This is a genomic window from Mesorhizobium sp. BH1-1-4 (assembly GCF_020165665.1).
Taxonomy (GTDB): Bacteria; Pseudomonadota; Alphaproteobacteria; order Rhizobiales; family Rhizobiaceae; genus Mesorhizobium.
This window is the reverse complement of sequence record NZ_JAIUIN010000003.1, coordinates 1-55,735: the sequence shown is the minus strand read 5'-3', so window position 1 is coordinate 55,735 and position 55,735 is coordinate 1. Positions and strand designations below refer to the sequence as shown.

Here is a 55,735-nt window from a genome sequence, read left to right as displayed (position 1 = left end):
CGCGTGGCGCCTGCCCGGTGATGCACAGGATTGGAATGGAATCGGCCGCGGCCGAATAGAGCCCGGTGATCATATCGGTGCCGGCCGGCCCCGAAGTGCCGATGCAGAGCCCGATATTGCCGGCCTTGGCGCGGGTATAGCCTTCCGCCATATGCGAGGCGCCCTCGACGTGGCGAGCCAGGACATGGCGGATGGTGCCCCTCGCCTTCAGCGCCGAGTAGAGCGGATTGATCGCCGCGCCGGGCACGCCGAAGGCGCAGGAGACGCCTTCCTTTTCGAGAACGAGAACAGCGGCATCGACAGCGCGCATCCTGGCCATTTCCAGCCTCCACAAGATGATTGTTGGATGGCTAAGGATGTCACCGCCCCGGCGATTTTTCAATTTTTCCAGAATATTTTTTCATTTCCAGAAAACGGCGATTAATAGCTGATTTTGCTGGGCTTTCGCTTTTCCAGATTTGCACCTGGAAATTTCATGAAAAACTTTTTCATTGCATCTTTGGAGAAACGGCCGAGAATGCTGGCCATGGAAAGCAGCGAAAAACGTCAGCGCGGGCGCCCGCGCGCTTTCAACGGCCCTGCCGAGGCCTCGGTGCAGTCGCTTGACCGCGCCTTGCGTATCCTGGCCATCGTCGCGGAAGGCAGCGGCCTGTCGCTGAGCGAGATATCGGCGCAGAGCGGGCTCGCCGCCTCCACCGCCTATCGCATGCTGACGACGCTTCAAAACCACGGCATGGTCGAATTCGACACATCGGACCAGCTTTGGTCGATCGGCGTCGAGACCTACCGGATGGGCGCGGCGTTCCTGCGCCGCCGCAAGCTGGTCGACCGTGCCCGCATCGTCATGCAGGAATTGATGGAGAAGACCGGCGAAACCGCCAATCTCGGCGTCGCCGAGGATGATTGTGTGGTCTTCGTCAGCCAGGTCGAGACACATCAGGCGATCCGCGCCTTCTTCCGGCCGGGCACGCGCAGCCCCTTCCATGCTTCCGGCATCGGCAAGGCGGTGCTGGCGCATCTCGAACCGGAGCGCGTCGGGACAATCCTGCGCAAGGCCGGCCTGCAGCGCTACACGGACAAGACCCTTTCCGACATCTCCGCCCTCGCCCACGATCTGGCTGTCATCAAGCATCGCGGCTGGTCGGTCGACGACGAGGAGCGCCACCCCGGCATGCGATGCGTCGCCGCCGCCATCTTCAACGAATATGGCGAACCGATCGGCGGTGTTTCCGTGTCCGGGCCGACGGTACGGGTCACGCCAGAGCGGCTGGCCGAGATCGGCCCGCTGGTGCGCGACGCAGCGGTCGAGGTGACGAAAATGATCGGCGGGATGGCTGGCTGATCAGGCAGCGCCCGGCAGCGCGCTCCTGGCCGCCACATGAAGGACGTCCAGCAGGATTGCCAGGCCGACGCCGCTGGCGGTGCAGAAGAGGCCGGCCATGAAGATACGGTTGGCGCGCGCATAGACCGGCCGGCGCAGTGACGCCGTGTCGAGCAGCAACGCCAGCGCTCGCATTTGCAAGGCGATACCAGCCAGGATCGGCAGGACAGCGACCAGGTGATAGGTCTGCCAGGGAATCGGGTTGGCGGCCCAATGGGTGATGAAGCCCAGCGAGAACGCCAGCAGAATGCCGACCGTCGTGACCGTGCCGTTGCGAAACACCGGCTCGATCAGGTCTTCTTTCTCATCCTGCTCGTCCAAGCCAACCTCCCCAGCCGGCAATCGAAGCGATTAGACTAGACGCCCATAGAATCGCTGTACATCTCTGCTTGCTCGGACAAGCGCCGGCGACAGCCAGCGCGGCTGGACAGCACATGAAGGGGCAGGAATGAGAAAGACGGCTCTGCTTTCGCTTGCCGCTTCACTTTGCGGGTGCGTGGCGACACCGCCCGCAGCCACATCCGATGCCGGTAACCAGCGCGTCGATCCCATGCCGATCTCGCTCGCTTTGGAAGAGATCATCACGACAGGCGTTCGCCAACATCTGCAGGACCCGGCCACCGCCAGGTTCGGGACGATGCTTGCCGGAGAACGGACCCTTAATGGCCGTGCGGAGATCGTGGTCTGCGGCCATGTCACCACCAAGTCGTCCGGCGGCAATGGAACGGACAAAGCGTTTGCCGCCAAGATTTATCCGGATGCGGGAAGCAGCTTCGAACTCGTCGCGATGGGTGAAGAGCCGCCAGATACGAGGCTCGTTGGCGACACCTGCCGCGCCGCCGGTTTGCCGCCCCTCGACACCGACGCGAAGACGCACCTCTAGAAAGACGGTGTTCAAACAACGAAGAGGGGCTGCCTCGCAACCCCTCTTTCCTGTCGTTGGTCCACTTTCCTGTCGTTGGTCCGCCTCCCCTCAGAGCCGGCAGTAGTGGCTGTAGCCGTCGTGGCCGATATAGGTATCCGAGTCCGGATCGTAGCTGGCGTAACGCTCGAAGCAGCGGCGGACGTGCCAGGAACCGCCATCTTCCTCGACATAGACGGTACGCGGCGGCTGCTGGGCAAGCAGGCTGCCAAGAACGAAACCGCCAACGCCGGCGGCGATGCCGATGCCAAGGTCGTGGTGATGCGAATGGGCCGCCGAAGGCTGGACGGTGCCGACCAAAGCGGTGGCGGCGACCGTGGTGGCGATGAGGCCGGAAACGAGTGTGCGCTTGAACATGACGATCTCCTTGCTTCGTTGGAGAGGCGATCCATCCGCCTCTTGATCATGTGTCGCCCCGGCATTGAAAAAGGTTCGATCGGTTTTGATTTTTTTCGAAGAAGCAGGGATCCGCTGCCTGAAAAGGCACGGCGGCCCTCCCCGGCGTTGATTATCGAGACCGCCGCGCTTCAGCACCTTGCGCCGATCGCGTCATCTTCCGTGGCGGCGACAAGAAGCGCCGTATCAATGCAAAAGGGCGGCCGAAGCCGCCCTTTCCTGCACTGGTTCTTCATCACGCCGCCGGGCTGCGCTCAGTAGATGATGATGTGGTGGCGATGATGACGGTGATGGTGATGATGATGGCCATAGACCCACCAGTAATCCGGGTAGTCCGGGTAATCCTGGTAGTAGAGGTAGTCGTTGTAATGATGATGGCGATGCATGCCATGAGCGGACGAAGACTGAACGGTGCCGGCGAGCGCACCGGTCGCGACGACGATGGCGACGAGGCTGGAAACGAAACTGCGCTTGAACATAACGATCTCCTGGATCTCTGATCGAGGCGACCCATTCGCCTCTGAGGATCAGTCGACGTGAAGCGGCGAAAGGTTCGAGAGATCGAGGAGATTTTTCGGAGTGAATAGACACTAGGCGCATCCGAACAATGCACGGCCTATTCCCCTACTGGCTGCTTCCTACTGACTACTCGCTATTTCTCAGCCCATGCCCGTGACGTGCCGCAGCCAGAAGGCGAGCGCGATAAAGCCGATGATGGTGGTGACGCCTGTCCAGTCGACATTCGCGTTCTTGACGTCCCTGACGATCTTTACCAGCAGCATCCATGCGACGATGACGAGCGGCAGAATGATGACAAACCTGATCATGCGACACTCCAGTCCGAAGCGATTGCACCCTTGTCGTCATGTAGGAAGCGCGTTTGCGGATTTCAGCATGCTGGCCATACGCCATCCACCACGACCGATGCCGAAATGGAGTTTTGTCTTTACTGGCGCACCAAATATGCTACCGGAGCGCCATGCCCTTGTAGCTCAGCTGGTAGAGCAGCGGTTTTGTAAACCGAAGGTCGGCGGTTCGATTCCGTCCGGGGGCACCGTCCTTCGTTCTTCGAGCTTCGAATGGCGGGCCACCTCAAGCTCGTTGGATTATCTTCCTAAACGCCGGTGTGACGGACCAGCCCTTATTGAACGGCCGGTGCAACTTGCGCAGCGGCCGCGCCCCTGTCGAACGTATTTCTCACCCTGATCGACTTGAAGACATAAGCGACCCAGAGACCGGTCACCACGACCGAGATTATGGGGGCGACCAGCCCGTCGCCGCCTGCAAGCACTTGGCTCAGTGGGACATCCAGCGCTGACGAGATCAAAATCGTGTCCACGATAAACACGGCCGGGATCGCAAGCCACTGCAACAGAAACAAGCGGGGAAAGTGTCGGCTTCGCCGCAGCATGAACACGAGCACGGACAGTTGGATCGCCAGAAACGCCAGATTGAGGGCAACCTCGCCATACACCGCCAGAGGCCCATTTGGCAGCGGCATCAGTTGCTGGTAACCCTCGATCGAATTGGCCAAATCGGCAACCGTACGCAGCGGTGACAATGTCTGACCGATAGCCAGCAGCATCAGCCAGCCGCCGAAGCCCACGAGAGCCTCGGGATTCTGTGGCGGCTTCGCGGCCGATCGAACAGCAAAGAAAACAGGCACGCCGATCAACAACAGCACGATCACCCAATGCCAGATCGAAAACGCTCCCATTTAGCCCCCCATTGCTATACCCCTTTAGGTTGTATCAGATTTCAAACTCAACTCAAGGGCCGAGCTTTGCGTAAGACTATGTGTGAGGCCAAAGCAACGACTTCTCCTGCCTGCTCCTGACTCCCTCACACCCCGATCGCCGCCACCAGTATCCGATTCTGCCTCCGTATCGCCGCCCTCAGCTCCGGTATCCTCGCCTCTTCTGACATCGCTAGTTTCCTTCGTCTGAGTTAATGGTCCGATCGGAGATTGAAGTGGTTTTCGAATTCAGAAACTCTTCTAAAAGATCACTGTACCTTTTGTAGTCATCAAAGTAGTATTTTTTCGGCATCATGATTGTGACAGGCCACCCGTGGAAACTTATGTGAACGTTACACCGAGCAATGCCTTCATCTGGACTACAGGGACTGGTAACTATAGTTTGATCTCTTGGCAGCTTAGCTAGTTCTTCGTCACGCACGGCTTGCGCGACACGGAAGCCCGGCCCATTCGCCAGTCTGACGACGAACCCCTCAACCGGCTGCATCGCCCTGTCAGCCAGAAATCCCGGGCTGAAAGCGCCTTTGGCGGAATCATACGTTGCGAAGAGGTAGACCGCGTGCAGGTTCTCCTGGCTATCAAACACGGTGCTGTTGTCCCCTGTTTCCTGGAAGACGAATGCGCGCGGCAGAGTAAGCTTCCATACCAGGCGTTGGGGCGGTGGTCGGTAACTATTGAGAGATCGCGGAGCCTGCCTGTCTATCTCAAACGCTAGGTTATAGGGCTCAAGACTTGGGGACCATTTGGCGCCCGCTGCCGGCATGATGGATACCAGAAGCTTCGAATACCCACCGGAAAACCAGCCCAACGCCGCTATCCCTGCGGCGACCAAAAGAACGATAAGCGGCATTTTTAGCGCTTTCAAAGCCAAACACCATATCGCATGGAATCCCGCACATGCGCGGTAAGGGCGCACAACAAAAGTTCTCCGAACTAAGCGTTGCTGGAAGGCATTGCTTTCGATTAAGCCATCATATTTTTACGGACTTGTGGAGAGAATAGGTGGCTGAATAGACAATATTTTATCTGAATAAAGTCTAATATAACTTTATTGCTTTCTGCTATCGCTTACGATGGCAAGCGTCAAGCAGTTGCGGCTGCGGTCATGAAGCGACGACTTCTCCTGCCTGCTCCTGACTCCCTTACACCCCGATCGCCGCCACCAATATCCTGTTCTGCCTCCGTATCGCCGCCCTCAATTCCGGTATCCTCGCCTCGTCGCGCTTCACGAATTCGATGAACATCATGTTCATGTTGTTGAAGATCAGTTCGCCGAGCGCTGCCCCGTCAATGTCCTGCCGCACGAGACCGATCTCCTGCAGCCGGGCAACCAGTGCGCTGATCTGCTCGGTGAGTTCGCGGTCGAGGCCGGTATAGGCCTGGCCGAACGGGCTGTCGGGCAGTTGCGTCGAGATTGCCATCGCCTGCCGCCACATCTCCTTGCTGAGATAGTGCAGCGAGTGCTCGATGTAGATGCCGATCAGCGTGTCCAGCGCATCGCCGACATTGGCCGGCGGCCTGGCGACGACGCCCCGCCCGGCATTCAGCACCTCGTTGACCTCCAGCGAGACGATGGCGCCGAGGATGTCGCCCTTGTTCTCATAGTAATTATAGATGGTGCCGATCGACACTTCGGCCCACGCGGCGATCGCCTCGATCTTGGCGCCCTCATAGCCGGCCTCGCGGAAAAGTGCGGCCGCCGCCTCGATGATGCGCCTGTGACGGTCCGCCTTTTGCCTTGCCCGCAATCCGCTCATAGCAGCCTCTTGCCACAAAAACAGAATTGACTCAATTTTAGAATTGGTTCAATTTTTTAGAAGAAGCCACAAAGGCAAGGGAGAACACTCGATGTCCATCAAATCCGGGAATCCGCTTTCCGTCCTGAAACGCAATCTGCATGCGGCGTGCGCCGCCACGGCCCTGATGCTTGGGGCAGGCAGCCTCGCCGAGGCCGCCGACCTCAACGCGCTGATCTGGTGCGACCATTCCGATCCGACCCTGCTGCAGCCCTTCGAGGCGGCCAACAACGTCAAGGTCAACGTCAAGGAGTTCGAGGGCACCGGGGCGGGGCTGACCATCGTCGAGCAGTCGCAGCCCGGCGACTGGGACGTGATGGTGATCGACAGCATCGACGTGCCGCGCGGCGTCGAAAAGGGCCTTTTCGAGCCGCTGCCGGAAGACAAGCTGCCCCTGGCCGACCTCTTCCCGCAGGTGAAGATGGACGGCTCCACGGTGGTTGGTGGCAAGCGCTACGGCATCACCGAAAAATTCGGCTACAACACGATCGGCTTCAACAAGACCAAGGTCGATCCGGCCGACATGCAGTCCCTGGCGTCGCTGACTTCGGACAAATACAAGGGCAAGGTCGCCATCTACGACTACTATCTCCCCGTCATCGGCATGGCGGCGCTCGCCATCGGCAAGAAGACGGCAGACCTTAACGAAGCCGACCTGCCGGCGCTCAAGGAAGAGCTGCTCAAGATGAAGGCCAACGCCAAGCTGGTCGGCGAGGTCACCGCCAGCCAGACGGCGCTCGCCACCGGCGAGGTCGATATTTTGGTTGGCGGCGGCGAATGGGTGACGGCAGGCCTTGCCAAGGAAAACCCGGCGCTGGATTTCTCAATCCCGAAGGAGGGCGCGGTGCTGTGGTCGCAGTCGCTCGCCATGTTCAAGGATTCCAAGAACAAGGACATGGCGCTGAAGTTCATCCAGTACATTATGAGCCCGGAAGGCCAGGCGCGGCTTGCGACATCGTCCTGCTACTGGGGCATGCCGTCCAACACCAAGGCCGCGTTGAGCGACGACCAGAAGAAGGTGCTGCGCTTCGACGAGCAGCCCGGCTTCCTCGCCCGTGCGCAATCCTACCCGGCGCCGAATGCCGACCTCGACAAGAAGATGCAGGATATGTGGACCGAAATGCTGCAGGCCAAGTGAGCTGATACGCTCATGAGCACAGCAGGAAACCGGACAGGCCGCGCCCTGCCCCGGGCGAGCGATGCCCTGCCCTGGGCGCTGGTCACGCCGGCGCTCGGCTGGACGCTTCTTTTCTTCGTGCTGCCCTTTGTCGCCATGGGGCTTTCGAGCTTCACCGCCCATGAGGGCGGCGCGGCCACCCTGTCCAATTACAGCCAGTTCCTCGCCAACCCCGCTTATTGGCAGGCGATGGTTAACTCGCTGCAGGTCACCGCAATCGTCACCGTGATTTCCGTGCTGCTCGCCTATCCCTTCGCCTGGGTCCTGGCCGAACAGGTTCCTGAACGCTGGCAGCGGCTGGCGCTGATGCTGGCCGTGCTGCCGTTCTGGACCTCCTATGTCGTGCGCTCCTATTCTTGGCTGCTGGTGTTGGCGCAGAACGGCGTCATCAACCGCGCGCTGACCGGCTCAGGCCTGATCAGCGAGCCGCTGCAGCTCGCCAACACGCGCCTGGCCACCGTCACTGGCTTCGTGCATTTCTTCGTCATGCTGTTGACGCTGACCATCTTCGCCAATCTGAAGCAGTTGAGCCCAAGCTATCGCAAGGCGGCAGCCGATCTCGGCGCCGGACCGGTGCGCACCTTCCTGCATGTCATCCTGCCGCTCACCTTGCCCGGCATCATGGTCGGCGCGTTCCTGACCTTCGTGCTGTGCATCGGCGACTACATCACGCCGCAGATCCTCGGCGGCAACAACGAGCTGCTGATGCCGCAGCTGGTGATGATGCAGATCGGCCGGCGCGGCGACTTTCCGCTGGCCTCGGCGCTGTCGATCATCCTGATGGCGGTGGTGACTGTCGCCTACCTCGCCTGCGCCCGCTGGCTGAAGCTCGAGCGGACCTGACCGTGCGCAGGATTGTCTCCGTCGCTTCCTGGATATACGCGCTTGCCGTCTACGGCTTCATCTTCCTTCCGGTCGTCGTGCTGGTGCTGTTCTCGCTGCAGTCGACCTCCTTCCCGATTCCGCCGTTCACCGGCCCATCGCTGCGCTGGTACGAGGCGGTTCTCTCAGATACGCGGCTGACCTCGGCGCTGGTCAATTCGCTGCTGGTCGCGGTGCTTTCCTCGGCCACCGCCGTCACGCTCGGCTTCCTTTCGGCCTGGGGTCTCGCGCGTTTCGTGCTGCCGGGCTCGGGTCTGCTGCGCGGGCTGATCACACTGCCGTTGACGGTGAGCTACCTCATCATCGGCATGGGGCTTTTGGTGCTGTTCAACTGGGCCGGCGTGCCGAAGTCGCTGCTTGCCGCCGGCATCGGCCATGTCGTGATCAACCTGCCGCTGTGCTTTGCCATCATCTACAGCCAGATGGGCGACCACCAGATCAACATCGAGCGCGCCGCGCGCGATCTCGGCGCGCCGGAGTGGAAGGTGCTGCTGTTGATCACCGTTCCGGTCATGGCGCCGGCCATTTTCGCCGGCTTCTTCCTGTCGATGACCTTCTCCTGGGACGAGTTCGTCATCTCCTTCCTGCTGACCCGCTTCGACACCACGCTGCCGGTGGAAATCTGGAACCTGCTGCGCTCCGGTCTCAACCCCAAAACCAACGCCGTCGGTTCGCTGGTCTTTGCCGTCTCGATCGTGCTGGTCGTGCTGTTTGAACTGACATTGTTGCGGAGAAGGCCGGCATGAGCGCACCCCTGGTCGATATCCGCGACGTCTCGCACCGCTTCGGCCAGCATCCCGTGCTGAAGAACGTCTCGCTGACGATAGAGGCCGGCAGCTATACGATCCTGCTCGGACCATCCGGTTCCGGCAAGACGACGCTGCTCTCCATCCTGGGCGGCTTCGTCACCCCGAGCGAAGGCAAGGTGTTTATCCGTGGCGAGGACTGCACCTCGGTGCCGCCAGCCAAGCGTCCGACGACGACTGTGTTCCAGGACTACGCGCTGTTTCCGCATATGAGCGTCGGCGGCAATGTCGGCTTTGGGTTGCGCATGCAGGGTGTCGACGGCGCGACGCGCGCGGCCCGCGCCCGCGAGACGCTGGTGCTGGTTGGGCTCGACTCCGCCTTCGACAAGAAGCCGCACCAGCTCTCCGGCGGCCAGCGTCAGCGGGTCGCGCTAGCACGCGCGCTGGTGATCGAGCCGGCGGTGCTTCTGCTCGACGAGCCGCTCGGGGCGCTCGACCTGAAACTGCGCCGGCAGATGCAGGACGAACTGAAGGCGATCCAGAAGCGGGTCGGCACCGCCTTCATCCATGTCACCCACGACCAGGAAGAGGCGATGGCGCTGGCCGACCATTGCGTGGTGATGAATGATGGCCGCATCGAGGACGAGGGGCAGCCCGAGCGCGTCTATGCGAGGCCGGCGACGCGCTTTTCCGCGACCTTCATGGGCGAGAGCACGATCCTTGCCGGGACTGTCATGGAAATCGGGGACAAGACGTGCACCGTCGCCACACCAGTCGGACCGGTTTCCTTGTCCAGTGCCTTGCCATTGGGGTCGGCTGCCGCACTGGCCATTCGGCCCGAGCACCTTATGCTTGGCGCGGCGCCGGGCGGAACGAAGCTCGGCAAGGCTGACGTGAGCGACGTCGTCTTCCAGGGCAGTTTCAAGCGCGTCCTTGCGACTTCCGTCGAAGAGCCGTCCCTGCGGTTCATCGCCAAGCTGCCGGCGACCGCCATCGTCCAGGCGGGCGACAGGGTCGCGATTTCGTGTGATACCGACCAGATCATCCTGCTGACGGATTGAATATGAGCACGCTTGCGGTCATCGACGCACCGGACTGGTACGAAACAATCCGCATGGCCGACGGCATCACGCTGATCCACGAGCCATGGATAAAACCGTTCTTCCGCTGCAATATGTGGCATGTGCGCGGACGCGACCGCGATCTGCTGTTCGACAGTGGTCTCGGTCATTTTAGCCTGCGCGGCCATGTGCCGCTGGTGAGCGAGCGCAAGCTGACCTGCGTCGCCAGCCACACGCATTTCGACCATATCGGCTGCCACCATGAGTTTTCGGATCGCTGCGTGCATGCGGCTGAAGCGGCAATCCTGGCTGATCCGCGCAACGAATGGACCGCTGCCGGCACTTATGCGACCGAAGAGATGTTCTATCGCCAGCCGCGGGGCTGGGACACGGCGCACTACCGCATCCAGCCGGCGCCGGCCGGCCGACTGCTCGCGCATGGCGACGTCATCGATCTCGGAGACCGCGCTTTCGAGGTCGTCCACACACCGGGCCACTCGCCGGGCGGCATCGCGCTATACGAAAGGAAGACCGGCATCCTGCTGTCCGGCGACATCATCTATGACGGCCCGTTGATCGATGATGTCTACCACTCGGATATTTCGGACTACATGGCAACACTGCTCGCCATGCGCGATCTCGACGTCTCGGTCGTCCATGGCGGCCATTTTCCGAGCTTCGGCAAGGTGCGCTACCACCAGTTGATCGACGAATATCTCGAACAGAAACGTCAGGCCGGCTGCCATTTGCGGCAGCGTCCCTGAGGGCCGGGTTACGGCATCAAATCGAAATGCCGTGGGAAGGTCTGGTGCAGCAGGAGCAGCATGGTCTTGCGCACCACATCGGTGCCACGGCCGGACGGATTGAGATGATCCCAGTACCATGCGCCGTGAACGAGGTAGTTCAGGCTCTCCGACAGCGTGTCAATGTCCACGTTGCCATAGCCGCCGCCGCGCGCGATCTCGACCAGCAATTCGCGCGCTTCGGCGGTGTAGGCGAGATCGCTTGGCAGGCCGATTTCATTGTAGATCTGCATGCTCTTGCGGTCGCTGGAGAAGGCGACGAAGACCGACACCCATTTCGGATGCTCCCTGGCGAAGCGCTGCGCACAGCCGACCGCGCCCAACAGCCTCTCCACCGCTGACTGCCCGGGCACCCGCACCAGTGTCACCCACAGCTCGTCATATTGGTCGCTGAGATACTGCAAAACGGCCCGGAACAAATTCTCCTTGCTGCGAAAGTGAAAAACCACCAAGGCATTGGACGAGCCGACATGCTCGGCGATGCGCTGCATGGTGACACTCGCCAGTCCTTCCTCCGCGATGAGTTCGATGGTGGCGTCGATGATGCGCTGGACGCTCGCTTCGCCACGCTCGCGCCGGCGGTCCTTGGGCGCGGCGTCGTTCGCCGAAGCCCTGCCCTTGGCGGTCCCAGCCCGGCCTTTTGCCGCTGCCTTGCGTTGCACCATCTTCATCGACTTTCCCTTGCATCACCTGTCAAAGCGATGGGCGCGTTCCGGCGCTTGTGTACCATTGCCCCTGCGCCGTTTCATAGGCCATCGCCGCGCGGAAGACGTCGGCGTCGCAATAGGTTCGGCCGACGATCTGGAAGCCCGTCGGCACGCCGCTTGCTGCCCGCCCCGAGGGCATGGACAGCACCGGGCAGCGGCTCATCATGTTGAACGGCGTCGTCATCACCCAGCCCAGCGATGGGTTCACCTCTTTGCCATTGATCTCGACGGTTCCCGTGGTCTGGTCGAATTCCGCCGGCACCGCGGGAAGCGCGTTCGTCGGGCAGATCAGCACATCGTAGGTTTCCAGCAGCGGACCCAGGGTCTGATACATCCGGGCCGCAACATCGAGCGTCGCGACGAAGTCGGTGGCCCTGGACTTTTGCCCGTCCTCGGCGAACCGCCTGGCATAGCTGGTCATCTCGCTGCCGTGCTCGGCAAGCAGTTGCGACAGCGACGCACCGAAAAGATGCTCCAGATAGGCCATTCCAGCCTTGAGCACCTTGTCGTCCCAGCCGAGATCGACTTCCTCGACCGTCGCCCCAAGCGAGCGGAACACTTCGCAGGCAGCGAGCGTGTTCTTGCGCACATCAGGGTCGACTTCGAAGGAACCCAAATCCATCGAGAAGGCAATCTTCCAGCCCTTGATAGGCTTGTAATCGAGCGGCAGGCGCAGCTTGGGACGAAGCGTGGCGATGTCGAGCGGGCTCGGCCCCGCCATGACATTCTGCAGCAGAATCGCATCCCGGACGTTCCGCGCCAGCGGCCCGGTGTGGCAATAGAAATCGAGGTTGAAGGGCGGCTCGTCCGGGTTGCGGCCGTAGGGCGGTTTGAAACCGACAAGCCCGCAGGCAGAGGCAGGAATGCGGATCGATCCGGCAATGTCGGATCCGGTGGCGATCGACGACGTGCCCGAAGCCAGCGTTGCCGCCGAGCCTCCCGAGGATCCCCCAGGCGTGAAATCCTGATTCCATGGATTACGGGTGACGCCCCAACGTTTCGACCAGGTATAACCGGCACAGCTGAACTCGGGCGTCGCCGTGCGGGCATGGACGATGCCGCCGGCCTTGATGATGCGCTCGTTCATCGTCGAGGTGTGGCCGCCCATGGCATCCCTGGACAGCAGCGAGCCATGCGACGTCGGCTTGCCCTTGATGTAGCTCTCATCCTTGATGCCAATCGGCAGACCTTCGAGCGTGCCGGTCCTGGCGCCCTTGGCGTATTTCGCCTCCGCCTTGGCGGCCAGCTTGAGGGCCTCTTCGAAATGCGTGAAGGTGAAGCAATTGATCGCCGATTTGATGGCTTCGGCGCGGCGGATGGTGGCCTGCATCAGTTCGACGGGCGAGAGTTTCCTGGCCTTGAACAGCCGCAGCGCCTCGCTGGCGGGCATGTAGCAAAGGTCGAGATCAGACATCGAAAATCTCCCACTATCAGGTGGTCGTACTTGGGCATGAGGGTGGAGGACCGGACCGCGCATCGCGGCCCGGCGGCTCTTTGTTGGGTTCGGCTGGTGGCGCTATTTCTGGAGGTCGGTCCAGATCTTCGTGTAAAGCGCCTGCACATCGGCCGGACAGGCCGGCATGAACTGGCCCTTTGCGGCGAATTCAGCCGGGATATTCACCTCCGGTGCGTTCTTCATGTCCTGCGGCATAAAAGCTTCCGAGCCCTTGATCCCGTTCGAATAGCGGGCGAAAGCCGAAATCAGCGCGGCGTTCTGCGGGTCCATGATGAAATTCTGGAAGAGCTTGGCATTCTCGACATTCTTGGCGTCCTTGAGAACCGCGACATTGTCCATCCAGATCGGAAAGCCTTCCTTGGGATAGCCATAGACGATCTTGTCGTTCTGCAGCCGTTCGCGCAGCGATATGCCATTCCAGTTGACGCCGGCGGCGATGTCGCCCCTGCCCAGGCCGTCGACGGCCGCATAGTCGAGCGAAAGCCATTTCGCCTTCGCCTCGACCAGCTTGTCGTGGACCTTCTTCAGCACCTGCATGTCGTTGGTGCAGTACTGGCCGCCTTCATAGGCGATGGCGAGGAACATGATGTCACCCATTTCGGGCACGACATTGATCTTGCCGACAAGTTCGGCCGGCGGGTCGAGGAACAGTGCCGACGTGTTCGGGTCGCCGGCATAGACTGACTTGTTCACCGAAATGCCCGTTGTGCCCCACTGCCAGGGAACGGTGTATTTGCGGCCCGGATCGAAGGGAACGTCGACCCATCTGGGATCGACATTCCTGAAATTGTCCATCTTGTTGGGGTCGGTTTCCAGCAGCAGGCCTTCGCTGATCCAGATCGGCACGACGCTGGCCGAGGGCACGACGATGTCATAGCCGGAAGCGCCCTGGCGGACCTTGGCCAACGCGGTGTCGTTGGAGTCGTAGTCGGTGACGGTGACCTTGATCTTGTAGGTCTCCTCGAACTTCTTGATGAGGTCCGGGCTGGTGTAATTGCCCCAATTGTAGATGTTGAGTTCGCCATCGGCGCGGGCAACGCCCGTCGCGGCGAAGAGCGACAGCCCGACGGCAGCCGCGGTCAGTTTCCAGTTCATACGAGTTGCTCCCATTGTTGGGACCGGCGGCATCGCCGCCTCAGGTCCATTTCCTGCCGATCAACAAGCCGGGGTGACGCCGTTCGCCCCCACAACCGGCCGAATGGCTGTCGAGATATTCCCCTCTTCGTAGCCATTCACTGGCGGATGCCAGCTGGCCAACTCGATTTTCAGTTATGAAGCTAGATTATAACTAACTATACAGTCAATATCTTTTCCCCAGCCCTGCCACCGCCCGCAATTGCGTGGCTCGCCCGGCAAGCCAAGGGCCCAGCTTCAGGCGCCATTCTGTAGGCAGGATGGAAAACTCCGCCGCGCGATCTCTATTTCGCCAGCCGGCTCGCTTCCGTTTCCCGATCGCCATGATGGACCAGGCCGGGAGCCGCGTATCTCGCTTCAGGCCTTCGGCGCCGCTTCGCTGCCGGCGGCAATCTGTTGCCGGAACCATTCGAAAGTACGCTGAAGCCCCTCCTGATAGCTGGTCGCCGCTTCCCATCCGGGCAGAACCTGCCTTGCCAGGGTCAGGTCCGGGCACCGGTTCGTCGGATCCTGCGGGGCAGGCGCGTGGTGTTCGATTCGGCTGCCGGGAACCAGCGAGCAGACGAATTTCGCGATGTCGAGAACCGAGACCTCGCGATTGTTGCCGATGTTCAGGGGGCCGCGGTGCGAAATGCTGTCGCGCCAGAAGAAGCGCTCCAGCCCATCGACAATGTCGTCGACATAGCCCCAACTGCGCGACTGGGAACCGTCGCCGTAGACGGTCAGGATTCCGGTGGTCAGAGCCTGGCAGATAAAATTCGAAACGGCGCGGCCGTCGTCGATGCGCGTTCGCGGCCCATAGGTGTTGAACAGCCTGACGACGCGGACATCGAGCCCGCTGACGCGCTGCTCTTCGAACAGCAGCGCCTCGGTGCAGCGCTTGCTTTCGTCGTATGAAGCCCTCGGCCCCGTACAGTCCACGGATCCTCGGTAGCTCTCCGGCTGCGGCGACACCAGGGGGTCGCCATAGACTTCCGAAGTCGAGGCGAAGCAGAAGCGGCCGCCGGGCCGCAGCAGCGACAGAAGATTGAGCGCACCGCCTATGTTGGCTTTGATCGTGCGAGCGGGCTCGCGCCGGTACCATGCGGGCGAAGCCGGGGACGCCAGATGGATGATCTCATCGAAATGCCCGCTGTCCGTAAAGCTCTCGACATCGCCAACCCTCAGGCTGAAGCGCGGGTCGTCGACATGGGCAATGTTGTCGCGCAATCCGGTCCACAAATTGTCGACCACGACAAGCGCCTCAAGGTCGTCGCGCCGCAGAAGACGATCGACCAGATGCGAGCCAATGAAGCCGCAGCCACCGGAAACCAACACGCTGCGCGGCATGCGCCCACCATTCCAGAACTCGGCCGGTCGACGCGGCGCGGGGATCGGTTCCTAGCCATGAGGGAAACGGGATCCAGTTTCGGATCCGAGCCTTTCTACCAGTGGTTTTGTCGATGCCGCAATTGCCGCGATCAACTTGTCTTGCGCCACGCCTCGGCTTGCGCCACGCCTCGGGATCAACGGCAGAGCCCGCCAAGCGTCGGCGATCCTCGGTGGTGGGGTCGATGAGGGTATTTGGGCGGCCTACAGCGCCCTTTGCGGGCAAGGCATCCCGGCGGCATCGCCGCAGCGTGAGGCCGTGGGCAGCGGCCTGGCGCTCATTTCTTCCGACCGGCGCACCAGTCCGGCAAAGACAAGCGCGAAGCTTCCCAACATGACAAAGACGATGATCAGGCGTGTTACCGGCAATATGTCGGCCTCGTCTGGTTGGCGCATGCCCCCGACAACAGAATGCACGGGATCATGCACACAAATCTAAAGTGGCCGCGGCATGCCAAGCGTCGAGAAAAACAAGCGATGCCGCGGGCGCCCCACACCACCCATGCCGGCTAACATGACCGATCTGGCTTTACGAGAGCTTAAGCCCGGTCTTAACCATCACATTCGCTCGCGCCATGACATCGACCGCGACCGCCCTGCCGCACCATCGCTTGAGGCTCTCTTTGCAGACCCGCCGCCCCATGCTACCCCGGCGCAGGCGCGGCCAGAACCTGCCGGCGCCAATCGGTCGCGATCGGGAAGCCATGAACACAGCTGCCAACAGCATTGCCTTCGTCTCGTCCGACACAACGGACGCCAAGGCGGCGCTGGAGAGCCTGTCGGCGCGCTACGGCCAATGTTCGGTCGCCGAGGCGGCTGTCGTGGTGGCGCTGGGCGGCGACGGCTTCCTGCTGCAGACCTTGCGCGACACCATGGGTACGGGAAAGAAAGTCTACGGCATGAACCGTGGCACCATCGGCTTCCTGATGAACGAGTACCGCTCCGGAGGGCTCACAGAGCGCCTCGCGGCCGCGGTCGCCGAAACGATCCGCCCCCTGGAGATGGTGGCAACCACCTCGGACGGCGAACACGTCACGGCGCTGGCCATCAACGAAGTCGCGCTTTGGCGCCAATCCTATCAGACGGCCAAGATCCGCATCAGCATCGATGACCAGGTACGGCTCGAGGAACTGAATTGCGATGGCGTGATGATCGCGACGCCGGCCGGATCGACAGCGTACAATCTTTCCGCGCACGGTCCGATCCTGCCGCTCGATGCGCCGCTTCTGGCGCTCACGCCCGTCAGCCCGTTTCGCCCGCGACGCTGGCGCGGCGCATTGCTTTCCAACAAGGCGACCGTGCGCTTCGACATAATGGAGCCGGAAAAACGCCCGGTGAACGCCGCCGCCGACCACACGGAGGTCAAGGCTGTGACCTCGGTCACGGTGCGGGAATCGCCGACGGCCACCGCGACTTTGCTGTTCGATCCCAACCACTCCTGGAACGAGCGCATCCTGGCCGAGCAGTTCCGTTACTGAGCCGGCACAGAGACAAGCGGCCGGATTAAGCATCGCGATTAAGGTTACAACTTCACAATCGCGCCAATCCTGCCCGTTTCTGTTGACAAATCGCGGGCTTGCGCCTAATCGCAATACCAATCTTGCAGGCGCGTGGCGCTTGCCGCGACGAATGACGTTGCGCTTCCCCGAACCAGCCAAAGACAGCAACACTTGTCCTCAGACACGACGATCGCTCAAGAAGCGTTGACCTTTTCAGACCTCGGCCTGTCGCCGAAGGTGCTTTCCGCAGTCACCGATGCCGGCTACACGCAGCCGACTCCGATCCAGGCTGGTGCGATCCCGCACGCCTTGCTCGGCAAGGACGTGCTGGGCATTGCCCAGACCGGCACCGGCAAGACCGCCTCCTTCGTGCTGCCGATGCTGACCCGGCTGGAAAAAGGCCGCGCCCGCGCCCGCATGCCGCGCACGCTGATCCTCGAGCCGACGCGTGAGCTTGCCGCGCAGGTCGAGGAAAACTTCGTCAAATACGGCAAGAACCACAAGCTCAACATCGCGCTGCTGATCGGCGGCGTTTCGTTCGACGAGCAGGACAAGAAGCTGGAGCGCGGCGCCGATGTGCTGATCGCGACGCCAGGCCGTCTGCTCGACCACCGCGAACGCGGCAAGCTGCTGCTGAATGGCGTCGAGATCCTCGTCATCGACGAGGCCGACCGCATGCTCGACATGGGGTTCATTCCCGACATCGAGCGCATCTGCGAGATGATTCCGTTCACCCGGCAGACGCTGTTCTTCTCGGCCACCATGCCGCCGGAGATCACCAAGCTGACGGAAAAATTCCTGCATGCGCCGGTGCGTGTCGAAGTCTCCAAGGCCGCGTCGGCTGCCACCAACATCATCCAGCGGCTGGTCAAATCGGGCTCCAAGCCTTGGGACAAGCGCGAAACGCTGCGCAACCTGATCAAGGCCGAGGACGCGGAGCTGAAGAACGCGATCATCTTCTGCAACCGCAAGATCGAGGTCTCGGAGCTGTTCCGCTCGCTGCTGAAATATGATTTCGACGCCGGTGCGCTGCATGGGGACATGGACCAGCGCGCCCGCATGCAGATGCTGGCCAATTTCCGCGACGGCAAGCTGCGCTATCTCGTCGCCTCGGATGTCGCCGCGCGCGGCCTCGACATTCCCGACGTCAGCCATGTCTTCAACTACGACGTGCCGATCCATGCCGAGGATTATGTCCACCGCATCGGCCGCACCGGCCGCGCCGGCCGCTCGGGCAAGTCCTTCACCATCGCGACCAAGTCCGACACCAAATATATCGATGCCATCGAGCGGCTGATCGGCACCAAGATCGAGTGGCATGACGGCGACCTGTCGACCGTGGTCGCCAGCGAAGGCGAGGACGATGCTCCGCGCCGCGGCAAGGGCGCGCCGCGCCGCGCCGGCCGCAAGGACGAAGACCGCAAGCCCCATGACCGCAAGGACAATGGCGAACGCAAGAGGGGCGGCGAACGCCGTTCCAGACACAGCGAGGAAGACGTCTCGGCCGTTCCTGCCCAGCCGCACGACCAGCCCGATGTAGCGGAAGCGGCCGACACTACCGATCGGCGCGCGCGCAAGGACGCGATCCGCTCGGAAAACGGTGAGCGCAAGACCTCTTCGGATCGCGCGCCCGAGCGTGGCGATACGCGGCCGCAACGCGAAGGCAACCGCCCCGCCCGGCACCGCCAGGAAGACAACGACGCCACCGTCGGTTTCGGCGACGACATGCCCGCCTTCATGCGCATCGTCGCCAAGGTCTGATTGTCTCGGCCGGAAAATGGCTGCCGAAAGATCGGCTCACGCGGTCCAACGGGAAGTAGTTCGGACATCGTCGCGAAGATCGGCGAGGTGATCGCCACACAAGGCGGGCAAAATATAAGGGAATCGCCCTGCATAGGGCACTAGAAAATGCAAATCGATGCCCGCCTCCCGGAAGGCCTCGGCCTCATAGAGGCTGCGGCCGCCGGGAGCGTTGATGTAGCGCTGCCCGCCGAGTGCCTGTACGATACTGATGACGCGCTCCTGTCCTCGCAGGGTAGGGTCGATGTCTATGTTTGAACTGCGCAAGATCTCAGGTTCGAGGTCAAGCGCGTCGGCTGTTAGCCGAAGACCTTCTTCGAGATAACCGGTCATATCGCCAAGCGGCCCGGTCAGATAGCGGCTGATCCGCTCTGAGACCGGTGTTGCCGCTCGATCCGGTAGGCCGAAGACGGCAAGCCGCTTGTCGAGAGTGGATCGGGCGTCGCTCGCCCACCTCAGATTCTTTATCAATGTCACGAAGGGCATGGGCGCGAGCGGCAATGTCAGCCAGCGACCCGGCGACATTTGGCAACGATGTACGCGCCCTCGGCGCGGGAACTGGACATCGTCGAAAATGACGAAGACGTCGCATGCAGCTAAAAGGCGGAAATAGCCTGCATAGGGGAAGAAGTATGGTTGCATCACCGCGATGGTGCGCTTGCCAGTCACCGCCTTACGGGCTCGCCATAGAATGGGTAGGTAAGACTTCGTACATGATGCTGGAATGCCTCCAGTACAGGAGATGAGAACGACCTGCTGCAGAACGCATCGAATTCGTTCCGATTCCATAAGAAGCTGTGACGGTTGAATTGGTCACCACGCAGATAGTGCAGTACCCGGACGTCAGCGGCATCGCGCAGACCGTAAGCCAGCATCTCATCCGAATTGGGGCAATTATATTCCGGCCCGATAGCGAGCGTGTCGACTCCGACAGTCAAGATCGCCAACGACAATGCGATCTGGCCAGAAAAGACGAAGGACGGCGTATCCCTTAGATAGCGTGTCACACGCTCCGTCAGAGAACGAATCAAAGGCTGAATCAGAATGAAAGCCGGTCTGTTGAAGGCAACAAAACCATAGTTGAAGTAGGCTGGGCTGCGACCCGAGGCTTCATCCGGTGACTCGGAATATCGCCAGTCCAATGGAGTGTCGCCAAAGCCGAATTCGTCGAGAAGCCGCCGCCATGCGGCATTATTTTCCGCGCCATTCCGCGAAAACGGTGAGAAATGCGCTGGCAGTCCGGCAACGAGAGGCCGCTCGGCACCGCGCATGCTTGCAAGAAGATCGTCGATCGGTCGCATAAGACAAGCGTCGGCGTCTATCATAACAACGACATCGCCTCGCGGCGATTCCACGTAGCGGTCGATGCCGGAGGAGAAGCCACGGTCGCTGACAGGGTGTGGTACCGGACGCCAGATTACCGGATAGGTCCGCGACCAGCGATTGACGGCGTAAATTTCGTCCAGATCTGCATGGCCCCCCACGGAGACGACGATAGGGGCCGCGGCATAAGCGCCACCCAGTTTCGCCAGCGACAGAGCCGCGAGCTTGATGTTGGAAAAGAACTCCGGTCCGGGGAGGATCGGAATACGAAACTCGAAATTCATCCTATTCCCGTCACCTCAGATCGCGGGTTGCCCAACCGATGCCATCTTGGCCAAACCCGTTGCCATTGTAGAACATCACTTCACCAGAGGCGCACTGCATGACGCAACCATAGGCCTGCATCCAGCTGTCGAAATCACCTGCTACCGGCGAATTGCTGAAAATCACAGGCTCCGCTTCACCTACTATGTCACCTCGGGCATTGATACGTCGTGAAAAAAGGCGATAGGCTTCGTTGCCGCCGTTACGAAACTGCTTTCCACGCCGACTGTACCACAGCCGCATCCCGTCATCCCCCTGTGTAACCCAAGGACGCGTCAGGCTGGCCCCCTCATCGGCGTCCTCATGCAGGCAGAGGCTCGAGCCTGTTTCCCACAGGATTCCGTCTTCTGAAATGCAACTGCGTATGCCATAGACGGGCTCCCGGCTTCCGTCGACATCCATCCAGCCAGTACCGCTTGTATACCACATGCGGTAGCCGCCCTCGATTGCGCTGACGAAGGGGGTCGACACGAAATATGGATCTTTCGGCCCAATCCCGCGGACCGGCCCAGGGGATATCCGCTCGAAAGTCAGCCCGTCGTCGCTGATGGCAAGTCCGATGGCAAGCTGAGTGCGAACATCGAGGCGTGGATAAATACCAGAATAATAGAGGTGGATGCGGCCGCCGATTATGAGCGCGCAGGAAGGTCCCAACCCGCTGCTATCGAAGGTCCCCGGCGGGCCGGGCACCATTATTGCATCGAGATGCTCGGCCAGTATGCGCATGCCGTCCAGCGGGTCGACATCGACTGCCATCATGGACGACAGATTGCCGGCATCGCGGCCCGCGAAATAGATTCGCCAGAGCCGAGATGACAAGGCGAGCACCGTCGGGCTTTGTGCATGGCTGGCCCACCATTGGTGTCCGGCCTTTACCGGCAGCAGAAGCCCCTTCCTGGTCCACTTATAGTCGGGCATTAGCGAAACTTCATAGCTTTGAGACGGTCGCTCGAATAGGGTTTCGGCAAATCGAATGGATGACGCACCACACTGTTGGGCGGCAAATCGCGCCGGATCATCGCTCGGGACTCGATGTAAGTTCCCGAGCCGACCGTGATGCCGTTGTCGACGCCGACCTGGCCACCGATGAAGCAGCAGGTGCCGATATGGACACCACTTGCCAGCCCCACCTGCGACGAGAGAAAGCAGAAGTCGTCGACTGTGGTGTGATGGCCCACATGGCTGTTGCTCCAGATAATTACGCCCTCACCTAGGCGGACAAACGGCTGTAGCGTGCAGTTTTCCAGGATGAAACAGTTGTCGCCAACCATCTCCGCCATGTTGTGCGCCGAAGGATGGATGAAGCGCGCGAAGTCGTATCCACGCGCCCTGCCTTCCCTGTGCCGGTCCCGTCGGAACTCGTTTAGCCTCTGGTAACTGAGCGGACCGATAAGTTTGACCGTGCCAGGCGGAAAGCGCTCTTCAAGTCCTTCCCAGGCGACCACGGGGAGATTCTTGAATTCGGTTTGCGTGAGAAAGCCTTTGTCGACAGTGAACCCGACGACACGATCCTCGCTGAATTTATCGAAATAGGCTTTGGCGACTTCAGCAAGTTGCCCTGCTCCAAAAATAACCACGTCCGCCACGCCATCCCTCCCCGTTATGCTTTGGTCCGCTCGTCACCGATCGCCGATCGCGGGGTCATGCCGCCGTATCAGTCATTGCGAGGTCTTGTGGAATTGGTGATAAGATCTGGAGACGAACTTGTACACCTCGTGGCAATCTACGCGAAACGCAAGTCCGGATCCCGCAATTCAGACAGGCTCAGCTTCGATGCACAATGCGAAAATGCCGTCGTTGCGCCAGCTTCGGGTTTGCCTCGTCAATCCGCGGTTTCGCCCGTCTTACTGGACCCGTGACGAGGTGCTTCCTGTTCTGCCTGGCAACAAGCGCAACTGGACCGTGACCGGGTCCTTGCCGGCTCTGGCGGCGCTTGCTCCTGACCACTGCGAGGTCGTCCTGCTCGACGAGAATGTCGAGGACGTCGATTTCGAGCGTCTGGCCGGCTTCGACATCATCGGCGTGACCGGCATGATCGTGCAACGTGACCGTTTATTTGAAATACTCGACGGACTTCGCGATCTCCCGGTCACCGTGGTCGTGGGCGGCCCCTACGTCTCAGTGTCGGAGGCGGAATTTCTCGATCGCTGCGACGTGCGCTTCATCGGCGAAGCTGAAGAGACATGGCCAGCCTTCCTGACGGCTTTCGCCCTCGGTGAGACAGTTCAGACCCGTTATGAGCAGAACGCGAAAACAAATATGGAGACCGTGCCGACGCCTCGATACGATCTGCTCAAACCCGGGAGCTACATGATGGCGTCCTTACAGTTTTCACGGGGATGTCCCTTCCTTTGCGAATTCTGTGACATCATCACCATCTTCGGCCGCCGCCCCCGTCTAAAGTTGCCGGCGCAAATGATTCGCGAATTTGAGGCCATCGTGAGGGCGGGGTTCCGCATCTGTTTTCTGGTCGACGACAATTTCATCGGCAACAAGGTCAAGGCCAAGGAGCTTCTGCGAGCCTTGGTCGATTGGCAGCAGGCCAATGGCTATCCATTGGTCTTTTCGACAGAGGCCAGCATCAATCTGGCCGATGACGAAGAAATGCTCGATCTGATGCGCCTGGCCAACTTCCGCCAGGTCTTTATCGGTGTTGAGTCGCCCCGTGCCGCGTCATTGGTCGAGACGCGAAAGGTCCAGAACGTCCGTGGCGACAGCATGATCGACAAGCTGCAGCGCATCCGCGACAGCGGGCTGGTGATCCAGGCGGGATTCATTGTCGGTTTTGACAGCGACGATGACGCGATCTTCGACGAACAGTTCGAGTTCATTCAGCAAATCGGCATCGCCCAGGCATCGGTGGCAATCTTATGCCCGATTCCGACAACGCCGCTCTACGACCGGCTGAAGATGGAAGGCCGCCTGGATCTTGATGATCCCGACGTCAGTTTTCACCCGAAGAGTATGACGCGCGAAGCGCTGAAGATCGGCTACGACAGGTTGGTGCGGCGCCTCTACGAGCCCGACGCGTACTTCCGCCGGCTTGTGGATGGCTATGTCGGATCACCGGGCTTTCGCAAGAACCGAGCGACCGTTGCGGCCTTGGCCGGCCGGAAGCGTTCCGTCATCAACCGGATGGCGGACGTTGCCAGTGCTATTCTGATGGCTGCTCGCCTGTTTAGAGCTCTGCTGGCCCGGCGGCGCGTGCTTTCGCTCGGCAGTGCGTATGTCAGGCACTGGCGCCGGAATCGGCGTCTCTGCGGCCGGGAAGCAATACCATTAGCCAGTTTCGTGCTGCTCTGCGCGGAACACTGGCATTTCCACACCATAGCGCTGACGAGCAGAAAGATCGAGATCGGAACCAGCCGACCCGAAACCTTGCGACCGATAACCAAAAACGAAGAGCTCTATACATGTCTGACAGCGGGTGACGGAGCTTGAGCCCAGACAGGCTATGGGACGCCGATCCCGTTCCCGCACCAGATATTCCGGTGGCGCGGCCGCGGTTGCCAACGGCCGAGGGCATCCTTCCCTATCTGCGCGAGATAGACGCGCTCCGTTGGTATAGCAACAACGGTCCATTAAACCGGCGCTTTCAGCAAGCCCTGGAAGTTCGGTTCGCTGCCGGCCACATCGTCTGCGGAGCAAACGCAACATTGGGCCTAGCACTGGCACTGATGGCTCAAACTCCCCCGAAAGGCAGCCTCTGCATGATGCCGTCCTGGACCTTCGCCGCGAGCGCGCATGCTGCGATCCTGGCTGGGCTTGTTCCGTGGCTCGTCGATGTCGACTTGGATTCTCAACAATTGCTGCCCGAGGCTTCGGCGGAGTTCCTCCGCCAAGCCCCCGGGCATGTCGGTGCAGTCATGCCAGTCATGCCGTTTGGCCGGCCGATGGACCTCGCGAACTGGGATGGATTCAAGAGCGAGACTGGTCTTGCCGTGGTGATCGACGCGGCCGCTGCCTTCGACACATTGACGCCGTCTCAGGTTCCAGCTGTCGTCAGCCTGCATGCCACGAAGGCACTCGGCATCGGCGAAGGTTGCCTCATAGCGTCCAATGATGGTGTCCTGATTGGCGAAATTGCGAAAGCCGCCAATTTTGGCTTTCTGGGTTCGCGTGAAGCGATCTCGCCGGCATTGAATGGCAAGCTCAGCGAGTACGGGGCCGCTGTCGGCTTGGCCGCGCTTGACGTCTGGCCACATACGCGTGCCGCCTACAAACATGTTGCCATGAGCTACAGGCGCTCGCTTGCACCCGTCTCCGGGGTGAGCCTTCCAGCCGGGTTCGGTGAACGATGGATATCCTCCACCGTCACGGTTGGCTTGCCGCTGGGATCAATGGACCGGGCGCTCACGGCGCTGACGGAAACGGGGATCGGCGTACGCCGCTGGTGGGGTGGCGGTCTGCACCGGCAAGCGGCCTTCGCACACCTTCCAAAGATGCCTTTGCCGATCACTGACACGCTGGTGGCGACGCAACTGGGGCTACCCTGTTGGACCGATCTTGCCGATAAAACGATCTTCCGTATATGCGAAATCCTCGCAGAAGCGCTTGCCATGACAAAGAGTTAGAGCGGTTCGGCGTTCCGCGGAACATCGAACCGCCCGCTCCAGTTCGCTCGTTACATTGGCCCAGGCATCATCTTGGTCGGCTTCTCCAGCATCGGGAACTCGGCTTTGTTGCATTTCACCTTCGGATTCGTCGGGCTGAACATGCCGTTCGGATTGTCGGCGAACAGCCAAGCGTGAAGATCATAGTGGACGAACTCCCTCGGAATGAGCGGATAATGTCCCTCCATCGGGCCCATGAAGGTTTGACCAAACAGCTTCGGCGGCGCCTTGACGTCCGGGGTCAACGGCACCAGCCATTCCACGCCGACCAATTTCAGGCCTTTCCTGGTCGGCTCGTAGATCAGGACGTTGGGCTTCATCGGGTCGAGCTTCTGGCCGACACTCGGGACGTTGACGAAATGGATGCCCATGGCGCCCTTCGGATAGTCCATGGAGCCGGGTATCTTTTCGCCACTGTAATAGACGCAGCCGACCGTCGAGAGATAGAGATCGCGGACGGCGGCGGTGTAGTCCTCATATTTGGCGAGCGACTTCTTCAAGGCCTCGATGTCGGCCTTGCTGGCGTCCTCGGCATGAGCCACAGCGAGGCCCAACCATGCACCGACGACGCTTGTCAAAGCGAGGACGCCGCAGCGTCCAAGGCTGGCTGTTCTTGTCATTGCATTCCTCCCAGATTTCATGATCTGGCCGTGCAAGACCGAGGCGGAAAGTGTCGATTACGCGGCCAGTTGTACCGCCTCATCCCCTCTGGAACGATGTCGATGCTATTCCTTTCCGTGACCGCGGGAAAGCAGTTATTTAGATATTGCTAATTTTAAAGCGGCACCCCGAGAGGGGGGTCGAAATCCGCTCAAACAAAAACGGCCCCCGACGGGGCCGTTTCGCATTTCCTTGCCGAACAATCAGGTGAGCGGCGAAAGCTGGATCTCGACGCGCCGGTTCTGTTCGCGACCAGCGGCCGTCGCGTTGGAAGCGATCGGCCGCGTCTTGCCGAAGCCGGTGACGGCGAAGCGGCGTTGATCAACGCCCTGGCCGGAGAGGTAGTTGGCGACCGCCAGCGCACGGCGCTGCGACAGATCGAAATTGTGCTGATCGCCACCGGTCGAATCGGTATGGCCAAAGACGTCGACCGTGGTCTGCTTGAACTTCTTCAGCACCAGCGCGACGGAATTCAGCACCGGATAGAAACCGGGCTTCACAGCGTCCTGATCGATATTGAAGGTGATGTCGGACGGCATGTTGAGGATGATCTGGTCGCCGCTGCGGGTGACGCTGACGCCGGTGCCCTGAAGCTGCCGGCGCAGTTCCGCCTCGTTCTGGTCCATCGTGGCGCCGATGGCGCCGCCGGCCAGCGCGCCGATGCCGGCGCCGATCAGCGCGTTGCGGCGGTCATTGCCGCCGGCAAGCAGGCCGAGGCTGGCACCGGCCAACGCGCCGAGACCGGCGCCCGCGGCCGTGTTGGAAATCTTCTGGTCGCCCGTATACGGATCGGTGGTGGTGCACGCGGTCACGAGCAAAGCCGTCGCCACAACGACGAGCACGGTCTTTTTCATAGAATGATCCCTCTCAAAGTCACGCCTTACGATGGCGCCAAATCAGCCCTTGCCGCGACTTGTACCATGAATTGCGGCGAAAAGCGGAACGGGAAAAGTGGCCGGCGCGGCTTTTCCCGGAGCTGGCGGCGTGACGAAGCGCCGTGACCGGCTACCAGAGATTCTTGCCGTCAATGACCACCACTTCGACCTTGTCGAGATCGAAATCATCGAACAGCCGCGCGTTGACGCTGATCTTCGGATTGTCGAAATCCGGCTCGCCGGTCGACCAGTCCGGCGTTTCGGTGAAAGTGCCACAGCCGCAAGTGGCGCAAAAACCGTGCTTTATGGTCTTCGAGCCCCACTGATAGAAGGCAACGTTCTTCAGCGGCGTGATGAGCCTGAACTGCGATGGGACGTAATAGGCCCAGAGCGAGCCGCGTTTCGAGCAGAACGAACAGGTGCATTGCGTCACCGTGCCCGGTGCCTCCGAAACCTCGAATGTCGTCGCCTTGCAGTGGCAGCTTGCCTTGATGGTCATGAACATCACCTCTCCATTGTCCGCCGCCCAGGCGGCAGGGCACCATAAAGAGGCGATCCTGACAACCGTCCGTCAGCAGGCTTTAGGCCTGGACAGGCGGCAGCAGATCCAAACTAGTAGGACAATGGCGGCACGAACAGGCAGATGGTCTTGCCGGCATCAAGCCCGGCCTCATGCGCGCACCAATGGAACTCGCCATCGGGCGAATCCTTGATTCGCCTGTCGCTATAGGCCAGCACCTCCCCGGTGTCCTTGATGACATAGCCGTCCGGGCGCTCGCTGATCGAGGTTTGCGACACCTCGTGGCAGTCGAAATTGGCGCAACAGGCGAACGGGTAACTCCAGCCTTGCGGCTTGGCCGCGGTCGGCTTGGCGTCATGCGCCACAGCCGGTGCCGACACGGATGCGATCACACAGGCCGCGTACACAGGAAGGAGGAGTTGGCCAACCGACGGAACGGCGACGGCTGATCTGGAACTGGAAGCAAACATGGCAACGTTCCTTTCAAACGAGGTTCAAGCGTTTCGCCTGCCCGTTTCCCGGAACGTGTCTTCCCAACGGCCGAACCGTCAGCAGATATGCCGCGACCGGCCATAAATGCTTTTGTCTTCTCCCGGCCGCGATGGTGAGCCGAAATGTGAGTCGGCGCAAGAATTGCCGGAGGCCGCATATTGCCCGGCCTTCGCGGCACAATCTGTTTCTCACACGGTAGCACCCGCGCCGAGATCATGAGGAAACCGGCCGAACCGAAGACGCGCGGACCGTTTAATCCAGATCCGCCACGGCTTCGCCGGCACCGCCTTCGATGCGCTGTGACAGCGATGCTTCCATGAAGTCGTCGAGATCACCATCGAGGACGCTGGAGGGGCTGGTGCTTTCGACCCCGGTGCGCAGATCCTTCACCAACTGGTAGGGCTGCAGCACGTAGGAACGGATCTGGTGACCCCAGCCGATGTCGCTCTTCGAGGCTTCGGTCGCGTTGGCCACCGCTTCGCGCTTCTTCAGCTCTTCCTCATAGAGTCGCGAGCGCAGCATTTCCCAGGCCTTCGCCTTGTTCTTGTGCTGCGAGCGTTCCGCCTGGCAGGCGACCGCGATGCCGGTGGCGATATGGGTGATGCGCACGGCCGAATCGGTGGTGTTGACATGCTGGCCGCCGGAACCCGACGACCGATAGGTATCGATGCGGACGTCCGATTCGGAAACGTCGATCTCGATCGCATCGTCGACGACGGGATAGACCCACACGCTGGAGAAGGATGTGTGCCGGCGCGCATTGCTGTCATAGGGCGAGATGCGCACCAGGCGGTGGACGCCGGATTCGGTCTTCAGCCAACCATAGGCATTGTGGCCCTTGATCAGAAGCGTGGCGGACTTGATGCCGGCCTCCTCGCCGTCATGCACTTCAAGCACCTCGACCTTGAAGCGCCGGCGCTCGGCCCAGCGCGTGTACATGCGCAGCAGCATCGACGCCCAGTCCTGGCTTTCGGTGCCGCCGGCGCCTGCATGGACTTCGAGATAGGTGTCGTTGCCGTCGGCCTCGCCCGAGAGCAGCGTTTCGACCTGGCGGGCCTTGGCCTCGCCCTGCATCGAGCGGAGCGCGGCCTCGGCCTCGGCGATGACGCCTTCGTCGCCCTCTTCCTCGCCCAGTTCGATCAGGCCGATATTGTCTTCCAGCGCCTGGGTCAGGCCTTTGACAGAGGCGATGCCTTCCTCGAGGCCCTGGCGTTCGCGCATCAGCTTCTGCGCTTCCAGCGGTTCGTTCCAGAGGCTGGCGTCCTCGGCCCGCACATTGAGGTATTCAAGCCGCTTTATGGCCTGATCCCAGTCAAAGATGCCTCCTCAGCAGGGTTATCGCCTGCCTGATCTCGTCGACAATATTCTGCGTTTCCGCGCGCATGGCCTGATGTTTTGTCCTGTTGCTGAAATGACGCTTCGGTCGGCGCGATACATAGGGACGGTGCCGCCATGTGTAAAGCGAAATGGGCCAGCCCAGGGGGCTGGCCCATTTCGGCGTGTGAACCGTCAGTAAAGGCCGCCGCCGCCGTCCTGGATGGCCTGGTTGGCCTGCGGCGACAGTGCGCCACCCGATGCGTTGGAGCCATCGGCGCCCATGCCGATCACCCAGTAGCTGTCGGCGGGGCCGGTGCCCGGCTTGAAGGCCTCGATGATGGTTCCCGGATCGCCCGAGGAAGCCCGCATACCGGTCTTGCGGTTGATGGCGACCAGGTTCATGCCGTCAGGCACCTTGAAGTCGACATTGGGCGTGCCGTCCAGCGCCACGCGCATGAAATCCTTGAAGATCGGCGCGGCAAGACCGCCGCCGGTGGCGCCATGGCCAAGGCCGCGCGGCGTGTCGTAACCCATGTAGAGCCCGACCACGAGGTTCGGCGTGTAGCCAATGAACCAGGCGTCCTTTTCGTCGTTGGTGGTGCCGGTCTTGCCGGCGATGTGGCGACCAAGCTCCCCAATGGTGGCGCCGGTGCCGCGCTGGACGACGCCTTCCATCATCGAGGTGATCTGGTAGGCGGTCATCGGATCGAGCACCTGCTCGGAATTGTCGACCAGTTCCGGCTCCGGCTGATGCTTCCATTCAGGCGCGTTGCAGCCCTCGCAGCCGCGCTCATCCTGCTTGAACACCGTCTTGCCGTAGCGATCCTGGATGCGGTCGATCAGCGACGGTTTGATCGACTTGCCGCCATTGGCCATGATCGAATAGGCCGAAACCATGCGCATCACGGTCGTCTCGCCGGAGCCCAGCGCCATCGGCAGATAAGGCGCCAGATGATCATAGACGCCGAAGCGTTCGGCATATTCGACGACCAGCTTCATGCCCATGTCGTTGGCAAGCCGCACCGTCATCAGGTTGCGCGATTTCTCGATGCCGGATCGCAGCGTTGCCGGTCCGGCGACCGTGCCGTCATAGTTCTTCGGCGTCCAGGTGGTGTTGCCGCTCTGGATGGTGATCGGTCCATCCATGATCACCGAGGCCGGCGTATAGCCATTGTCGAGCGCGGCCGAATAGACGATCGGCTTGAACGAGGAGCCCGGCTGGCGCATCGCCTGGGTGGCGCGGTTGAACTCGGACTGGGCGTAGGAGAAGCCCCCGACCATGGCCAGCACGCGGCCGGTATGCGGATCCATGGCGATCAGACCGCCTTCCACCTCGGGAACCTGACGCAGGCTGTAGGCATTGTCGGAGCCATCGTTCTTCTGCACGAAGATGACGTCGCCCGGCTTCAGCACGTCGGCCGGCGACTTGGCCCTGACCGTCTTGCCGTCGACCACATGGCGCATGGCAAAGCCCATGTCTTCTTTGCTGACGGTGCCTTCGACGCGTTCCTTCACGATATCGCCCGACGCCTGGCGCGCGGGTTGCAGGCCGATCGACAGACCTGACGCCGAACTGTCGAGCACGACGGCCAGCGACCACTCCGGAACGTCCTCCAGTCCCTTGACGGCGCCCAGCGGCACGCCCCAGTCGCCTGACGCGTCGATGGTCGTCACCGGCCCGCGATAGCCGCGCAGCGTGTCGTATTTGATGAGGCCGTTCTGCATCGCCTTGCGAGCGATCAGCTGGATCTTCGGGTCGAGCGTGGTGCGTACGGACAGGCCGCCTTCGTAGAGCGCGTTCTCGCCGTAGCGGGCGATGATCTGGCGACGCACTTCCTCGGTGAAATATTCGCCGGCGAACAGATAGGTGCCGGTGCGGCGCGGCGTCACGCCGAGCGGCTCGGCCTTGGCCTTATTGCCTTCCTCACGCGTGACGTAGCCATTCTCGACCATCTGGTCGATGACCCAGTTGCGGCGCTCGATCGCGCGATCGGCATGCTTGAACGGGTGATAGTTGTTCGGCCCCTTCGGCAGGGAGGCCAGGTAAGCGGCCTCGGCCACGGTCAGTTCGTTCACCGACTTGTCGAAATAGGTCAATGCCGCTCCGGCGACGCCATAGGCACCGAAGCCGAAGAAGATTTCGTTGAGGTAGAGCTCGAGAATGCGGTCCTTGGGATAGGCCTGCTCGATGCGGAAGGCCAGGATCATTTCCTTGATCTTGCGCTCGTAGGTCTGGTCCGCGGTCAACAGGAAGTTCTTGGCCACCTGCTGGGTGATCGTCGAGGCGCCGACCTGACGCCTGCCCGAGCCGAGATTCTGAAAATTGACGATGATGGCGCGGCCAAGGCCGGTCACGTCGATGCCCGGGTGGTTGTAGAAATTCTTGTCCTCGGCGGACAGGAAAGCGGCCTTGACCCGATCCGGAATGGCCTGGATCGGCAGATAAAGGCGACGTTCGCGCGCGTATTCCGCCATCAGCGACCCGTCCGAGGCGTGGATGCGGGTGGTCACCGGCGGCTCGTACTTGGCCAGAACCTCGTAGTCGGGCAGGTCCTTCGACAGGTGGCCGATGTAAATCGCAACGCCCGCCGCGACCAAAAGGGCCAGCGTCGTGCCGATGCCGAAGAAATAGCCAATGAGACGAATCATACCCGCTCCAGTCCTTGGTTCGGGAATTTCCTAAACGAAGCCGCCTTCCACGCAAGCTTTCGAGCCGGTCCCAAACCGTAATCGGAAAACCCATGTCGCGACCATGTGGACAAAATACGGCAAGGCCGCGTTTGGCGGCCGCAAGCCGGAAATAAAAGCACCTTGTGTTGTCATCCCGCAACGCCGCTTCAGGTTGCTGGCGCCGCGACGCATGTCAACCTCCGGTTCCGACCCCCGCGCGCGCGGAAGCGAACAATGCGACGGCATTGGTGATGCTTTGCGCCGCCTTGCCGCGCCATTCGGCGTCGAGCAGCTGCGCCTCGTCCTTGGCGTTGGAGAGATAGCCGAGCTCGACCAGCACCGACGGCACGTCCGGCGCCTTCAGCACCTTGAATCCCGCCGAACGCTGCGGATTGTTGATCAGGCCAACGCTGGTCGAGAGCTGGCCGACCAATGTGTGGGCAAAACTCATCGAGAAAGTGTGCGTCTCGCGGCGGATCAGGTCGATGAGGATGTCGGTGACTTCCTTGTTGTCGTCCTTGATGACCATGCCGGCGAACTGGTCGGACAGGTTTTCGCGGTCGGCAAGCGCCTGCGCTTCCGGGTCGGAGGCCTTGTCGGAGACCGTATAGACCGTGGCGCCGCGGATGCCCCTGACGCTGATCGTGTCGGCATGGATCGAAATCAGCAGATCGGCCTCGTGCTGGCGGGCAATGCGCACGCGGTCGTCCAGGCGCAGATATTCATCGGTATCGCGGGTCATGAAGACATCGTATCTGCCGATGGCCGCGAGCTTGTCGCGCAGCTCCGTGGCAAAGGCCAGGGTGACGTTCTTCTCGATGGTGCCGTTCAGGCCCTCGGCGCCGCCGTCTATGCCGCCATGGCCGGGATCGATGACCACGGTGAAGCGATGGCCCGGATTGGAGACGGGACCGGTGCCGACCCGGCCGCCCTTGTCGGTCGAAACGGTGGAGCCGGTGGTCAACGCCTGATTGGCAAGGGCGGCGTCGAACTCTCGTTCGGAGGCCGCCGACATGTCGATGGCAATGCGGTAACCGGTTCCGTCCTCGTTCTTGAGCACATCGAGCTTGTCGACGGCGAACGGCCCCTTGCCGGTCAGAATCAGCCGCGAGGCACCCTCGCCGAGTTCGCCGAGCCGCACGCCCTTGACCAGGCCGCGCGGCTTCAAATCCTTGGCATCCATGGCAAATCGCGTGTTCGCAATATCGATAACAAGGCGATTGGGCCCGCGCAGCAGGAACCATTTGATGTCGGGCTCGCGATCGAAATCCATGACGATGCGCATCTTGGTGGCGTCGCCGGCCATCTTGTACCCCCTCGCCACGAGCGGTGCGTCGGCGGCGTTGGCACCAGCGGAAAAGGCGGACGAAACCACCAGCAGCAACAAGAGACAGAAGGCGCACAGAAACCGGCCGCCAACACGGCATCCCTTGTCTGTGAAGTCCGCCAGTCCCATCTCTCTTCCAGTCGCTCCCGGTTTGGCGCCCGGCGCCGGCTCGTTTCATCGAAGTGCCGGTCAGGCCACGAGTTCGATTAACGATTGGTATCCAGAGAAGGTTAACCAAGCCTTTTCATGCAAGGATCGGAACCAGGCTTACGCTACGGAACTGCTTTTTGCCGGCATCGGAAATCGGGGTTGCCTTCCAACCCGCCAAATCATAAAAGCGATGGTGGATCACTGCAATCCTGGAACCGCCCTCCTCCGCAGCTTCCTGCTAAAGGGTCAGATGAAAGGCGGCTCCTTTCGCTTCACGCGAAAAGGCTTCAGGTGATTGCGACGAATTTCGCAGGTGTGCTCCCGTGGCGGGGGAATCGCCTGCGTGAGGAAAACGGCCGGGTTGTTCCCGTGCCGGCTCTGTAAGAGCAAATAAGCTGGTCCGGTTTCCGGGCTTTGGTTCAAAAGTTCTGCTGGTGACGATGGCTTCAAGCGCAATCATGGAAAGGTCCGCATCAAACCGCGCCAATTTGGCTGCGGGCGGCACCGCCATGACACGCGGGCAGCGTCCGGCGGACATTCAATTATCCGGCACCCACTCTCATCCAGACACACAGCAGCGGGCTTTGCCCCGCCAGCTGCGGCTGACGGCTGCCGGGGGGAAACGAAATAATGCCCAACAAAATGCTGATAGACGCCTCCCACCCGGAGGAAACACGCGTAGTCGTCATACGCGGTAACCGTATCGAAGAATTCGACTTTGAATCCCAGGACAAGAAGCAGCTCAAAGGAAATATCTACCTCGCCCGCGTAACGCGCGTCGAACCTTCCCTTCAGGCAGCCTTTGTCGAATATGGCGGCAACCGTCACGGTTTTCTCGCCTTCAGTGAAATACACCCCGATTACTACCAGATTCCGGTCGCCGACCGTCAGGCACTGCTGCGCGCGGAAGCGCAGGAGGCCGAGGACGAGGAGAACGAGGACGGCGAAGGCGAGGATCGCCAGAGCCGGGATCGCGGACGGCGCGGCCGCCGGCGCGGCGGCAAGACTCGCGACCGCGGTGAAAGCAGGCGCGATGCGGGTTCGGCCGATTCCGGGGACGCAAACGAAGGCATCGGCGAGACGGACGAAAACAACGACAATGGCGCTGACGCGGTCGCCGAGGACATGTCCGACGTTTCCGGAACCACGGAACATGCGTCGGATGCCTCGGAGCACGCCGTTGCATCCGAAGATAACGACGGTTCTTCCGAACAGGATGAAAGCGAGGCCAGCGACGGCGGCCCCAAGTCGATCGCCGCTTCCGTCGAAGCCGATGTGATTTCCGAGACTGTCGCCCAGGCGGAGCAAGGCAGCGAAGCCACCTCCACCGACAATGATCGCGGCATGCTGGAGGAAGTGTCCTCTTCCCATCCCGACGATCATGAGATCGAATCGGTCGGCGCCGAGGATGCGCTGGAAGAAGTGCGCAACCGCCGCAAGCCGGTGCGTCGCCAGTACAAGATCCAGGAAGTGATCAAGCGCCGGCAGATTCTGCTCGTGCAGGTGGTCAAGGAAGAGCGCGGCAACAAGGGCGCGGCGCTCACCACCTATCTGTCGCTCGCCGGCCGCTATTCGGTGCTGATGCCGAACACGGCGCGCGGCGGCGGCATTTCGCGCAAGATCACCAGCGCGGTCGACCGCAAGCGCCTCAAGGAAGTTGTTGCCGATCTCGAAGTGCCGCAAGGCATGGGGGTCATCCTGCGTACCGCCGGCGAGAGCCGCACCAAGGCCGAGATCAAGCGCGACTACGAATATCTGATGCGGCTGTGGGAGAACGTGCGCAATCTCACGCTCCAGTCCACCGCCCCTGCCCTCGTCTACGAGGAAGGCAGCCTGATCAAGCGCTCGGTGCGCGACCTCTACAACAAGGACATCGACGAGATCCTGGTTTCCGGCGAAGAGGGCTACCGCGAGGCCAAGGACTTCATGCGCATGCTGATGCCGAGCCACGCCAAGGTGGTTCAGCCGTTCCGCGACACGACGCCGATCTTCGTGCGCAACGGCATCGAGGCGCAGCTCGACCGCATGCTGCAGCCGCAGGTGACGCTGAAGAGCGGCGGCTACATCATCATCAACCAGACCGAGGCACTGGTCGCCATCGACGTCAATTCGGGACGCTCCACCAAGGAGCACTCGATCGAGGACACCGCGCTCCACACCAATCTGGAGGCGGCGGAAGAAGTTGCCCGCCAGCTCCGGTTGCGCGACCTTGCCGGCCTGATCGTCATCGACTTCATCGACATGGAGGAGAACCGTAACAACCGCTCCGTCGAGAAGCGGCTGAAGGATCACCTCAAGAACGACCGCGCCCGCATTCAGGTCGGCCGTATCTCGCATTTCGGCCTGATGGAGATGTCGCGCCAGCGCATCCGCGCCAGCGTGCTGGAATCGACCATGAAGCCGTGCCCGCATTGCGGCGGCACCGGCCATGTGCGCTCCGATTCGTCGGTCGCGCTGATGGTGGTGCGGGCGATCGAGGAATTCCTGCTCAAGGATTCGCGCAGCCACATCACGGTGCGCACGCCGGCCGCGACGGCGCTCTACGTGCTCAACCACAAGCGCGGCACGCTGGTGGAGCTGGAAAGCCGCTTCGGCCTGACCATCACCATCGAGGCCGACGATACGGTCGGCGCCCAGCACTACGCGATCTTCCGCGGCGCGCTGGCCGAAAAGCCGGAAGGCTTCGTCGAGGCGCGCAGCCTGCCCGCCTACATCGAGCCGGAAGAGCCCGAGGACGAGATCGTTGTCGTCGAGGAAGAGGACGAAGCGCCGGCTCAGGCCGAACAGCCGCGTCAGCCCCAGCAGGGCCAGCAGCAGCGGACCGCCGAGGATGGCGAAGGCCGCGACCGCAAGCGCCGCAAGCGCCGCAGGCGGCGCGGCGGCAAGGATCGCGACCGCGAGCATGGTGCTCCGACCGAGGGCGCATCCACGTCGGGTGACGGCTTCTCCGCGTCGGAAGGCGCGGCGGACCATGACGATGCCGAGGACGACGACGAGGCTGCGGTCGCCGCGACCGAGACCGTCGAAACGGCCGAAGCATCCGACGATAGCCAGGGCAAGAAGCGCCGACGCGGTAAGCGCGGCGGCAAACGCAACCGCCGTGAGGACGGCGAAGGCGAGACGGAGGCGGCAGCCGGTGAAACGACCGAACCTGCCGAGGCTGACGCTTCGCTAAGCGAGCCTGTGTCGATCGAGCCGGTGACTGCCGCGGCCGCCGAAGAGCCGGCAACTACCGTGAGCGACGAGGTGCCTAGCACCGAAAAGCCCAAGAAGCCGCGGCGCGCAGCCAAGCCGAAGAAGGCAGCCGCCGAGGCTGTGGCCGAGGAGCCGACCGTGGAAGTGGCCGTTAAGGCAGCCGCTGAGACGCCAGCCACGGCCTCGGACGAGGCGGCGGTCGCAGGAGAGACACCGAAGACCCGGCCATCACGCCGCAAGGCGGCAGCCGCCGATATACCTGTCGTACCGGTGGTTTCCTCGACCGTCGCCGATGAACCGGAAGCCAAAGCCGAATCCGAAGAAAAGCCCAAGCGTGCCGGCTGGTGGCAGCGGAAAGGCTTTTTCTAAGCTTTTCAAATACTTGAGTTGATTTTCGACAAAAAGACCCCCGCGCCGATCGAAATGAACGGCGCGGGGTTTTCATATCCGGCAGGTCTTGGCCCTAGAGCGGTTCAGCGTTTGATAGAATCGCCGAACCGCTCTAACTCTTTGTTTTTACGCAATTCCCAAGGGGAAGCGCTACGCGCTTCCCCCAGGAAAACCGTTACACACATTTCCTGGAATTGCTCTAGGGAGCGAAGATCGACCAGTTCATCATCCTGGCGAGCTTTTCCAGCGCGATCGAACCCAGCTTGGAATTGCCGTTGGCGTTGAGGCCGGGCGACCAGACGGCGAGCGAGGCGACACCCGGCACGATGCCCAATATGCCGCCGCCGACGCCGCTCTTGCCGGGAATACCGACGCGGAAGGCGAAGTCGCCGGAGCCGTCATAGTGGCCGCAGGTCAGCATCATGGCGCCGATGCGCCGCGCCCGCTCCGCCGACACCACGGAATGCCCGGTTGCCGGGTTCTTGCCGCCATTGGCGAGGAAGCGACCGGCCATCGCCAGTTGCCGGCAGCTCATTGCGATGGCGCAATGGTGGAAATAGACGCCCAGCGCCAGCTCCGGCGCATGGTGGAGATTGCCGAAGGACTTCATATAATTGGCGAGCGCGAAGTTGCGGTAGCCGGTGGCACGTTCGGAGGCCGCGACGTCGCGGTCGATAATGATTGTTTCGTCGTCGGCGAGGAACTGGATGAAGCGCAGGATCTCGCCGATCGCCTCGCGCGGCTGGTGGCCGGCAAGCAGGATGTCGGAAATGACGATGGCGCCGGCATTGATGAACGGATTGCGTGGAATGCCATTCTCGTGCTCGAGCTGGACGATCGAGTTGAACGGGTTGCCGGAGGGTTCGCGCCCTACCCGCTTCCACAGCGCGTCGCCGACATTGCCGAGCGCCAGCGTCAGGGTGAACACTTTCGAGATGCTCTGGATCGAAAATGCTTCCTCGGCATCGCCAGCCAGCAGCGTGCGGCCGTCATTGGTGACGGCGCAGATGCCGAACTTCTTTGGGTCGACCTTGCCTAATTGGGGAATATAGGTCGCGACATTGCCGCGATCGGTGCGTTCCGCCATTTCCGCCGCGACTTCCGCCAATGCTTGACCAAGTTTGAGGGCTTGATCAAGTTTGAGGGTTTGATCGAGTTTGGGGGCCTGTTCGAGTTCCGGCATGGCGCTACCTCAGCCATCGTTCGATACGGGCCATCGCCTCGACCATGTCGTCGTGGCTGCCGGCATAGGAAAACCGCATCGTGCGGTGGCCCGCCCGGGTGTCGAAATCGCGGCCTGGCGTCGCCGCCACATGCGCCTCGGCCAGCATTTTGCGGGCAAACGCCATGCTGTCATTGCTGTGCCGGGTGACATCGCAGAAAGCGTAGAAGGCGCCATCCATGGGCGCCGCCAGGGGAAACCCAAGCTCCGGCAGGCGCGTCATCAGAAGCTCGCGGTTCCAGGCATAGCGCCGCTTCACCGCTTCCAGTTCCTCGGTCGCGGCGAAAGCCTCGACCGCCGCGATCTGCGACAGCTCCGGCGGCGAAATGTAGAGGCTCTGGGCGATGCGCTGCACGGGCCGCACGAGCTCTTCCGGCAAAACCATCCAGCCGATGCGCCAGCCGGTCATGCAATAATATTTCGAGAAGGAATTGATCACAGTCACGCTGTCGCTAAAGGCGAGCGCCGTGGTGTCCGGGGCGCCATAGGCCAGCCGATGATAGATCTCATCGGAAATGACGGCGATGCCGAGGGATTGCGCCGTGGCGACCAGGGTCGCCAGTTCGTCGGCCGGTATGACGGCGCCGGTCGGATTGGCCGGACTTGCGAACAGCACGCCCTTCAACGGCTTCTCGCGATGCGCGGCCTCCAGATGGCCGGCATGCAGATAAGCCGCGTCGTTGAGTTCGATCTCGATCACCTCGATGCCAAGGGCGGCCATGATGTTGCGATAGGCGGGGTAGCCGGGCGCGGCGATGGCGACCCGGTCGCCGGGATCGAACATCGCCAGAAAGGCAAGATTGAAGGCCGCCGACGATCCGGTGGTCACCGCGATCCGCCCAGGGTCGACATCGAGGCCATAGTGATCCGCGTAGTGCCCGGCGATCGCCTTGCGCAACGAGGTCAGACCCAGCGTGTCGGTGTAGCCAATGCGTCCATCCTCCAGCGCCTTGGCCGCGGCGGCGCGAACCCCGAGAGGCGCCGGATCGGAAGGCTGGCCGACCGCCATGGAAATCACCGGCACGCCCTGGGCCTTCAGCCGGTTCGCTTCTGCCAGCACATCCATGGCGTGGAACGGCTCGACATTGCCGCGACGGGAGAGCGAAACGACCATTTTTACCCCTGTTGCGAGGATTGAGCGCGCCAGGTCCTGACGCATGCGCCGCACAAATGCCCGATTGATGTGAGGATCACAAGTTGAGGAAGTTTTTCCGGCGCCGACTTTTCATCTTTCGCCCGCTCGTCTACCAGTGGACACATTATGTTGAGCCGACCCAGATCGACGATTGCCCAGGCAGCGCGCGCCTTCGCGACGATCTCGCTTGCCGCCGCGGTTGCGATGGCCGGTTCGGTGACCGCCTTCGCTCAAGGCGTGCCCGTGGTGCGCGACGCCGAGATCGAGGCTCTGGTGCGCGATTACGCACGGCCGATCTTCAGGGCGGCCGGGCTGGCGAATGACGGCATCGACATCGTGCTGGTCAATGATTCCAGCTTCAACGCCTTCGTCACCGGGCGCCGGCTGTTCATCAATACCGGCGCCCTGATGACGGCCGAGACGCCGAACGAAATCATCGGCGTCATCGCGCACGAGGCCGGGCATATCGCCGGAGGCCACCAGCAGAAACTGCGCGACCAGCTCGAACGCGCCAAGACCATGGCCATCATCGCCACCTTGCTGGGTGCCGGCGCCATGGTTGCCGGCGCGACCACGAACAGCCGCGGCCTTGCCGGCGCCGGCATGGGCGTGGCGGCTGGCGGCGGCGAGATGGCGCAGCGCAGCATCCTCGCCTATCAGCGTACCGAGGAAATCACCGCCGACCGCTCCGCCATCACCTATCTCAATGCGACGGGCCAGTCCGGCTTGGGCATGCTGAAGACCTTCCACCGCTTCCAGACGGCGCTGTCGCTGTCGGGCGCGCAGGTGGATCCCTACCGGATCAGCCATCCGATGCCGCAGGACCGCATCGCCAACCTCGAAGTGCTGGTCAAGCAGAGCCCAAATGTCGACAAGGCCGACGCGCCGGCGCTGCAGCAGCGCCATGACATGATGCGGGTGAAGATTGCCGTCTACATGGAAGGCCAGGCCGCCGCGGCGCGGCTGATGCAAAAGATGCGCGGCGGCATGGCGGCGCTATATGGCGATGCCCAGTCGACCTATCTCTACGGCAACCTCGACGCGGCGCTCACGAAGACCAACGCCCTGATCAAGGCGCAGCCCAGGAATGCCTACTTCCAGGAGCTGCGCGGCGACATATTGATGAAAGCGAACAAGCCTGGGGATGCGGCCGACGCCTACGCCAAGGCGGTCAGCCTCGATCCGGCACGGTCCGGCCTGCTGCCTATTTCGCTTGGCCAGGCGCTGATGGCGGTCGGCACGCCCGATTCGCTCAAGAAAGCTGTCGTGCAGATCAACAATGGCCTGAGCCGCGACAAGGAAAATTCCACCGGGTATCGTTATCTGGCGCAGGCTTATGGCGAGTTGGGAGACATACCGGGCGCCGAGCTTGCCACCGCCGAAGGTCATTTCTATTCCGGTAGCTACAAGGATGCGAAGATCTTCGCCATGCGGGCACAGCAGCAGATGAAGCGCGGCGAACCGCGTTGGATACGCGCGCAGGACATCATAAACTACAAATCATCAGGCAAGAGCCAGTGATCTCATGAACCCTCCGGCCGCGTGCTGCGACACAGCCAGACCGGAACACAGGCAGAAGGAACGAGAACGATGAAAAAGGCACTGCTGCTGGGCACCACGGGGGTTGCGGTCGCCCTTGCCATGCTGGCTTTCGGTTTCGTGGCCGGCAATCCTCAGGTCGCGAAGGCCGGAACGACGCAGCCTGCCCAGGCGACGCAGCCGGCCCAGACCACCGTGGCGGATACCAAAATCGACCGCGCCGAGGTCGAGGGAATCATCCGCGACTACCTGCTGAAGAACCCGGAAGTGCTGCTCGAAGTGCAGGACGCGCTCGAGGCCAAGCAGAAGGAAGAACAGCGGCTCGCCGCACTCGGCGTCATCAAGAACGCCAAGGACCAGATCTTCAACTCCACCTTCGACGGCGTCGTCGGCAACCCGAACGGCAAGGTCACCATCGTCGAGTTCTACGACTACAATTGCGGTTTCTGCAAACGCGCCATCGAGGACATGCGGGCCCTGACCAAGTCCGATCCGGATCTGCGTTTCGTGCTCAAGGAGTTCCCGATCCTCGGCCCGGATTCGCAGAAGGCGAGCGTCGTTTCGATGGCGTTCCATCTGATGAAGCCGGAGAAGTACGGCGAATTCCACAACGCGCTGCTCGGCGGCCAGGGGCGCGCCACCGAGGCAACCGCGATGAAGATCGCGCTTTCGCTCGGCGCCGACGAGGCGACACTGCGCGAGAAAATGAAGGATCCGTCGATCACCGAGGCCTTCTCCAAGACCTACGATCTCGCCAACAAGCTGCAGATCACCGGAACACCGTCCTACGTCGTCGGCAACGAGGTCGTGTTCGGAGCGCTCGGGCAGGAAGTGCTCGCCGAAAAGATCGAGGCGGCGAAAGCCGCGCTTTGATCGGCGAGCGGTTTTCTTCACTGGCGCATTTCGGCCTGTTGCGGACAGTGAAAGAACGCACTTGCGCTCTTTCCGCGGGCGACTATGCCCGGTATAGAGGCCCAGCGCGCCGGCTTGACGCCGGCGCCGGAAAAGGTCGGCTTTTTTGAAAACGGTTTTCGTCCTGAACGGTCCCAATCTCAACGCGCTCGGCAAGCGCGAGCCGGGCATCTATGGCGGCAAGACGCTTGCCGCCATCGCGGATGACTGCAAACAGACGGGACAATCGCTTGGGATCGAGATCGATTTCCGCCAGTCGAACCATGAAGGCGATCTTGTCGACTGGATCCAGGAAGCCGGCGACAAGGCCGCCGGCATTGTCATCAACCCAGGCGCCTACAGCCATACCTCGATCGCGATCCACGACGCCATCCGTTCGGTCGCGCCGTTGCCGGTCGCCGAAGTTCACCTTTCCAACATCCATGCGCGGGAACCGTTCCGCCACGTCTCCATGGTCGCGCCGGTCGCTGTCGGCATGATCTGTGGCTTTGGGCCGCTCGGCTACCAGCTTGCGCTACAGGCGCTGGCCGCACGCCTATGACCGGCCCACAAACAGAAGGCTCGAAAATGTCGATAAAGAAGACCGGTGTTGACCAGCAACTGATCCGCGATCTGGCGGGCATACTGAACGACACCAACCTGACCGAGATCGAGGTTGAACTCGGCGATCTGAAGGTGCGGGTGTCGCGGCAGGCGCCCACCGTCCATGCGATCGCCGCGCCGCAACCGGCCTACGCGCCGGCGGCCGCATCCCAATCCGCCGTCGTAGCTGCCCCGGCGGCGGTCGACGTGTCCAAGAACGCCGTCCCTTCGCCCATGGTCGGAACCGCCTATCTGGCGCCGTCGCCGGACGCCAAGCCGTTCATCGAGGTCGGCCAGAAGGTCAAGGAAGGACAGACGCTCCTGATCATCGAGGCGATGAAGACCATGAACCAGATCCCCTCGCCGCGCGCCGGCACGGTGACGGCGATCCTGTTCGAGGACGCGACGCCGGTCGAATACGGCATGCCGCTCGTCGTGATCGAGTAGAGCGGGCCGGATGTTCCAGAAGATCCTCATCGCCAATCGCGGCGAAATCGCGCTTCGGGTGCTGCGCGCCTGCAAGGAACTCGGCATCCAGACGGTGGTGGTGCATTCGACCGCCGACGCCGACGCCATGCATGTGCGGCTTGCCGACGAAAGTGTCTGCATCGGTCCGCCGCCGTCGCGTGACAGCTATCTCAACATCCATCAGATCGTGGCGGCCTGCGAGATCACCGGCGCCGACGCTGTGCATCCGGGCTACGGCTTCCTGTCGGAGAACGCCAAGTTCGCCGACATTCTGGCCGCGCACAACATCACCTTCATCGGTCCGACCGGCGACCACATCCGCGTCATGGGCGACAAGATCGAGGCCAAGCGCACGGCAAAACGCCTTGGCATTCCGGTGGTGCCCGGCTCCGATGGAGCCGTGACCGAGGAAAAAGAAGCCAAGCGGATCGCCGCCGAGATCGGCTACCCCGTGATCATCAAGGCATCGGCCGGCGGCGGCGGGCGCGGCATGAAGGTGGCGCTTACCGAAGCCGACCTCGAGGTCGCCTTGCAGACGGCCCGCTCGGAAGCTGGGGCCGCCTTCGGTGACGACGCGGTCTACATCGAGAAATACTTGGAAAAGCCGCGCCACATCGAGGTGCAGGTGTTCGGCGACGGCTTCGGCCGCGGCGTGCATTTCGGCGAGCGCGACTGCTCGCTGCAACGGCGCCACCAGAAAGTCTGGGAAGAGGCCAATTCACCGGCGCTCAACGCCGAGGAACGGGCCCGCATCGGCGGCATCTGCGCCAAGGCGATTGCCGATCTCGGCTATTCGGGCGCCGGAACGATCGAGTTCCTGTACGAGAATGGCGAGTTCTATTTCATCGAGATGAACACGCGCCTGCAGGTCGAGCATCCGGTGACGGAAGCGATCACCGGCATCGATCTGGTCCACGAGCAGATCCGGGTCGCTTCCGGCGGTGGTCTTTCGGTCAAGCAGGAAGACATCAAGTTCAATGGCCACGCCATTGAATGCCGCATCAATGCCGAGGATCCGCGCACTTTCACCCCATCGCCCGGCACGATTACCCATTTTCACACGCCCGGCGGCCTCGGCATCCGCGTCGATTCCGGGGTCTATTCCGGCTACAAGATCCCGCCCTACTATGACAGCCTGATCGGCAAGCTGATCGTGCATGGACGCAACCGCGTCGAATGCATGATGCGGCTGCGCCGGGCGCTCGACGAATTCGTCGTCGACGGCATCAAGACGACGTTGCCGCTGTTTCGCGACCTCGTCGGCAATGCCGACATCGCCAATGGCGACTACGATATCCACTGGCTGGAAAAATACCTGGCCAAGGGTGAATAGGCCAACTTGGCGCCATGATGATGCGATGACCCGTCCCTACGCGCCAGGCTATCGCATCCCTACCGACCTTCTGCTCAAGGCATACGCCTCGGGCGTCTTCCCGATGGCCGAAAGTGCCGGCGACCCGGAAGTGTTCTGGGTGCGGCCGGAGACGCGGGGCATCATTCCGCTCGACGGGTTCCACACCCCCAAAAGCCTGATGAAAACGATCCGCAGGCACCTGTTCGACATCCGTTTCGACTTCGATTTCGAGGCGACGATCGACGGCTGCGCCGAAAAGCGCGAAGAGCGCCGCTCGACCTGGATCAACGCACCGATCCGCGAGGCCTATGTGCAACTGCACCGCATGGGCCATTGCCACTCCGTCGAGGCCTGGCGCGAGGAGCGGCTGGTCGGCGGTCTCTATGGCGTCTCGCTCGGACGGGTGTTCTTCGGAGAGAGCATGTTCTCCAGGGAGACGGACGCCTCGAAGACCTGCCTAGTGCATCTCGTCGAGCGCCTCAAGGCGCGCGGCTTTGCGCTCCTCGACACGCAGTTCACCACCGAGCACCTCAAGCGCTTCGGCGCGGTCGATGTGCCGCGCGGCAAGTATGAAAAGATGCTGGCCGACGCGCTGAAGGGTGAGGCGGTCTTTTTTCCTTAGGGATCAAGGCCTACTTGGCGGTGGCCTCGATCGGCGTCTGCGAATGGAACATCATCTTCCAGCCGTTGACGCGGTGGACGTAGCCGGTGCTGACCAGCGCCGCGTAGGGTTCGCCATTCTCGCGCGTCGCATGCGCTTCGTAAGTCAGCATGACGATATCGCTGCCCGGCTCGATTATTCCCTTGAGCTCGATGTCGAGATCGCGCCAGCGATTGGGCTTGGTCGCGGTCTTGGCCAGATCGGCATTGTCCATCGCTTTGGCCATTTGCGGAAACGCCACCAGGCACTCGGTATCCGCATTGGCGGCGAAGTAGGCAGCGTCACCGGTCCAGAACCCCTTTTCGAGCTCCAGCAACTCGGCCTTGTTGGCGGTGATCCGCTTGCTGTCCGACATCGGCATATCCTCCGGGCGCGTGGTGATGGTCCAACGCGCGCCAGCCATGGCGGTTCCAACGGATCAGTTGGTGGTCGTGGTATCCGATTCCACTGCGTCGTCGGGCTCTGCCGCGTCGGGAGTGGCCGCGGGCTTCGGCCTGGCCGAGGCGGGCTTGGGCGCGGCTGGCTTCGAGGCGTCGACTTTCGCCCCGTCGGCCTTGGTCGCGGCGCTGTTGCCAGCATCGGGCGCCGGCACATCCGACTTCTGCTTGCATTCCTTCAGCCAGACGTCATAGACGGCGTGCTCGACGGCGTTGAGACCAGGGCTTTCGGCGAACATCCAGCCGGTGAAGATGCGGCGGATCTTGCGGTCGAGCGTGATCTCGTCGACCTCGACGAAGGAATCGGTCTTCGGCTCTTCATTCTGCGGCCGGGAATAGCAGACGCGCGGCGTCACCTGCAGGGCGCCGAACTGCACCGTCTCGTCGATATAAACATCGAAGGTGATGATGCGGCCGGTGATCTTGTCGATGCCGGCGAACTCGGCGACCGGGTTGGTGATGCGATCCGATCCTGCGGGCGGCGCCGGCGCCGTGGCGGCGGGCGCGGGCGACGCCGCAAAGGCGGCGGCGCCGACGGCGAGGCTGGCGGCTAGCGTCAGACCGCCCGTCGATATCAGGTTGAAAAAGCTCATGCAGGGGTACCGGTGGTTCGCGCCCAGGTGATTCCGTCGATCGCCAAGGCTAGTCGCCGTTTTCTGATCAGCAAGCAGCTAAACACCAATTGTGGCGATAAAGGACCGGCCTGCACCTTACCGTTATAAGCCGCGCCGTTACGAGCCCGGCGTCCAGGCGTCGTAGTCGCCGGTGACCTGCGGGCGGTGTTGGTTGGTCAGCACCGAGCCCTTCGGGCGATAGGCCGAGGGCGTGCCGGTCAGATTGGGCAAATGCGGCTTTTGCCAGTCGCGCGGCTGGTAGTCATCGCTGGGGGGAGCGACATCGACACGATGATGAATCCAGCCGTGCCAGCCCGGCGGGATGGCCGACGCCTCCGAATAGTTGCGGTAGATGACCCAGCGGCGCGTACGGCCTTCCGAATCGATGCCGCCTTCGTAGTAGACATTGCCGGTCTCGTCCTGGCCGACCCTCTTGCCGTAGCGCCAGGTGTGCAGGCGCGTTCCCAGCGTCTGGCTGTTCCACCAGGTGAAAAACTGCGTCAGGAAAGTCTTCATCTCAGAACCCTCGCGCTGGCGGCGCCCGTTTCCTGCTTATGGCGTCAGGCCTTCGCGAAGGCAAGGGTTTTGCCACGGGAGCGCGCAAATGGCGCGCCAGGGATCCGACACAAGCCTGTGATCCCTGGGCCTGTGATCCCCCGGGGTGGCTGGATGCGCGCTTGCCAAGCCTCGCCGCTCTTTCTAAAGCTCTGCGCGCCCATGCGGAAGTCCACTCCAGCGGCGGGCTGAAGGAGGCGACGATTGGCCACGCAATTGCCGACCACCGACATTCGCATCGGCGCCGACATGATTCGCCGCCGCAAGGGCGGCACGCCGATCGTCTGCCTTACCGCTTACACCTATCCCATCGCCCGCCTGCTCGATCCTCATGTCGACCTGCTCCTGGTCGGCGACAGCGTTGCCATGGTCCTGCATGGCCATGAGACCACGCTGGGCGCCTCGCTGGAGATGATGATCGCGCACGGCCAGGCCGTGATGCGGGGCTCGGCCAGGGCATGCGTCGTCATCGACATGCCGGCCGGCACCTATGAGGATTCGGCCGCGCAAGCCGTGGCCTCGGCGCGGCGCATCATTGGCGAGACCGGCTGCCAGGCGGTGAAACTCGAGGGCGGTGTCGATGTGGCCGCGCAGATCGCGGCGATCGTCGCCGCCGGCATCCCGGTCATGGGTCATATCGGCCTGCAGCCGCAATCGGTGGAAAAGGACGGTGGCTACAAGATCAAGGGCCGCACGGACGAGACTGTCGCCGCCCTGCTGGCCGACGCGCTCGCGGTCGAGCAGGCCGGTGCGTTTTCCCTGGTCATCGAAGGCACGATCGAGACGGTCGCCGCCGACATCACCCACCGCATCGCCATTCCAACCATCGGCATCGGCGCCAGCAGCGAGTGCGACGGCCAGATCCTGGTCATCGACGACATGGTCGGGCTGACCGTCGACCGCGTGCCGAAATTCGTCAAGCAATACGCCGATCTGCGCAGCGTGATCGCGCATGCCGCCGAGCGCTACGCATTGGAGGTGCGGGACCGCGAATTCCCCGGCCGTGTCCATGTCTTTTCGAAAACAAGTGGCGGGGATGAAGCATGAGCCGGCCCGACGTCGTCGACAGCGTTGCAGCACTTCGCGAGCGAACCCGTGACTGGCGGCGCGCCGGGCTGCGCATCGCCATGGTACCGACCATGGGCGCCTTGCATGACGGGCATCTTTCGCTGGTCAAGATCGCCCTCGAAAGAGCCGATCGATGCGTGGTGTCGATCTTCGTCAACCCGACGCAGTTCGCGCCGAGCGAGGATCTCGACAAGTATCCGCGCCAGTTGGCTCGCGACCTCGACATGCTGTCGACAGCCAAGGCCGATCTTGCCTTCACGCCTGATGTCGGCGAGATGTATGCGGCTGGTTTTGCCACGAAAATCTCGGTCGGCGGCCCGTCAGCCGGGCTCGAAACGGACTTTCGCCCGACCTTTTTCGACGGCGTCGCCACCGTGGTCGCCAAGCTTCTCCTGCAGGCGGCCCCCGACGTCGCCATCTTTGGCGAAAAGGATTACCAGCAGCTTTGCGTCGTCAGGCAGCTTTGCCGCGACCTCGACCTGCCCGTCGAGATCATCGGCGCACCGACCATACGCGACGCGCATGGGTTGGCCATGTCGTCCCGCAACGCCTATCTCGATGAAGCCGAACTCCAGATCGCCCGCCAGCTCAACCTCATCCTGCGCAAGGCCGCGGCGGCACTGGCGGCGGGCGCTGGCCAAGAGGAAACGATCGCCGATGCGAGCCGCGCCCTGATCGCCGTCGGCTTCCAGAAGGTCGATTATGTCGAGGCCCGCGAAAGCCTGACACTGGCCCCATGGCGGCACGACCGCGCGGGCCGCGTTCTCGCCGCCGCATGGCTGGGTAAAACCAGGCTGATCGACAATGTGGGTGTTCCGGCCGCCTGATCGGCGCTCGTGCGTTCGATCACGGTTCGCAGGTTCGACACTGCCAAGGCGCAGGGGAAACCGAACCGGAGATAAGTCCCGCCGCGTTCGCGCTGGCACAGGCTTTCATCCGTCCGGTTCCGCCTCCGAGCCTATTCCTCGGTCGGCATATGCAGGTACATCGACTGGATGCCGACCCTGCCGGGGCCGGTGAAGCGGTTGACGATGAAGTTCATATTGGCACCGAAGAAGCCGCTCGACAGCCGGTCGATCTTGGTTTCCATCCTGACCGAGGCATCCTTGAACAGCCAGCCGCCGGGCTCGATGTCGATGGTTTCGCCAGCGGCGAGCGTCTTTTCAAAAACATTGCCATAACCATGCAGCCAGACGATGCCGTCCCCGGCGTCGCCGCGAAACCGGTCGATGAAGAAGCCGCTCTGCCCGAACAGCATCGTCGCCAGGCCGCGCACGCGCTCGAACGTGTAGTCGACATTGCCGGTGGCAGCCAGAAACTGGTGCTCGCGTACCTGAATCTCCTCGCCCCGCCGCAGGTGGATCGGCACGATGTGACCCGGTCCGTCGCGGCTGAAGGCGATGATGCCCGCCCCCGACGCTTCGGTGACGAAGATCTGCATGCCGGCCATCATGCGCTTCAGCGCACCCTTCATCGATTTCAGGCCGATGGTGATCGTGGAATTCTTCCACAGCAGGATGTGGTGCTCGAAATAGACAGGCATCCGCGTCACATCGACGGAGAGCACAGGCACCAGTTCGCTCGCTATGTGGTAGGTGACGCCACCAAAGGTTTCGTCCGACACCTGCGTCGGCATCAATTCCGGCAAGCTTGGCATGGTTCCCCCAAAGCCATCCCGTGCGTGTCGGTTTATTCCGGCCTTCGCACGGCCCAAGCAGCTTTGGTGCCGGAGATCAGGGCCGTCAAACGAAAACAAAGCCCGGGACGCGCGCTCGCGCGAAGGTGATCACGCCCCAACGGGGCTCAGGCGGCAAGGATCCGTTCATAGATCAGCGCCGGGATGGCCGAGCCGGCGGAGCCGCAATTCTCGGTGCGGCCTGCCTGGACGAAGCCATTCGCCTGATAGAAGGCGATCGCGCGCGAGTTCTTCTCTTCCACTTCGAGGCGAATCCCGTGGGCTTCCGGAAAACTCTCGATGATTTCGTCGAGCAGCATGCCGCCGATACCTCGGCCCTGCAGCGCGGGAAGCACATAGAGCTGCCTGAGCATAACCACGCCGCCGTCACCGACGGCTTCGGCAAACGCCATGCCGCCGATGCGCTTGCCGTCATCGGCAACGAGGAACTCGCTGCTCGGCTTGACCAGCCTGGCCTTCAACGAAGCGATGGAGTGCCATTCATTTGTGATCTCGGTGACCCGTTCGCCACCGTAGATCGCGTCATAGGTGGCATGCCAGGTCTCGACCAGCAGCGCCCGGACGGCTGCGAGGTCGCGATCCCCGGCGGTGCGCACGAACATGCCCCTACTCGATACCCAGCTTGGCCTTGACGAGGTCGTTGACGGCCTGCGGATTGGCCTTGCCGCCGGTCGCCTTCATCACCTGGCCGACGAACCAGCCGGCCATGGTCGGTTTGGCGCGCGCCTGTTCGACCTTGTCGGGGTTGGCCGCGATCACCTCGTCGACCGCTTTTTCGATGGCGCCGGTGTCGGTGACCTGCTTCATGCCGCGGCTCTCGACGAGCTGGCGCGGATCGCCGCCCTCGTTCCAGACGATCTCGAACAGGTCCTTGGCAATTTTGCCGGAGATGGTGCCGTCCTTGATCAGGTCGATGACCGCTCCCAGCTGTTCGGGCGAAACCGGAGCATCTTCAATGTCCTTGCCGGCCTTGTTCAATTGACCGAGCAGATCGTTGATGACCCAGTTGGCGGCGAGCTTGCCGTCACGGCCGGCAGCCACCTTCTCGAAATAGTCGGCGATCGACTTTTCCGACACCAGGATAGCGGCGTCATAGGTCGAGAGGCCGAGCGAGGTGATCAGCCGCGCCTTCTTGTCGTCGGGCAGTTCCGGCAATTCCTTGGCCAGGGCATCGACATAGGCCTGATCGAATTTCAGCGGCAGAAGATCGGGATCGGGGAAATAGCGATAGTCGTGCGCCTCTTCCTTGGAGCGCATCGAGCGCGTCTCGCCTTTGACGGCGTCGAACAGGCGCGTTTCCTGGTCGATCTTGCCACCATCCTCAAGGATGGCGATCTGCCGGCGCGCCTCATAGTCGATGGCCTGGCCGATGAAGCGGATCGAGTTCATGTTCTTGATCTCGCAGCGGGTGCCGAACTCGCCACCTGGCCGGCGCACCGAGACGTTGACGTCGGCGCGCAGCGAGCCTTCGTCCATGTTGCCGTCGCAGGTGCCGAGATAGCGCATGATGGTGCGCAGCTTGGTCACATAGGCCTTGGCCTCGTCGCCGGAACGCATGTCGGGCTTGGAAACGATCTCCATCAGCGCCACGCCCGAACGGTTGAGGTCGACATAGGACATGGTCGGATGCTGATCGTGGATCGACTTGCCGGCATCCTGCTCCAGGTGCAGGCGCTCGATGCCGACCTCGATGTCCTCGAACTCGCCCTGGCGGTCGGGGCCGACGGAGACGATCACCGTGCCCTCGCCGACGATCGGCTGCTTGAACTGCGAAATCTGATAGCCCTGCGGCAGGTCCGGATAGAAGTAGTTCTTCCGATCAAAGACCGACTTGTGGTTGATCGCCGCCTTCAGCCCCAGGCCGGTGCGGATTGCCTGCTTGACGCATTCCTCGTTGATGACGGGCAGCATGCCGGGCATCGCCGCGTCGACCAGGCTGACATTGGCATTGGGAGCCGCGCCGAAAGCGGTCGCCGCACCGGAGAAGAGTTTTGCTTGCGAGATGACCTGCGCGTGCACTTCAAGCCCGATGATGATTTCCCAGTCGCCGGTGGCGCCGGATATCAGGCGTTTTGCGTCGGGCGTGCGGGTATCGATGAGAGACATGGCGGCCTACAGATTGGAACTGCTGAATATGCGCGCACGCATATTTGGTGTCCAACCTCGCTAGTGCAAACCGTTCCGCGAGACAAGCGCAAAGCCGCTGGCTGGCCTTTTGCGCCGCTTTCCCCTATAGGGCATCCATCCCAATGGAGAGTGGATGTCCACTTACGCTCAGTCCCGGTAAGGCCCTGACCTCTCGATGAGGCAGGGCAGAAAACCTGAAACCCCGTGCCGCGAGGCTTCGCGGCGGCGGCATTTTTCGTTTTCCCGGAAACTCTTCACATGGATATTTCGCGCATTGAACAGCGGGTCCTGCACTTGCTCGCGCAAGGCGGACGCATTGAAATCGAAAAGAACGACAAGAAACGGATCGCTTCCGTCAAATGCCTGACCCGCGACGGTTGGCATTATCCCGGTGTCGATCTCGACCTGTTTCGAAAGCTGAAACGCAAGAAGGCGGTTTCGTCGTCGGGCGGCGGGCCTTACCGCATAACCCGGCGCGGGCTGGAACTCGTCCGCTCCGAACTCGACAACCGGTAGTCTCCTGGCGCCGCCGGCCGGCATTCGGCCGGCGGTTGCTTTCACCGCTCAGGCGGTGGCGATGTAGGCCCGGATTTCCTCGGCCTCGCGCTCGACATCCTCGATGCGGCGCTTGACCACGTCGCCGATGGACACGATCCCGTCCAGCAGGCCGTCCTTTTCCACCGGCAGATGGCGGAAACGACCCCTGGTCATGATCTCCATCACCTCGTTGACGGTGTGGTTCTCATTGCAGATCTTCACCTTCGGCGTCATGGCCGAACGCACCGGGATATCGAGGGCGGCGCCGCCTTCCCTGGCGACCACGCGCACGATGTCGCGCTCCGACAGGATACCGACGATCTTGCGATCGCCATTGGTGATGACCAGCGCGCCGATCCTGTGCTCGGCAAGGATGCGGATGGCTTCGCTCAGTTTTTCGTTCGGCCCGAGCGTCAACACGTCGTGGCCTTTTTGCTCGAGAATGGCCTTAACCGTCATGGCGTCCTCCTCCTCTACTTTGCCAACCGGTTCCTGCCCTGACCGGCTTTCACATAAGAGTGAACATGGTGCGCCGTGATCGGTTGCATTTCAAGTACGCTCGGAGGTCTCCCATTCGGGCGCTTGCCACCCCCTGTCGAACCAGCGCAGGCCGAAGAAGCCCGCGACAAAGCCGCCAATATGGGCCTCCCAGGCGACCTGGCCGTCCACGCCCGGCGCGAAACCGAGGAGACCGGTGGCGAGATTGATGATCATCCACACGGCCAGGAAGATGACGACGCCGCGCAGGCGCAACACGATTGAGATCGGCAGCACCGGACCGGCGAAGCCCGCCTTGCCGGCCAAACGATCGGTGCGGAAGCCGAAACGCGCCGCGGCGCCCATCATGCCCGATATGGCCCCCGATGCGCCAACCAGCGGCGCTTCTCCGTAAGGATGCATCGCCCAGAAGAGCGCCACCGAAGCCAATCCGGTGGCGGCAAAGAACAATGCGAACCGGAGCGCGCCGAGCCGATTGGCCAGCGGCGAGCCAAAGGCGGCGAGCCAGACCATGTTGATGGCGATATGGGCAAAGCCGCCATGCATGAAGGCATAGGTGAAAGGCCGCGTGAAAAGAAACCAGTCGAACCCGTATTGGCCGGTGTAGAGGACCGGGATGAAAGCGAAGTTTGAAACGAATGCGTTATCCTGCGCTGGCGTAAGCAGATAGTTTTCAATCAGATAGACGACCGCGCAGATGACGATCACCGCCAGCACGATCGGCGGCAGGTTGAACACCGGCTCACGCGCCGGCGGCGGCATGGCTTCGGCCGGTTCGGGCTGGGACGGATTTTGCGGTTCGCTCATCTGAAATCGCGCTCGGTGCTGGTTCGGCCTGGGGCTGACTAGGCCTGGGGCTGACTAGGTCTGGGGCTGGTTCGGTCTGGCCAGCATCTAGATCACCGCCGATGGAACCGCAAACGGCGAATCGTCCCGCTCCGAATCGCCCGCCGCGAATCAAAAAGAAGCCGTCCAAGGTTTCCCTTGAACGGCCGGTCGAGCCCCCTGCTCCCCTAAAACTCTTGACTGAAGTGCTGCCGATCGTCGCGAAACGACCGCTTCTGGAGTGGTTTTGGTGTGCCACAGCGCTCGTCACGGCGCAACGTAAACCACTTGTTAACCTTAACGGCCCCGACCCGTGAACAAGTGTTAACGACGCTGGCACGCTTCCTGCTCCGCAACGCATGTAGGTCATCGGAGGGCGCCCTTCTGTTCACCGATGGGACATCAGACGACAGAATGCGCGGAGCTTTTTAGTATGAACCAAAACGGATCGATCACGCTGTTCCACTATTGGAACCGCCTGCGTGACGGACGCCCCGCTCCGAAGCGATCGGAAGTCGAGCCGGCCGATATCAAGTCGCTGCTGGCCGATACGTTCATCCTGGAAAAGGACACGCGTGGGCAGCCTGTATTTCGTCTGGCCGGCACCAGGCTCTGCGCCTGTTACGGGCGCGAACTCAAGGGGTTCTCCTTCCCCTCGCTGTGGCGCGAGAAGGATCAGCGGCTGGTTTCGCGCCTGATTCACGGGGTTTTCGACCAGAAATCGGTCGTGCTGATCATTTTCGAGGGCTTCAGCCGCAACGGCCGCTCCAACAAATTCGAACTTTTGGCCCTGCCGCTCGACGGCGGCATCGAAAATCCGCGTTGCCTCGGCGTGATCAGCGCCGTGGAAAAGCCGTTCTGGCTGGGCGCGGATCCGATCACGGACGCCTTGATCGATTCCATCCGCGTCATCGACCCGGAAAAAGAGCTGCTGGGCAACCGTCCGGCGATCGACGTTCCCTCGCTCGTTCCCGACGAGATCGAGGCTCCCGACACGATCTCGGCGCTTGGCCGGGCGCGCCGAATCCGCCATCTCGTCGTCTTCGACGGCGGCCGCGAGGATAGTTGATGATCGCACGGTCTTGCAGGCTGGTTTTTCCCCTTTGTTAACCCGCTTTGTTGTACTTCTCTGATGAAGTTCCTCGCATCCACGCGCGGGAATGCCAAACGGGGTGTAGTCAGTCATGAGGTCAGCGGCGGTCGACTACGCGCCGTCCCAAGCTGAAAGGCGTAACTTTCAGCGCGTCCGGGTCAAGATATACGGACGATTCATGCTGGAGGACCGCACCGAGCACCCGTGCCAGGTGGTGGACATGTCGCCCGGCAATGTCGCGCTTCGCACCGACCGCATCGGCATGCCCGGCGAAAAAGTCATCGCGTATATCGACCATATCGGCCGCATCGAGGGTGTCGTGACACGCACGCTCCAGGACGGCTTCGCCATGACGGTGATCGCATCCGACCGCAAGAAGGACAAGCTCGCGGCGCAGCTGACCTGGCTCGCCAACAAGCACGAGCTCGACCTGCCGGAAGACCGCCGCCACGAGCGCGTCGCGCCACGCAACCCGACCAGCGTGCTGCAACTCACCGACGGCCGCCAGTATCAGTGCCGGATCATCGATCTGTCGCTGTCGGGCGCCGCGATCGAGATCGACGTCAAACCGGCGATCGGCGTCCAGGTCATGCTCGGCACGATGCGCGGCCAGATCGTGCGGCATTTCGAAGATGGCGTCGCCATCGAATTCGCCGTCATCCAGCGCCCCGAAACGCTCGATTCGGAATTCAACACGCCACGCGCCTGACGGGACCGCGAAGCACGCCCATCAAACCGGCCCGCGCGGCCGGTTTTTGATTCCGGCAGCGGCGATCCATATGCCCTCGGACAAGCAGGTCGTCATAGGCGGAGACGGGTTCGCGCGAGGCCGAGATCGTCGAAATCCAGGCCGCAACCCAAACAATTCAATACTCAAATGATTCAAATTTTATGTTTATTCTACGGGCGTTTTACTTAATATCTACTTCGCACTTTTGCGTCAAATAAATCCAGCCGTGGCAATGTCCCCTTCGAACGGGGAGACTGAATAATGAAAAAAATGAGGGGCAAGCTGTTGCTGATGGCAATGGCGCTGCAGCTTTCCGCCTGGGGATCAGCATATGCCGCGGGACCGGCCTATATGCATACCGGCGGCCGCACCACGCAACCTGTTGGCCACTATGAGTTCTGCCAGCGCATTCCTGGCGAATGCAACGAGAAGACCCCCAAGGGCGCGCCAGTCGACCTGAGCCGCAAGCTTTGGGCGACGATCGTCAACATCAACAATTCGGTCAACACCCGCGTCAAGCCGCGCACCGACGTGGAAAACTACGGTGTCGAGGAATATTGGGCCTACCCGGACAATGGTTACGGCGATTGCGAGGACTACGCGCTGGAAAAGCGCCGCGAGCTGATGGATGCGGGCGTGCCGGCCGGCGACCTACTGATGACGGTTGCGCGCCAGCCCAATGGCGACGGCCACGCCGTGCTGACCGTGCGCACCAGCCTCGGCGAGTTCATCCTCGATAACCTGCAAACCAAGGTGCTGGCCTGGACGGACACCGACTACACCTATCTCAAGCGCCAATCGACGGAGAATTCCGGCGTTTGGGTGACGATCAACGACGGCCGTTCCGACGCGGTAGCCAGCGTCCGCTGAGGACGCCAATGAGGTCGGGCGCGTTCTCCTGAAGCGACGCGCCCAACGAGAAACCCGGACGAGTCCCCACCC

The 55,735-nt window shown here is 62.0% G+C and carries 59 protein-coding genes and 1 tRNA gene (1 of these 60 cut by a window edge); 25 read left to right on the top strand and 35 right to left on the bottom strand.

All coding sequences use genetic code 11. From position 1 onward, the window contains the following. On the bottom strand, positions 1–319 hold the start of the coding sequence (gene gcl / locus LB569_RS06655) for a glyoxylate carboligase (protein ID WP_224691567.1). The gene continues 1,463 nt to the left of window position 1, outside the view; 319 of the gene's 1,782 nt are visible here — the first part of the coding sequence; its start codon is at positions 317–319; the stop codon falls past the left edge of the window. A 207-nt stretch (positions 320–526) separates the two neighbouring features. Here gcl and bhcR point away from each other — a divergent pair, with 207 nt between their 5' ends. After that, positions 527–1,342, top strand: coding sequence for an HTH-type transcriptional regulator BhcR (bhcR, locus tag LB569_RS06650; protein WP_224534527.1), 816 nt, complete (start codon positions 527–529; stop codon positions 1,340–1,342). On the opposite strand, the gene LB569_RS06645 is transcribed toward bhcR, so the two are convergent. Further along, complete coding sequence (locus tag LB569_RS06645; protein WP_224691566.1) at positions 1,343–1,702, bottom strand: hypothetical protein; 360 nt, start codon at positions 1,700–1,702, stop codon at positions 1,343–1,345. Positions 1,703–1,931: 229 nt separating this feature from the next. Here LB569_RS06645 and LB569_RS06640 point away from each other — a divergent pair, with 229 nt between their 5' ends. Beyond that, positions 1,932–2,264, top strand: coding sequence for a hypothetical protein (locus LB569_RS06640; RefSeq protein WP_224691565.1), 333 nt, complete (start codon positions 1,932–1,934; stop codon positions 2,262–2,264). Between the two features lie 90 nt (positions 2,265–2,354). Here the strand turns inward: LB569_RS06640 and LB569_RS06635 are convergent, their stop codons facing one another. The 3 genes from LB569_RS06635 to LB569_RS06625 form a co-directional block, all read right to left on the bottom strand. Beyond that, positions 2,355–2,660 carry a BA14K family protein gene (locus tag LB569_RS06635; RefSeq protein ID WP_224691564.1) on the bottom strand — a complete coding sequence of 102 codons (306 nt, stop codon included), beginning with the start codon at positions 2,658–2,660 and terminating at the stop codon, positions 2,355–2,357. Between the two features lie 293 nt (positions 2,661–2,953). Continuing rightward, positions 2,954–3,178 (bottom strand): hypothetical protein, encoded by a 225-nt coding sequence (locus LB569_RS06630; RefSeq protein ID WP_140710297.1) that lies wholly within the window; start codon positions 3,176–3,178, stop codon positions 2,954–2,956. Between the two features lie 180 nt (positions 3,179–3,358). Continuing rightward, positions 3,359–3,526, bottom strand: a complete 168-nt coding sequence (locus LB569_RS06625) for a hypothetical protein (RefSeq protein WP_224534519.1) — start codon at positions 3,524–3,526, stop codon at positions 3,359–3,361. A gap of 154 nt (positions 3,527–3,680) precedes the next feature. Between LB569_RS06625 and LB569_RS06620 the strand changes: the two genes are divergently transcribed. Beyond that, positions 3,681–3,753, top strand: a tRNA-Thr gene (locus LB569_RS06620). A gap of 87 nt (positions 3,754–3,840) precedes the next feature. On the opposite strand, the gene LB569_RS06615 is transcribed toward LB569_RS06620, so the two are convergent. The 3 genes from LB569_RS06615 to LB569_RS06605 all read right to left on the bottom strand — a co-directional run bounded on the left by LB569_RS06615 (position 3,841) and on the right by LB569_RS06605 (position 6,212). Then, positions 3,841–4,416, bottom strand: coding sequence for a DUF2569 family protein (locus LB569_RS06615; protein WP_224691563.1), 576 nt, complete (start codon positions 4,414–4,416; stop codon positions 3,841–3,843). A 211-nt stretch (positions 4,417–4,627) separates the two neighbouring features. Continuing rightward, positions 4,628–5,305 (bottom strand): hypothetical protein, encoded by a 678-nt coding sequence (locus tag LB569_RS06610; protein ID WP_224691562.1) that lies wholly within the window; start codon positions 5,303–5,305, stop codon positions 4,628–4,630. A gap of 292 nt (positions 5,306–5,597) precedes the next feature. Beyond that, positions 5,598–6,212: a TetR/AcrR family transcriptional regulator gene (locus LB569_RS06605; protein ID WP_224691561.1), complete on the bottom strand. Its 615-nt coding sequence runs from the start codon at positions 6,210–6,212 to the stop codon at positions 5,598–5,600. A 91-nt stretch (positions 6,213–6,303) separates the two neighbouring features. Between LB569_RS06605 and LB569_RS06600 the strand changes: the two genes are divergently transcribed. The 5 genes from LB569_RS06600 to LB569_RS06580 are packed head-to-tail and all read left to right on the top strand — an operon-like array spanning position 6,304 to position 10,881. After that, positions 6,304–7,389, top strand: coding sequence for a spermidine/putrescine ABC transporter substrate-binding protein (locus LB569_RS06600; RefSeq protein WP_224691560.1), 1,086 nt, complete (start codon positions 6,304–6,306; stop codon positions 7,387–7,389). A 12-nt stretch (positions 7,390–7,401) separates the two neighbouring features. Next, entirely contained in the window at positions 7,402–8,271 is an 870-nt protein-coding gene (locus LB569_RS06595; protein WP_224691559.1) for an ABC transporter permease, read from the top strand. Positions 8,272–8,273: 2 nt separating this feature from the next. Next, positions 8,274–9,056: an ABC transporter permease gene (locus LB569_RS06590; RefSeq protein WP_224691558.1), complete on the top strand. Its 783-nt coding sequence runs from the start codon at positions 8,274–8,276 to the stop codon at positions 9,054–9,056. Continuing rightward, positions 9,053–10,117: an ABC transporter ATP-binding protein gene (locus LB569_RS06585; protein WP_224691557.1), complete on the top strand. Its 1,065-nt coding sequence runs from the start codon at positions 9,053–9,055 to the stop codon at positions 10,115–10,117. The genes LB569_RS06590 and LB569_RS06585 overlap by 4 nt, the downstream gene beginning before the upstream one ends. A 2-nt stretch (positions 10,118–10,119) precedes the next feature. Beyond that, the gene (locus tag LB569_RS06580) at positions 10,120–10,881 is read left to right on the top strand and encodes an MBL fold metallo-hydrolase (protein WP_224691556.1); all 762 of its coding nucleotides are present in this window, start codon (positions 10,120–10,122) and stop codon (positions 10,879–10,881) included. A gap of 8 nt (positions 10,882–10,889) precedes the next feature. Here LB569_RS06580 and LB569_RS06575 read toward each other — a convergent pair whose 3' ends face one another. The 5 genes from LB569_RS06575 to LB569_RS06555 form a co-directional block, all read right to left on the bottom strand. Then, on the bottom strand, positions 10,890–11,591 hold the full coding sequence (locus LB569_RS06575; protein ID WP_224691555.1) for a TetR/AcrR family transcriptional regulator: 702 nt from the start codon (positions 11,589–11,591) through the stop codon (positions 10,890–10,892). Between the two features lie 22 nt (positions 11,592–11,613). Further along, positions 11,614–13,041, bottom strand: coding sequence for an amidase (locus LB569_RS06570; protein WP_224691554.1), 1,428 nt, complete (start codon positions 13,039–13,041; stop codon positions 11,614–11,616). 102 nt (positions 13,042–13,143) lie between these two features. After that, positions 13,144–14,178, bottom strand: a complete 1,035-nt coding sequence (locus LB569_RS06565) for an extracellular solute-binding protein (RefSeq protein WP_224691553.1) — start codon at positions 14,176–14,178, stop codon at positions 13,144–13,146. 396 nt (positions 14,179–14,574) lie between these two features. Next, positions 14,575–15,546, bottom strand: a complete 972-nt coding sequence (locus LB569_RS06560) for an NAD-dependent epimerase/dehydratase family protein (RefSeq protein ID WP_224691552.1) — start codon at positions 15,544–15,546, stop codon at positions 14,575–14,577. 243 nt (positions 15,547–15,789) lie between these two features. Next, positions 15,790–15,981, bottom strand: coding sequence for a hypothetical protein (locus LB569_RS06555; protein WP_224534503.1), 192 nt, complete (start codon positions 15,979–15,981; stop codon positions 15,790–15,792). Between the two features lie 308 nt (positions 15,982–16,289). Here LB569_RS06555 and LB569_RS06550 point away from each other — a divergent pair, with 308 nt between their 5' ends. After that, entirely contained in the window at positions 16,290–17,063 is a 774-nt protein-coding gene (locus tag LB569_RS06550; protein WP_224691551.1) for an NAD kinase, read from the top strand. 192 nt (positions 17,064–17,255) lie between these two features. Further along, positions 17,256–18,845: a DEAD/DEAH box helicase gene (locus tag LB569_RS06545; RefSeq protein ID WP_224691550.1), complete on the top strand. Its 1,590-nt coding sequence runs from the start codon at positions 17,256–17,258 to the stop codon at positions 18,843–18,845. Positions 18,846–18,881: 36 nt separating this feature from the next. Here the strand turns inward: LB569_RS06545 and LB569_RS06540 are convergent, their stop codons facing one another. Genes LB569_RS06540 through LB569_RS31920 form a run of 4 tightly spaced genes read right to left on the bottom strand, consistent with a single transcriptional unit; the run spans position 18,882 to position 22,117 of the window. Then, positions 18,882–19,553, bottom strand: a complete 672-nt coding sequence (locus LB569_RS06540; RefSeq protein WP_224691549.1) for a WbqC family protein — start codon at positions 19,551–19,553, stop codon at positions 18,882–18,884. Next, positions 19,550–20,491 carry a hypothetical protein gene (locus tag LB569_RS06535; protein WP_224691548.1) on the bottom strand — a complete coding sequence of 314 codons (942 nt, stop codon included), beginning with the start codon at positions 20,489–20,491 and terminating at the stop codon, positions 19,550–19,552. The genes LB569_RS06540 and LB569_RS06535 overlap by 4 nt, the downstream gene beginning before the upstream one ends. 10 nt (positions 20,492–20,501) lie before the next feature. Beyond that, complete coding sequence (locus tag LB569_RS06530; RefSeq protein ID WP_224691547.1) at positions 20,502–21,449, bottom strand: hypothetical protein; 948 nt, start codon at positions 21,447–21,449, stop codon at positions 20,502–20,504. Beyond that, positions 21,449–22,117 carry an acetyltransferase gene (locus tag LB569_RS31920; RefSeq protein WP_224691546.1) on the bottom strand — a complete coding sequence of 223 codons (669 nt, stop codon included), beginning with the start codon at positions 22,115–22,117 and terminating at the stop codon, positions 21,449–21,451. Before LB569_RS31920 ends, LB569_RS06530 begins: the two co-directional genes overlap by 1 nt. Before the next feature lie 187 nt (positions 22,118–22,304). Between LB569_RS31920 and LB569_RS06520 the strand changes: the two genes are divergently transcribed. Both LB569_RS06520 and LB569_RS06515 read left to right on the top strand, forming a co-directional pair. Next, positions 22,305–23,972 carry a B12-binding domain-containing radical SAM protein gene (locus LB569_RS06520; RefSeq protein ID WP_224691545.1) on the top strand — a complete coding sequence of 556 codons (1,668 nt, stop codon included), beginning with the start codon at positions 22,305–22,307 and terminating at the stop codon, positions 23,970–23,972. Next, positions 23,969–25,105, top strand: coding sequence for a DegT/DnrJ/EryC1/StrS family aminotransferase (locus LB569_RS06515; RefSeq protein ID WP_224691544.1), 1,137 nt, complete (start codon positions 23,969–23,971; stop codon positions 25,103–25,105). Before LB569_RS06520 ends, LB569_RS06515 begins: the two co-directional genes overlap by 4 nt. Before the next feature lie 50 nt (positions 25,106–25,155). Here LB569_RS06515 and LB569_RS06510 read toward each other — a convergent pair whose 3' ends face one another. The 8 genes from LB569_RS06510 to LB569_RS06475 all read right to left on the bottom strand — a co-directional run bounded on the left by LB569_RS06510 (position 25,156) and on the right by LB569_RS06475 (position 33,693). Continuing rightward, the gene (locus tag LB569_RS06510) at positions 25,156–25,764 is read right to left on the bottom strand and encodes a hypothetical protein (RefSeq protein WP_224691543.1); all 609 of its coding nucleotides are present in this window, start codon (positions 25,762–25,764) and stop codon (positions 25,156–25,158) included. A gap of 243 nt (positions 25,765–26,007) precedes the next feature. After that, positions 26,008–26,658, bottom strand: coding sequence for an OmpA family protein (locus tag LB569_RS06505; protein ID WP_224534496.1), 651 nt, complete (start codon positions 26,656–26,658; stop codon positions 26,008–26,010). 151 nt (positions 26,659–26,809) lie between these two features. Then, complete coding sequence (locus tag LB569_RS06500) at positions 26,810–27,178, bottom strand: GFA family protein (protein WP_224691892.1); 369 nt, start codon at positions 27,176–27,178, stop codon at positions 26,810–26,812. Positions 27,179–27,291: 113 nt separating this feature from the next. After that, positions 27,292–27,669 carry a hypothetical protein gene (locus LB569_RS06495; protein ID WP_224691542.1) on the bottom strand — a complete coding sequence of 126 codons (378 nt, stop codon included), beginning with the start codon at positions 27,667–27,669 and terminating at the stop codon, positions 27,292–27,294. Positions 27,670–27,943: 274 nt separating this feature from the next. Then, a protein-coding gene (prfB, locus tag LB569_RS06490) for a peptide chain release factor 2 (RefSeq protein WP_140710339.1) occupies positions 27,944–29,075 on the bottom strand; the annotation gives its coding sequence in 2 pieces (ribosomal slippage) (positions 27,944–29,008 and positions 29,010–29,075; 1,131 coding nt in all). 125 nt (positions 29,076–29,200) lie between these two features. Continuing rightward, positions 29,201–31,657 (bottom strand): penicillin-binding protein 1A, encoded by a 2,457-nt coding sequence (locus LB569_RS06485; protein WP_224691541.1) that lies wholly within the window; start codon positions 31,655–31,657, stop codon positions 29,201–29,203. Positions 31,658–31,871: 214 nt separating this feature from the next. Next, positions 31,872–33,134, bottom strand: coding sequence for an N-acetylmuramoyl-L-alanine amidase (locus LB569_RS06480; RefSeq protein WP_224691540.1), 1,263 nt, complete (start codon positions 33,132–33,134; stop codon positions 31,872–31,874). 259 nt (positions 33,135–33,393) lie between these two features. Beyond that, the gene (locus LB569_RS06475; protein ID WP_224691539.1) at positions 33,394–33,693 is read right to left on the bottom strand and encodes a hypothetical protein; all 300 of its coding nucleotides are present in this window, start codon (positions 33,691–33,693) and stop codon (positions 33,394–33,396) included. A 92-nt stretch (positions 33,694–33,785) separates the two neighbouring features. On the opposite strand from LB569_RS06475, the gene LB569_RS06470 reads away from it, so the two are divergent. Then, positions 33,786–36,719: a ribonuclease E/G gene (locus tag LB569_RS06470; RefSeq protein ID WP_224691538.1), complete on the top strand. Its 2,934-nt coding sequence runs from the start codon at positions 33,786–33,788 to the stop codon at positions 36,717–36,719. Positions 36,720–36,939: 220 nt separating this feature from the next. Here LB569_RS06470 and LB569_RS06465 read toward each other — a convergent pair whose 3' ends face one another. After that, positions 36,940–37,923 (bottom strand): glutaminase, encoded by a 984-nt coding sequence (locus LB569_RS06465; RefSeq protein WP_224691537.1) that lies wholly within the window; start codon positions 37,921–37,923, stop codon positions 36,940–36,942. Positions 37,924–37,927: 4 nt separating this feature from the next. Next, entirely contained in the window at positions 37,928–39,076 is a 1,149-nt protein-coding gene (locus tag LB569_RS06460) for a pyridoxal phosphate-dependent aminotransferase (RefSeq protein WP_224691536.1), read from the bottom strand. A 147-nt stretch (positions 39,077–39,223) separates the two neighbouring features. Here LB569_RS06460 and LB569_RS06455 point away from each other — a divergent pair, with 147 nt between their 5' ends. From LB569_RS06455 to aat, 6 genes are all read left to right on the top strand, one after another. Continuing rightward, positions 39,224–40,618 (top strand): M48 family metalloprotease, encoded by a 1,395-nt coding sequence (locus LB569_RS06455; protein ID WP_224691535.1) that lies wholly within the window; start codon positions 39,224–39,226, stop codon positions 40,616–40,618. A gap of 69 nt (positions 40,619–40,687) precedes the next feature. Continuing rightward, complete coding sequence (locus tag LB569_RS06450) at positions 40,688–41,509, top strand: DsbA family protein (RefSeq protein WP_140710353.1); 822 nt, start codon at positions 40,688–40,690, stop codon at positions 41,507–41,509. Positions 41,510–41,654: 145 nt separating this feature from the next. Next, positions 41,655–42,089 (top strand): type II 3-dehydroquinate dehydratase, encoded by a 435-nt coding sequence (gene aroQ, locus LB569_RS06445; RefSeq protein ID WP_140710355.1) that lies wholly within the window; start codon positions 41,655–41,657, stop codon positions 42,087–42,089. Between the two features lie 26 nt (positions 42,090–42,115). Continuing rightward, the gene (gene accB, locus LB569_RS06440) at positions 42,116–42,577 is read left to right on the top strand and encodes an acetyl-CoA carboxylase biotin carboxyl carrier protein (RefSeq protein ID WP_224534486.1); all 462 of its coding nucleotides are present in this window, start codon (positions 42,116–42,118) and stop codon (positions 42,575–42,577) included. Between the two features lie 10 nt (positions 42,578–42,587). Next, positions 42,588–43,931 carry an acetyl-CoA carboxylase biotin carboxylase subunit gene (gene accC, locus LB569_RS06435; protein WP_224534485.1) on the top strand — a complete coding sequence of 448 codons (1,344 nt, stop codon included), beginning with the start codon at positions 42,588–42,590 and terminating at the stop codon, positions 43,929–43,931. A gap of 25 nt (positions 43,932–43,956) precedes the next feature. Then, complete coding sequence (gene aat, locus LB569_RS06430) at positions 43,957–44,574, top strand: leucyl/phenylalanyl-tRNA--protein transferase (protein ID WP_224691534.1); 618 nt, start codon at positions 43,957–43,959, stop codon at positions 44,572–44,574. Between the two features lie 10 nt (positions 44,575–44,584). Here aat and LB569_RS06425 read toward each other — a convergent pair whose 3' ends face one another. From LB569_RS06425 to LB569_RS06415, 3 genes are all read right to left on the bottom strand, one after another. Continuing rightward, on the bottom strand, positions 44,585–44,968 hold the full coding sequence (locus LB569_RS06425) for a hypothetical protein (protein ID WP_224691891.1): 384 nt from the start codon (positions 44,966–44,968) through the stop codon (positions 44,585–44,587). 63 nt (positions 44,969–45,031) lie between these two features. Next, a complete protein-coding gene (locus LB569_RS06420) occupies positions 45,032–45,643 on the bottom strand; it encodes a DUF2155 domain-containing protein (RefSeq protein WP_224691533.1) in 612 nt (203 codons plus the stop codon). A gap of 138 nt (positions 45,644–45,781) precedes the next feature. Further along, positions 45,782–46,180, bottom strand: coding sequence for an NADH:ubiquinone oxidoreductase subunit NDUFA12 (locus LB569_RS06415; RefSeq protein WP_140710365.1), 399 nt, complete (start codon positions 46,178–46,180; stop codon positions 45,782–45,784). Between the two features lie 243 nt (positions 46,181–46,423). On the opposite strand from LB569_RS06415, the gene panB reads away from it, so the two are divergent. After that, positions 46,424–47,266 carry a 3-methyl-2-oxobutanoate hydroxymethyltransferase gene (gene panB / locus LB569_RS06410; protein ID WP_224691532.1) on the top strand — a complete coding sequence of 281 codons (843 nt, stop codon included), beginning with the start codon at positions 46,424–46,426 and terminating at the stop codon, positions 47,264–47,266. Further along, positions 47,263–48,114, top strand: a complete 852-nt coding sequence (panC, locus tag LB569_RS06405; protein WP_224691531.1) for a pantoate--beta-alanine ligase — start codon at positions 47,263–47,265, stop codon at positions 48,112–48,114. Before panB ends, panC begins: the two co-directional genes overlap by 4 nt. A 131-nt stretch (positions 48,115–48,245) precedes the next feature. Here the strand turns inward: panC and LB569_RS06400 are convergent, their stop codons facing one another. The 3 genes from LB569_RS06400 to gatB all read right to left on the bottom strand — a co-directional run bounded on the left by LB569_RS06400 (position 48,246) and on the right by gatB (position 51,089). After that, positions 48,246–48,944, bottom strand: coding sequence for an AIM24 family protein (locus LB569_RS06400; RefSeq protein WP_224691530.1), 699 nt, complete (start codon positions 48,942–48,944; stop codon positions 48,246–48,248). A 146-nt stretch (positions 48,945–49,090) separates the two neighbouring features. Next, the gene (locus LB569_RS06395) at positions 49,091–49,585 is read right to left on the bottom strand and encodes a GNAT family N-acetyltransferase (RefSeq protein WP_224691529.1); all 495 of its coding nucleotides are present in this window, start codon (positions 49,583–49,585) and stop codon (positions 49,091–49,093) included. Between the two features lie 4 nt (positions 49,586–49,589). After that, positions 49,590–51,089 carry an Asp-tRNA(Asn)/Glu-tRNA(Gln) amidotransferase subunit GatB gene (gene gatB, locus LB569_RS06390; protein WP_224691528.1) on the bottom strand — a complete coding sequence of 500 codons (1,500 nt, stop codon included), beginning with the start codon at positions 51,087–51,089 and terminating at the stop codon, positions 49,590–49,592. A 279-nt stretch (positions 51,090–51,368) separates the two neighbouring features. Here gatB and LB569_RS06385 point away from each other — a divergent pair, with 279 nt between their 5' ends. Further along, positions 51,369–51,626 (top strand): YjhX family toxin, encoded by a 258-nt coding sequence (locus tag LB569_RS06385; protein WP_224691527.1) that lies wholly within the window; start codon positions 51,369–51,371, stop codon positions 51,624–51,626. A gap of 48 nt (positions 51,627–51,674) precedes the next feature. Here LB569_RS06385 and LB569_RS06380 read toward each other — a convergent pair whose 3' ends face one another. Together LB569_RS06380 and LB569_RS06375 are read right to left on the bottom strand one after the other, a co-directional pair. Beyond that, positions 51,675–52,106 (bottom strand): CBS domain-containing protein, encoded by a 432-nt coding sequence (locus tag LB569_RS06380; protein WP_149904984.1) that lies wholly within the window; start codon positions 52,104–52,106, stop codon positions 51,675–51,677. Positions 52,107–52,196: 90 nt separating this feature from the next. Further along, positions 52,197–52,952 carry a rhomboid family intramembrane serine protease gene (locus LB569_RS06375; protein WP_224691526.1) on the bottom strand — a complete coding sequence of 252 codons (756 nt, stop codon included), beginning with the start codon at positions 52,950–52,952 and terminating at the stop codon, positions 52,197–52,199. 451 nt (positions 52,953–53,403) lie between these two features. Here LB569_RS06375 and LB569_RS06370 point away from each other — a divergent pair, with 451 nt between their 5' ends. From LB569_RS06370 to LB569_RS06360, 3 genes are all read left to right on the top strand, one after another. Continuing rightward, entirely contained in the window at positions 53,404–54,039 is a 636-nt protein-coding gene (locus LB569_RS06370) for a PAS domain-containing protein (RefSeq protein ID WP_140710391.1), read from the top strand. Positions 54,040–54,154: 115 nt separating this feature from the next. Then, positions 54,155–54,772, top strand: coding sequence for a PilZ domain-containing protein (locus LB569_RS06365; RefSeq protein ID WP_095204357.1), 618 nt, complete (start codon positions 54,155–54,157; stop codon positions 54,770–54,772). A 282-nt stretch (positions 54,773–55,054) separates the two neighbouring features. Continuing rightward, positions 55,055–55,663 (top strand): transglutaminase-like cysteine peptidase, encoded by a 609-nt coding sequence (locus LB569_RS06360; RefSeq protein WP_224691525.1) that lies wholly within the window; start codon positions 55,055–55,057, stop codon positions 55,661–55,663. Positions 55,664–55,735 lie beyond the last annotated feature (72 nt).

Coding starts and splice junctions, on each gene's coding strand:
- bhcR (WP_224534527.1), top strand. CDS start 527: ATGGAAAGCAGCGAAAAACGTCAGCGCGGGCGCCCGCGCGCTTTCAAC.
- LB569_RS06640 (WP_224691565.1), top strand. CDS start 1,932: ATGCCGATCTCGCTCGCTTTGGAAGAGATCATCACGACAGGCGTTCGC.
- LB569_RS06635 (WP_224691564.1), bottom strand. CDS start 2,660: ATGTTCAAGCGCACACTCGTTTCCGGCCTCATCGCCACCACGGTCGCC.
- LB569_RS06630 (WP_140710297.1), bottom strand. CDS start 3,178: ATGTTCAAGCGCAGTTTCGTTTCCAGCCTCGTCGCCATCGTCGTCGCG.
- LB569_RS06625 (WP_224534519.1), bottom strand. CDS start 3,526: ATGATCAGGTTTGTCATCATTCTGCCGCTCGTCATCGTCGCATGGATG.
- LB569_RS06615 (WP_224691563.1), bottom strand. CDS start 4,416: ATGGGAGCGTTTTCGATCTGGCATTGGGTGATCGTGCTGTTGTTGATC.
- LB569_RS06610 (WP_224691562.1), bottom strand. CDS start 5,305: ATGCCGCTTATCGTTCTTTTGGTCGCCGCAGGGATAGCGGCGTTGGGC.
- LB569_RS06605 (WP_224691561.1), bottom strand. CDS start 6,212: ATGAGCGGATTGCGGGCAAGGCAAAAGGCGGACCGTCACAGGCGCATC.
- LB569_RS06600 (WP_224691560.1), top strand. CDS start 6,304: ATGTCCATCAAATCCGGGAATCCGCTTTCCGTCCTGAAACGCAATCTG.
- LB569_RS06595 (WP_224691559.1), top strand. CDS start 7,402: ATGAGCACAGCAGGAAACCGGACAGGCCGCGCCCTGCCCCGGGCGAGC.
- LB569_RS06585 (WP_224691557.1), top strand. CDS start 9,053: ATGAGCGCACCCCTGGTCGATATCCGCGACGTCTCGCACCGCTTCGGC.
- LB569_RS06580 (WP_224691556.1), top strand. CDS start 10,120: ATGAGCACGCTTGCGGTCATCGACGCACCGGACTGGTACGAAACAATC.
- LB569_RS06575 (WP_224691555.1), bottom strand. CDS start 11,591: ATGAAGATGGTGCAACGCAAGGCAGCGGCAAAAGGCCGGGCTGGGACC.
- LB569_RS06570 (WP_224691554.1), bottom strand. CDS start 13,041: ATGTCTGATCTCGACCTTTGCTACATGCCCGCCAGCGAGGCGCTGCGG.
- LB569_RS06565 (WP_224691553.1), bottom strand. CDS start 14,178: ATGAACTGGAAACTGACCGCGGCTGCCGTCGGGCTGTCGCTCTTCGCC.
- LB569_RS06560 (WP_224691552.1), bottom strand. CDS start 15,546: ATGCCGCGCAGCGTGTTGGTTTCCGGTGGCTGCGGCTTCATTGGCTCG.
- LB569_RS06555 (WP_224534503.1), bottom strand. CDS start 15,981: ATGCGCCAACCAGACGAGGCCGACATATTGCCGGTAACACGCCTGATC.
- LB569_RS06550 (WP_224691551.1), top strand. CDS start 16,290: ATGAACACAGCTGCCAACAGCATTGCCTTCGTCTCGTCCGACACAACG.
- LB569_RS06535 (WP_224691548.1), bottom strand. CDS start 20,491: ATGAATTTCGAGTTTCGTATTCCGATCCTCCCCGGACCGGAGTTCTTT.
- LB569_RS06530 (WP_224691547.1), bottom strand. CDS start 21,449: ATGCCCGACTATAAGTGGACCAGGAAGGGGCTTCTGCTGCCGGTAAAG.
- LB569_RS06520 (WP_224691545.1), top strand. CDS start 22,305: ATGCACAATGCGAAAATGCCGTCGTTGCGCCAGCTTCGGGTTTGCCTC.
- LB569_RS06510 (WP_224691543.1), bottom strand. CDS start 25,764: ATGACAAGAACAGCCAGCCTTGGACGCTGCGGCGTCCTCGCTTTGACA.
- LB569_RS06505 (WP_224534496.1), bottom strand. CDS start 26,658: ATGAAAAAGACCGTGCTCGTCGTTGTGGCGACGGCTTTGCTCGTGACC.
- LB569_RS06500 (WP_224691892.1), bottom strand. CDS start 27,178: ATGACCATCAAGGCAAGCTGCCACTGCAAGGCGACGACATTCGAGGTT.
- LB569_RS06495 (WP_224691542.1), bottom strand. CDS start 27,669: ATGTTTGCTTCCAGTTCCAGATCAGCCGTCGCCGTTCCGTCGGTTGGC.
- LB569_RS06485 (WP_224691541.1), bottom strand. CDS start 31,657: ATGATTCGTCTCATTGGCTATTTCTTCGGCATCGGCACGACGCTGGCC.
- LB569_RS06480 (WP_224691540.1), bottom strand. CDS start 33,134: ATGGGACTGGCGGACTTCACAGACAAGGGATGCCGTGTTGGCGGCCGG.
- LB569_RS06475 (WP_224691539.1), bottom strand. CDS start 33,693: ATGTCCGCCGGACGCTGCCCGCGTGTCATGGCGGTGCCGCCCGCAGCC.
- LB569_RS06470 (WP_224691538.1), top strand. CDS start 33,786: ATGCCCAACAAAATGCTGATAGACGCCTCCCACCCGGAGGAAACACGC.
- LB569_RS06465 (WP_224691537.1), bottom strand. CDS start 37,923: ATGCCGGAACTCGAACAGGCCCCCAAACTCGATCAAACCCTCAAACTT.
- LB569_RS06460 (WP_224691536.1), bottom strand. CDS start 39,076: ATGGTCGTTTCGCTCTCCCGTCGCGGCAATGTCGAGCCGTTCCACGCC.
- LB569_RS06455 (WP_224691535.1), top strand. CDS start 39,224: ATGTTGAGCCGACCCAGATCGACGATTGCCCAGGCAGCGCGCGCCTTC.
- LB569_RS06450 (WP_140710353.1), top strand. CDS start 40,688: ATGAAAAAGGCACTGCTGCTGGGCACCACGGGGGTTGCGGTCGCCCTT.
- accB (WP_224534486.1), top strand. CDS start 42,116: ATGTCGATAAAGAAGACCGGTGTTGACCAGCAACTGATCCGCGATCTG.
- accC (WP_224534485.1), top strand. CDS start 42,588: ATGTTCCAGAAGATCCTCATCGCCAATCGCGGCGAAATCGCGCTTCGG.
- aat (WP_224691534.1), top strand. CDS start 43,957: ATGACCCGTCCCTACGCGCCAGGCTATCGCATCCCTACCGACCTTCTG.
- LB569_RS06425 (WP_224691891.1), bottom strand. CDS start 44,968: ATGTCGGACAGCAAGCGGATCACCGCCAACAAGGCCGAGTTGCTGGAG.
- LB569_RS06420 (WP_224691533.1), bottom strand. CDS start 45,643: ATGAGCTTTTTCAACCTGATATCGACGGGCGGTCTGACGCTAGCCGCC.
- LB569_RS06415 (WP_140710365.1), bottom strand. CDS start 46,180: ATGAAGACTTTCCTGACGCAGTTTTTCACCTGGTGGAACAGCCAGACG.
- panC (WP_224691531.1), top strand. CDS start 47,263: ATGAGCCGGCCCGACGTCGTCGACAGCGTTGCAGCACTTCGCGAGCGA.
- LB569_RS06400 (WP_224691530.1), bottom strand. CDS start 48,944: ATGCCAAGCTTGCCGGAATTGATGCCGACGCAGGTGTCGGACGAAACC.
- LB569_RS06395 (WP_224691529.1), bottom strand. CDS start 49,585: ATGTTCGTGCGCACCGCCGGGGATCGCGACCTCGCAGCCGTCCGGGCG.
- gatB (WP_224691528.1), bottom strand. CDS start 51,089: ATGTCTCTCATCGATACCCGCACGCCCGACGCAAAACGCCTGATATCC.
- LB569_RS06385 (WP_224691527.1), top strand. CDS start 51,369: ATGGATATTTCGCGCATTGAACAGCGGGTCCTGCACTTGCTCGCGCAA.
- LB569_RS06380 (WP_149904984.1), bottom strand. CDS start 52,106: ATGACGGTTAAGGCCATTCTCGAGCAAAAAGGCCACGACGTGTTGACG.
- LB569_RS06375 (WP_224691526.1), bottom strand. CDS start 52,952: ATGAGCGAACCGCAAAATCCGTCCCAGCCCGAACCGGCCGAAGCCATG.
- LB569_RS06370 (WP_140710391.1), top strand. CDS start 53,404: ATGAACCAAAACGGATCGATCACGCTGTTCCACTATTGGAACCGCCTG.
- LB569_RS06365 (WP_095204357.1), top strand. CDS start 54,155: ATGAGGTCAGCGGCGGTCGACTACGCGCCGTCCCAAGCTGAAAGGCGT.
- LB569_RS06360 (WP_224691525.1), top strand. CDS start 55,055: ATGAAAAAAATGAGGGGCAAGCTGTTGCTGATGGCAATGGCGCTGCAG.